Genomic DNA, 51,088 nt, shown 5'->3' on the forward strand with positions numbered 1-51,088 from the left:
CAGAGACCTTGAATCAACAACCAACAAACCGCGCAACCTTATTGGGTACGGAGCCTAGCCGGCAACAAGCGCAGGATTGTGTCGTGGACATCGCCGAGGGTTACGCAGTGCCCGACATCCTGCTGCGTGAACTTGATTCCGAATGCGCTCTCAAGCTCCATCAAAAAGTCGAGATCGCCATCCTGCGGGTCGAGATCGAGCGTCGGCACCATGTTTCCATGATGTGCGGGTTGTTTGATCCGTGCAATTCCGATGCTCAGTTCGATCTGGTCGGCCTTGCCGCATCGTTTGCCCCTACGCCCGCCCTCGGCTAGAGCGCACAGCATGAGCGATCAGGTCAGCTACGGCTATCAGCAGGTCGATCCCGCCGAGAAGACGCGGCGGGTCGGGTCGGTGTTTTCGCGGGTGGCGAAGAACTACGACATCATGAACGACCTGATGTCGGGCGGCCTGCACCGGCTGTGGAAGGACGCCTTCGTCAACCGGGTGAAGCCGCGCCCCGGCGAGGCGATCCTCGACATGGCGGGCGGCACCGGCGACGTCGCCTTCCGCATGGCGAAGCGCGGCGCCGACATCACCGTCGCGGACATCAACCCCGACATGCTGGCGGTGGGCCGCGACCGGGCGTTGCAGCGGGGCCACGAGGGCCTCGTCTGGCAGGTCGAGAATGCCGAAACACTGACCTTCGGCGACCGGCTGTTCGACGGCTACACCATCGCCTTCGGCATCCGGAACGTCACCGACATCCCGGCGGCGCTGCGCGAGGCGCATCGCGTGCTGAAGTACGGCGGGCGCTTCTTCTGCCTCGAATTCTCGACCACCGAATGGCCGGTGTTCGGCGAGGTGTACGACGCCTATTCGCACAAGGTCGTGCCGAAGATCGGCGGCCTCGTGGCCAAGGACGAGGAAGCCTATCGCTACCTGATCGAGAGTATCCGCCGCTTCCCCGACATGCCGAGCTTCCGCCGGATGATCGAGGACGCGGGCTTCACGCAGACACGCGTCGAGCCGATCCTCGGCGGGCTCGTCGCCATCCACAGCGGCTGGAAGGCTTGACCACCGCCGTCACCCATCTCTGGCGGCTGGCGCGCTGGGGGCGAACGCTCGCCCGCCACGGCGCGCTGCTCGGCATCGAGCGCGACGGCAACGCCCCGCCGGTTGTCCGCCGCTTCGCGCGGCTGATGCGCTTCGGCGCCAACGTCCCCAAGATCCCGACCTATGGCGAAGCGTTCGTCTCGATCGGCCCCGCCGCCATCAAGCTCGGCCAGGCGCTCGCCACGCGCCCCGATCTCGTCGGCGAGGAAGCGGCGCGCGACCTGCTGCGCCTGCAGGACAGCCTGCCGCCGGCACCCTTCGCGCAGATCGAGAAGTCGCTGCGCGAATCGTTCGACGTGCCGCTCGACCACCTCTTCCAGCACATCGATCCGGCGCCTGTCGGCGCAGCCTCGATCGCGCAGGTGCACAAGGGCGTCACCGCCGACGGCCGCACCGTCGCCATCAAGGTGCTGCGCCCCGGCGTCGAGATCGACATCGCCAGCGCGCTTGAGACCTATGAATGGGCGGCCGCGCAGGTCGAGCGGATGGGCGGCGAGGCGGAGCGGCTGCGGCCCCGTGTGGTCATCGCCACCTTCAAGCGCTGGACCAACAACGAGCTCAATCTGCGCATGGAGGCCGCCGCCGCCTCCGAACTCGCCGAAGGGTTGAGCGCCGAGACCGGCTTCTTCATCCCCGCCATCGACTGGTCGCGCACCACGCGCCGCGTGCTGACGATGGACTGGGTCGACGGCATCAAGCTGACTGACCTCGCCGCGCTCGACCGCGCCGGTTACGACCGCAAGGCGCTCGCCGCGCTGCTGGTGAAGAGCTTCCTGCGGCAGGCGATCGCCGAGGGCTATTTCCACGCCGATCTGCATCAGGGAAATCTGTTCGCGGTGCCGGCCGAGGACGGCTCGGCGCGCATCGCCGCCATCGATTTCGGCATCATGGGGCGGATCAACCGCATCGGCCGCGTCTACCTCGCCGAGATCATCTACGGGCTGTTCACCGGCAACTACCGCCGCGTCGCCGAGATCCATTTCGAAGCGGGCTACGTGCCGGCGCACCATAATCTCGACGAGTTCGCCACCGCCCTACGCGCCGTCGGCGAGCCGATCCGCGGGCTCCCCGTGAAGGACATCTCGATCGCCAATCTGCTCGACGGGCTGTTCGCGATCACCCGCAGCTTCGAAATGTCGACGCAGCCGCACCTGCTGCTGCTCCAGAAGACGATGGTGATGGTCGAAGGCGTCGCGCTGGCGCTCGATCCCGACGTCAACATGTGGGAGATTTCCGAGCCGTTCGTGCGCGAGTGGATGCGCGACGAGCTGGGCCCCGAGGCGAAGGCCGCCGATGCGCTGGTGCGCAACTGGCGGACGCTCAACGACCTGCCCGACGTGCTGCGCCGCCTGATCCGGCTGGTGCCGGTCGAAAGCCCGGCGCCGCCGTTGCCGCCGCTGCCGGAGGTGCGGGTGCGCGAGCGGCGGCCGTGGGGGATGATGTTGTTGACGCTCGGGCTCGGCCTTGCGCTGGGACTGGGTCTTGCTGGAGTGATGGGTTGATGCAGGCGACGATCGACGCGCTGGCGCGCTTTCCCGACGAGCTGGAGCGCTTCTTCCTCGCAATCCCGCCGAGCCGCCGCGACTGGACGCCGCCGAGCTGGGACGGCGTGCCGAGCGAGCCCTACACGGCGATCGGCCAGCTCTGCCATGTCCGCGACATCGAGACCGACGGCTATCATTTCCGCTTCCGCCGGCTGCTCGACGAGGAGCAGCCCTTCCTCGGCGGCGTCGACGGCGACGCGCTGGTGGTCGAGCGGCGCTATGCGGAGAGCGACCCGGCCGAGGTGATCGCCGCGATCCGCGCGGCGCGGGCCGAGACGGTGGACCTGCTGTCAGGACTGGACGCCAGTCAGCTCGCCCGCACCGGCGAGTTCGAGGACTATGGACGGGTGACCTTGCGCGCGATGGTCCATTATCTCGCCAGTCACGATCAGCAGCATCTGTCCGGCCTACAATGGCTCGCCGGAAAGATCGCGTCGGAAGAGGCGCGCTGAATGCCCCTCCACCGCCTTCGGCGGTCCCCCTCCCCGTTCCGGGGAGGAGATAGCGACCGCCAGCCTGCATCCTCCCCGGGACGGGAAGGGGGACCCTGCGCAGCAGGGTGGAGGGGTAAGCGCCAACGCGCTAGGCTGAGCCGATGAGCGGCAAGCGCATTCTCCTGATCGTCGGCGGCGGTATCGCCGCCTACAAGGCGCTGGAGCTGGTGCGCGAGCTGCGCCGCGCCGGCATCGGCACGACCGCGGTATTGACCAAAGCCGGCAAGCAGTTCGTGACCCCGCTCAGCCTCGGCGCGCTCACCGAGCAGCCGGTCTATGAGGATCTGTTCGACCTCAAGGACGAGACCGAGATGGGGCATATCCAGCTCAGCCGGCAGGCCGATCTGGTCGTCGTCTGCCCCGCGACCGCCAATCTGCTGTCGCGCATGGCGGCGGGCGGCGCGTCCGACCTTGCCGCGACGCTCTTGTTGGCCACCGACAAGCCGGTGCTGGCCGTCCCGGCGATGAATGTGCGGATGTGGCAGCACGCCGCCACCCGCCGCAATGTCGCGCAGCTTCGCGCCGACGGCGTCACGGTGATGGAGCCCGACGAGGGCGAGATGGCCTGCGGCGAGTTCGGCCCCGGCCGCCTGCCGGAAGTGCCGGCGATCGTGGCGAAAATCTGCGGCCTGCTGTCGCCGGGCGCCAAACCGCTCGCCGGCAAGCGGGCCCTCGTCACGGCGGGGCCGACGCATGAGCCGATCGACCCGGTGCGCTACATCGCCAACCGCTCGTCGGGAAAGCAGGGCTTCGCCATCGCCGCCGCGCTCGCCGCGCAAGGCGCCGACGTGACCTTGGTCGCCGGGCCGGTCAATCTGCCGACGCCCGCCGGGGTTAAGCGCGTCGACGTCGAGACGGCGCGCGAGATGGCCGGAGCCATCGATGCCGCGCTGCCCGCCGATGTCGCGGTGATGGTCGCCGCGGTCGCCGACTGGCGCACCGCCGACGCCGCCACCGCCAAGATGAAGAAGGGCGCGGGCGGCCCGCCGGCGCTCGCGCTGGTCGAGAATCCCGACATCCTCGCGACCGTGTCAGCGGCCGGCGCGCGACGCCCGAAGCTGGTGATCGGCTTTGCAGCCGAGACCGACAGCATCGTCGATCATGCCAACACCAAGCTGGCGAAGAAGGGCTGCGACTGGATCGTCGCCAACGACGTGTCGGGCGAGGTGATGGGGGGCGACGCCAACCGAATCCACCTGATCACCGCGAGCGGCGTCGAGGATTGGCCCGAACTGCCCAAGGGCGAGGTCGCAGCAAAGCTCGCCGCGCGCATCGCCGAAGCGCTCGGCTAGGCGTCCTCGGACACCGACTTCAGGCCCGTCCGCTCGAACAGGTCGGCGCGGGCATCCCAGACATCGGCGGATTGCAGGTGGCGCACGCGGACCATCTCGAGATTGGTCTCGGCGGCCATCTTGCGGTCGGTATCAGCGAGATTTCGGCAACGCTCGGCTTCGGTCATCACGCAAACTCCCTCTCCCCAATTTCGGTTACAACACCGAAACGAGGCGGTCGTTCCGCCGATGCATCAAGCCGTTAGCTTAGGTCAGCCGATGACGTTGGAGGTGGCGGCGATCAGGTCGCCGATCGCATCGTCGATCATCGGCGTGTTGACCGTGCGGATCATCGGATTGGCGAGGCTGTTGCGCGCGCCGCCGGCGAGCTGGACCGCCTCGATGTCCGGATAGACGAAGCCGTAGGTGGCGTGGGCGCTGGTGCCGATCTCGCCGATCGGGGCGTACCAGACACGAACCTGCGTCCAGTCGTTGTTCGCCGACACGTCGACGATCTGGACGTCTTCCTCGATCTGGCCGCGCGAGCCGTTGATCGGCGACCAGTTGGCGTGGGTGACCTTCAGGGTGCGCGAATCGACGATCTGGCTGACGGTGGCGACATGGCCGTAGCGCATTTTGCCGGCCGCCTTGAACACCAGCACCGCGCCGACTTCCGGCGTGTCGCCGCGCTCGTAGCGGCCATCGGCCTGATTCCACCAAGTGCCGGCGTTGCCGAAAATCTGGATGCCCGAGACGAGGCGGGCGAAGGGGGCGCACTGCCAGCGCTGGTCGGACAGGTCCTGCGCCTGGGCGGTCGAAGCGACCCCGGCCATCAGGACGACACCGATCACGGCGCGCAGAAACTTGTGCATTGAAGATAACCCCCCGGTTCCCCTGCATCCTGGCTAGCCGGGCGCCGGGCGGGCTGGAAACCCCGCCACGCGGTTCGTCGCGGCCAACCGTAACGGCGGCGCGACGAACCGTTCGACGAGCGATGAACCGATCGGTGGAACGGTGATCGGGCCGCTTTCGTTTGGCGTCGAAAGCAGTTCTCAGGAGTGAATCATGGCCGAACCCGAATCCGCGCCGCAGCAGCGCGAGACCGTCATCGTCGAGAAGCGCGGAAGCGTCGGCGGTACCATCGCCGCGATCGCGCTGCTGATCGTCGTGCTGGCGGTGCTGTCCTACTTCGGGCTGTTGCCTTTCTAAGGGCGTGTTTGCGGCAAGCGAATCGCGCCGCTATGGCGGGGCGATGAGCCAGAAGATCGCGATCCAGCTGAAGCGCCTGCCCCATGGCGAGGGGCTGCCGCTGCCCGCCTATGCCACCCCCGGCGCCGCCGGCATGGACGTCGTCGCCGCCGAGGAGCTGACCTTGGCGCCGGGCGCGCGTCATGCGGTCGCCACAGGCCTGTCGGTGGCGATCCCGGAAGGTTTCGAAATCCAGGTCCGTCCGCGCTCCGGCCTGGCGCTGAAGCATGGCATCACCTGCCTCAACACGCCGGGCACCATCGACAGCGACTATCGCGGCGAGGTGAAGGTGATCCTCGCCAACCTCGGCAGCGAGCCGTTCGAGATCAAGCGCGGCGAACGCATCGCGCAGCTCGTCCCCGCCGCCGTCCAGCCGGCGGCGTTCGTCGAGATCGACTCGCTCGACGACACCGCGCGCGGCGCCGGCGGCTTCGGATCGACGGGTCGCTAGCCATGTCGCTCTCCGACGCGCAGCTTGATCGCTACGCGCGTCACATCATCCTGAAGGAAATCGGCGGCGCCGGGCAGAAGGCATTGCTCGACGCGCGGGTGCTGGTGATCGGCGCCGGCGGGCTCGGCAGCCCGTGCATCCAATATCTCGCCGCCGCCGGCGTCGGCACGATCGGCGTGGTCGACGACGACGACGTGTCGCTGTCGAACCTCCAGCGGCAGGTGCTGCACGGCACCGAAGATGTCGGGCGGCCGAAAGTGGAAAGCGCCGCCGAGGCGGTGGCGCGAATCAATCCTGACGTGCGGATCGAGCCGCACGCCCATCGGCTGACCGCCGAAAACGCCGCCGAGCTGGTCGCCGCTTATGATATCGTCGCCGACGGATCGGACAGTTTCGCGACCCGCATTGCGGTTGCCGATGCAGCACATCGGGCGCGCAAGCCGCTGGTGTCGGCGGCGGTCGGGCCGTTCGAGGGGCAGTTGTCGGTGTTCCGCGGCTGGGATGGGCCCTGCTATCGCTGCTGGGTCGGCGAGGCCGCCGACGGGCCGGAAGGCACCTGCGCCGAGCAGGGCGTGCTCGGCGCGCTGACCGGGGTGATGGGGGCGCTGCAAGCACTCGAGGTGATCCGCGCGATCACCGGCTTCGGCGAGGGGCTGGCCGGGCGGATGCTGCTGTTCGACGCGCTGTCGATGCGGACGCGCACCGTGACGCTGCCCAAGGACCCCGCGTGCAAAGGATGTAGCCATGGCTAAGCGCGGTCTCGCCGTTCTGCTGTCCGAGGCGAATCATGCCCGGCTCCACGCCGCGCTGACCTTGGCCTGCGCGGCGGCGGCGCTGGGGCGGCCGGTGCGGCTGTTCTTCCATGGCGAGAGCGTCGCGGCGCTGACCCCCGAACGTCACTGGCAGGGCGATATCGCATATCGCGCCGCCGGGCTGCCGAGCGTCGGCGAGCTGGTCGATAATGCGCTGGGGTTGGGCGTCGTCGCGATGGCGTGCCAGACTGGCATGCAGATGATCGGCATCAACGCGGCAAGCCTGCCCGAGGGTGTCGAGGCGGGCGGGATGGTGGCGTTCCTGGCGGACGCACGAGACGACGAGCTGCTGATGGGCTGACTTTCATCGTCATTCCCGCGAAGGCGTGAATCCAGTCCATCCGCAACGAGCCAGCTTCGCTGGCGCCTTTTTCTTACGGACTGGATCCCCGCCTTCGCGGGGACGACGATTCAGAAGAAGTGGAGCGCTCGCCTCAGTCGATCGACTCTTTCGCGTACACGCCCCAGAGGTGCTTGCGCAGGATATAGCCGCTCTTCCCCGCGATGCGGAGCTGGCACCAGGCTTCCTCGCACAGCACGATCTTGGCGACGACGCCCGGTTCGGCGCGCCACACCGGGCGCGAGGCGATGTCGGCGCGCGCGTAAAGCGTGCGAACCGCGCTGGTGACATAGGCGGTACGGTCGCCCGAGATGAGGTTCTTGTTCATCCAGCCCTGGCCGCCGTGCGGATCGCGCACCAGCCGCCAGATGCCCCATTCGCGCACCACCTCCATGGGAAGGCCGTCGCGCTTGTAGACCCAGGTGATCGGATATTGCTCGCCGGGGCCGGAGCGCATGTTGGCTTCGTTGGTACCGAGCGAGACGAAACGCGGGATCGGCAGGCCCGACAGGCCCTCGGTGGCGTCGCGCATCTGCGCGTGCGCACCCACCGGCGCCAGCAGCAGTAACGCGGCGATCATCCGGCGCATCGCACCGCTCCCCTGTCCGAACCCCTTCACGCCGCCCTTAGAATCCAAGCGGCGCGCCCGTGCAAGCGCTTGACGCTTCACCGGCGTCACAATAGCCATCAAGGGGATATGTCGACCCGCCCGAAACGCCCCAAGGTGATCGTCACCCGCCGCCTCCCCGAAGCGGTGGAGACGCGGATGGCCGAGCTGTTCGACATCGAGCTCAACTACAGCGACGACCCCTTCACGCCCGAGCAGCTCGCCGACGCCTGCGCGCGCGCCGACGTGCTGGTGCCGACCGTCACCGACGAGATCGGTGCCGACCTGCTGGCCAAGGCGGGCGACGGGCTGAAGCTGATCGCCAATTTCGGCAACGGCATCGACCATATCGACCTTGCCGCCGCCCGCGCGCGCAACATCCTCGTCACCAACACGCCCGGCGTGCTGACCGACGACACCGCCGACATGGTGATGGCGCTGATCCTCTCCGTGCCGCGCCGCCTCGCCGAGGGCGAGAAGCTGGTGCGGGCGAACGAATGGAAGGGCTGGTCGCCATGCGGCATGCTCGGCCACCGCATCACGGGGAAGCGCCTCGGCATCGTCGGCATGGGGCGGATCGGCCAAGCGGTCGCGGCCCGCGCCCGCGCCTTCGGCCTGTCGATCCATTACCATAATCGCAAGCGCCTGCCCGACGGGCTGGAGCGTACCTACGAAGCGACGTGGTGGCCGACGCTCGACGCGATGCTGCGCCGGGTCGACATCGTGTCGATCAACTGCCCGCACACGCCCGAGACGCATCATCTGATCGACGCGGCGGCGCTCCGCCACATGCAGCGGCACGTCTACCTGATCAACACCGCGCGCGGCGAGATCGTCGATGAGAGCGCGCTGGCGGTGGCGCTGGAAGCCGGGCAGATCGCCGGCGCCGGCCTCGACGTGTTCGAGCATGAACCGGCGGTCGACCCGCGGCTGCTCGCGCTGAAGAACGTCGTGCTGCTGCCGCACATGGGCTCGGCGACCTTCGAGGGCCGTGCCGACATGGGCGAGAAGGTCATCGCCAACATCCGCTCGTGGGTCGACGGCCACCGCCCGCCCGATCAGGTGCTCGAGGGCTGGCTCTAGGAATTCAGCCGGACGCGCACCGATTCGGCGTGCGCGATCAGCCCTTCGGCCTCGGCGAGCGTCTGCGCCGCGGGGCCGATCGCGGCCAGCGCCGCTGCCGAGCATTCCAGAAACGTCGTGCGCTTCATGAAATCGGTGACCGACAGGCCCGAGGCGAAGCGGGCGCGGCGGCCGGTCGGCAGCACATGGTTCGGCCCGCCGACATAGTCGCCGACCGCCTCGGGCGTGTGGCGGCCGATGAAGATCGAGCCGGCGTGACGCACCGCGTCGAACAGCGGCTGCGGGTCAGCGACGGCGAGTTCGAGATGCTCGGGCGCGAGCCGGTCGACCAGGGGCACGGCATCGAGCAGCTGCTCGACGAGGATGATCGCGCCCTGCGAATCCCAGCTCTGCCGCGCCGTCGCGCCGGTCGGCAGCTTTTCGATCAGCGCATCGACCGCGACCGCGACGGCGTCGACGAAGGCCGCATCGTCGGTGATAAGGATGACCTGCGCCGCCGGATCATGCTCAGCCTGGCTGAGCAGGTCGGCGGCAATCCATGCCGGGTCATTGGCGCCGTCGGCGACCACGAGGATTTCGGAAGGGCCGGCGACCATGTCGATGCCGACGCGGCCGTAGAGCTGGCGCTTCGCTTCGGCGACATAGGCATTGCCGGGGCCGACGATCTTGTCGACGGCGGGGATGGTCGCCGTGCCGAAGGCGAGGGCCGCCACCGCCTGCGCGCCACCAATGCGGTAGATCACATCGACGCCCGCGAGCTTCGCCGCCGCCAGCACCAGCGGATTGAGCCGGCCGTCGGGCGTCGGCGTCACCATCACCAGCCGCCGCGCGCCCGCGACCTTGGCCGGAATGGCGTTCATCAGCACCGACGACGGGTAAGACGCGAGCCCGCCCGGCACGTAAAGGCCGACCGAATCGACCGGCGTCCAGCGATAGCCGGCGCGCACCCCGGCCGCGTCGGTACCGTCATGGTCCGCCGGGCGCTGCTTTTCATGGAAGGCGCGGATCCGGGTGGCGGCCAGCTCCAGCGCCGCCATCAGCTCGGGCGAGACGTTGGCGCAGGCCGCGTCGATCTCGGCGGCGCCGATCTCGAAGCCGCGTTCGGCGAGGTCGATGCGATCGAAGCGCTGGGTCAGCGTGGCGACGGCCGTATCGCCGTTCTTCGCCACTTCGGCGATGACCTGGGCGACAACGTCGGAAACCTGTGCGTCGGTATCCCGTGCCGCTTCGACCAGCCGGTCGAACTCAGCCGCGAAACCGGGTGCGCGGGCGTCAAGCCGCCGATGCATCGCCCGCGACCTTGCGGAAGCGCTCGACCAGCGCGCCGATCTCCGCCGCGCGCATCTTGAAGGCGGCGCGGTTGACGATCAGCCGCGACGACACGTCGGCGATCTTCTCGACCTCGACGAGGCCGTTCTCGACGAGTGTCCGCCCCGACGACACCAGGTCGACGATGCGCGAGGTGAGGCCGAGCGCCGGCGCCAGCTCCATCGCCCCATTCAGCTTCACGCATTCCGCCTGCACGCCGCGCGCGGCGAAATGCTTGCGGGTGATGTTGGGATATTTGGTGGCGACACGGACGTGCGACCAGCTACGAGGATCGTCGTTCGCCGCCTGTTCGGCGGGCTCGGCGACCGACAGCCGGCACTTGCCGATGCCGAGATCGACCGGCGAATAGATTTCCGAATAGCCGAATTCCATCAGCACATCGTTGCCGGCGATGCCGACATGCGCCGCGCCGAAGGCCACAAACGTCGCCGCGTCGAAGGCGCGCACGCGGATCAGCGACAGGCCGGGAATATTGGTGCCGAACTTCAGCGCCCGCGAGCTGTCGTCGGTGAACGCTGCCTCGGGCTCGATGCCCGCGGCGTACAGCAACGGCAGCGCCTCCTCGAGGATGCGGCCCTTGGGTAGCGCAATGATCAGTTCGTCGCCCACGGCGGAGGCTGTAGAGAAGGGACCGGAGCCTCGCAACCGCGAGGTAAGGTTTCCAGCGTATAAGGAGCGGGCAATGTTCGGAATGATGGCCAAGATGAGCGACGACGCCTTCCGCTTCTGGCGACAGGCGGCGGAAACCGTGTCGGCCTCGGCCTATGTGATCGACAAGCGCAGCCGCATGCTGTCGTCGGGCCGGATACCGACGCCGGGCGACCTCGCCGAGCTGTCGATGATGGTCACCGAGAAGATGACCGCCTTCGGCCTCGCCAACCTTGCCCTCACCCAGTCGATGATGGCCGGCACCAGCGCGAGCTGGGGCGCGGCGAGCGATGCGCTCGCGCCGATCCACGCGCGGGCCACCGCCAACGCCCGTCGACTCCGCCGCCGGTGACCGACGAGACCCGCGTCGACGCGCGCGTCCGCGCCGGCTTCGCGACGCAGGCCGAGTGGTGCACGGCGATGGGGGCGCCCTTTCTCGCCCGAATCTGCACGATCCTGTCCGAAAAGCTCGACCGCACGACAGCGACGGGGAGGCGAGTACTGGACTGGCCGACCGCGCCGCTGGTCGATGCGTTGCCGCTGCGCCTGACCGGCGGGCTGCAGGCGCTGGTGCGGCGCGGGCGACTGCCGGCGCTGGCCGCGCACTGGCCGCCGAATGTCGCGGGTGACGATCTCGACGAGGCGCTGATCGCCGCCATTACCGACGCCGACGCGGAGCTGTTGCCGTGGCTCGACGGCCCGCCGCAGACCAACGAGGTCGGGCGCTCTGGCGTGTTGATGGCTGGCTTGCTGGTGATCGCTGCCGAGACCGGTCTGCCGCTGGCACTGTTCGAGTTGGGCGCCTCTGCTGGCCTCAACCTGCGGCTCGACGCCTACGCCTATGATCTTGGCGGCCGGGTGATCGACACAGCGGGTGCGCCGATCACGCTGACCCCGCGCTGGACTGGCAACCCGCCAGCCGCCGCGACGGTGACGGTCGCAAATCGGCGCGGCGTCGACCTGAACCCGCTCGATGTGACCGATTCCGCCACCGTCGAGCGATTGCTCGCCTATGTCTGGGCCGAGCAGAATGAACGTGTCGAACGGCTCACCGCCGCGCTCGCCGCCACTGCGGGCGACCCGCCGGCAATCGATCGCGAGGATGCCGCCGGCTGGGTCGAGCGCCGCGTCGCGCCGACACCGGGCGTCGCCACGGTGGTGATGCACAGCATCGCTTTCCAATATTTCCCCGCCGAGAGCCGCGACCGGATCACCGCGCACATGGCCGCGCGAGGCGCGAAGGCCACCGCCGAGGCGCCGCTCGCCTGGCTACGCTACGAGCTGGAGCCCGAGGCGGGCGCTGCCACCTTGCGGTTGACCCTCTGGCCGGGCGGCGAGGACCGACGGCTCGCCAAGGCGCACCCGCACGGGACATGGATCGAGTGGCTGGCTTGATTCGCGCCCAGTAACCGGCGCAAACGCGGGCATGGTTTCGCTCGTTCTCGCTTCCTCCTCGCCGCGCCGCCGCGAATTGCTCGCGCAGATAGGGCTCACTCCTGCGCGCATCGAATCGCCCGACATCGACGAGGCAGTGCTGAAGGGCGAGGCGCCCGCCGCCTATGCGCTGCGCCTCGCCGAGGAGAAGGCGCGCGCCGTCAAGCGCGGCGAGGGCGAGGTGGTGCTGGCCGGCGACACCGCCGTCGCGGTCGGCCGCCGCATCCTGCCGCCGGCCGAGAATGAGGGCGTCCAGCGCGAATTGCTGAAGCTGCTGTCGGGGCGCCGGCAGACGGTGATCACCGCCGTCGCCACCATCGACACCGCCGGCAAGCTGCGCAGCCGCGTGTCCTCCTCGGTCGTCACCTTCAAGCGGCTCGAGGCGTCCGAGATCGATGCCTATGTCGCAACCGGCGACGGGCTGGGCAAGGCGGGCGGCTATGCCATCCAGGGCCGCGCCGCCGGCTTTATCCGCTTCATGTCGGGCAGCTATTCGGGCGTCGTCGGCCTGCCGCTGTTCGAGACGCGTGCACTGCTGAAAGCCGCCGGGGTCGATGTCCTCTGAGATCATCCTCGAACGCGGCATCGGCGAGCTTCGCGCCGCGCGGGTGGAGAATGGCCGGATCGCCGAGCTTCATATCGAGCGTGACGGCACCGGCCTGCGCGCCGGCGCGATCGTCGAGGGTCGGCTGACGCGCATCCTGCTCGCCGAGCAGCGCGGTATCGTCAGCGCCGGGGGTGAGGATGCGCTGATCGAGCCATTGCCGCGCGGCGTCACCGAAGGCGCGAAGCTGCTCGTCGAGGTGCTGCGCGAGGCGATTCCCGAGGCCGGCCGCGCCAAGCTCGCCAAGGTGCGCGCGTCCGAAGGACCGGTGCGCGAGGCGCCGACGCTGCTCGATCGCCTGCGCGCGACCAATCTGCTGATCCGCGAGGTGAGCCCCGCCGCGCCCGACCTGCTGGAAAATGCCGGCTGGTCAGAAGCGGTGGAGGAAGCCGCGACCGGCGTCGCCGCGTTCAACGGCGGGCTGCTGACGATCAGCCCCACCCCCGCGATGACGGTGATCGACGTCGACGGCGCCCTGCCGCCACCCGAGCTGGCGGTTGCCGGCGCCGGCGCCGCCGCGCGCGCCATCCGCCGCTTCGGCCTCGCCGGCTCGATCGGCATCGACCTGCCGACCGTCGGCGACAAGGCGGTGCGCCAGCGCGCGGCGGAAGCCATCGACGCCGAACTGCCGCCGCCGTTCGAGCGCACCGCGGTCAACGGCTTCGGCTTCGTTCAGATCGTGCGGCCCCGCGCGCGGCCCTCGATCGTCGAGCTGCTGCAGGGCGACCCGGCGGCGAGCGCCGCGCTGGCGCTGCTGCGCCGCGGCGAGCGCGAGGCCGGCGTCGGGCCGCGCACGCTGGTCGCGGCGCCCGGCATCATCGGCTGGCTGGAGGCACGCCCCGCGCTGACCGCCGAGCTGGCGCGCCGCCTAGGGGTTGCCGTTGGCTTGCGCGCTGACCCGCGCCTCGCCATATCCGCGAGCCATGTCGATGTCCGCCCCCGCTAAATGTCCGCTCTGCCGCAAGCCGGCGAGCGACGCGCACGCGCCCTTCTGTTCGGCTGGCTGCCAGGACCGCGATCTGCTCAACTGGCTGGGCGAGGCCTATGCCGTGTCGGGTCCGCCGGCCGACGAGCCGGAATCGCTGCTGGACAAGCGCTGAGCCGCTTTCTATATCGCCGCCCTTGCCGTTGCGCATAAGCGCTGGCGGCAGCGAGCGACAGCTCGGCGCCCGGGTAGCTCAGTTGGTAGAGCACGTGACTGAAAATCACGGTGTCGGCGGTTCAATTCCGTCCCCGGGCACCACTTCTCCCCACCGCTGACCGAACCTTCTCCGCCCGATCCCGCGCGTCCGCCATCGATGGCGGGTACCGCGTCTTTCATGCGTCGAAGTTGTCCCCCCATGCGCGCGAGGACCGGTCCAAGTTCAGTGGCCTAAAGATACTTGTTCGACACCAAGATGACGGCCGGGGCTCTTCGAGCGACTAGCTTGGATAAGGATTCGATTGATTCGTTCGTCAGGCGAACACCAAAGACGATTTGTGACCCGAATCGCTATTCAACTTATGAATCTCTACTGTAACAATCACTTAACTTTGGATTCGGCAGTTCGGAAGACTGCCAATTACCCGAAATCATGTTCTCTACTGAAACATAAGTGCGCTCTGTGAACGACAAATTTGCGACAATTGTGAACAAGCGATAGCTTTTGCTGAACAAAGACAAGCTTGTTCCGGGAGACGTTCGCAAGGGGGAGTTCACATGACGATCAGGATGAAGCGTTCGCGTCGTAATGGTATCGCGTGTTTGCTGAGTTCGGTGATGATGCCGGCCTTGCTGGCGGCGCCCGCCGCCGCGCAGGAAGCGGCAGCCGACACCGACGCTTCGTCCCCGGATGAAAGCGAGATCGTTGTCACCGGCTCGCGCCTGATCCGGCGCGACATGATCGCGGTGAGCCCGATCACCACCGTCGATGCGGAACAGATCCAGGCGTCGGGCAACGTCACGCTCGAAGACACGCTCAACGAATTTCCGCAGATCAAGCCGGGCAACACCGGTTCGACCAACCAGAGCGGCGGCGCCGGCGTGCTGACCGCCGATCTGCGCGGCCTCGGCCCCGTCCGCACGCTCGTGCTCGTTGATGGGCGGCGCTACATCCCGGCCGACGTCACCGGCCTGACCGATCTGTCGACAATTCCCGACATGCTCGTCGAGCGCGTCGAGATCGTCACCGGCGGCGCGTCGGCGGTCTACGGCTCCGACGCCATCGCCGGCGCGGTCAACTTCGTGCTCCAGCGCAAGTTCGACGGCATCAAGATGCAGGCGCAATATGGCGAGACCACGCGCGGCGACGGCGGCAGCTACAAGGTCGACCTGATGCTGGGCGCCAACAGCAGCGACGGCCGCGGCAACGCCACGCTGTTCGGCTCCTACACCGATCGCAACGCGGTGCGCTTCGCCAACCGCGCTTTCGCGCGCCAGCCGTTCCTGCCCGATGCGCAGGGCGTGCTGCAGCCGTTCGGCACCGGCACCATTCCGGGCGCGCTGATCGGCGTCACCACACCCGATCTCGGCCGCATCCAGGGCGTCAACCTGCTCAACCCGGGTGGCGCCTGCCCCGGCCCGATCCAGGGCGTGCGCTTCGGCACCGGCAGCGTGCCGGCGCCGTTCTGCCGGCCGACCGACCAATATAATTATGCCGCCCCCAACTTCCTGCTGCGCCCGCTCGAGCGCTGGCAATTGGGCGGCACCGCGTCCTACGAGATCAACGACAGCATCGAGCTCTATGCCAACACCTTCTTCACGCGGAAGGTGAACGCCTATCAGCAGGCGCCGGAAGCGCTGAACCCGAACAGCGCCGGCCAGGAAGCCGGCACGCTGATCATTCCCAACGCCGATACCAACCCGCTGTTCTCGCCGGCGTTGCGCAGCTTCTTTGCGGCCAACCGCGGCTTCTTCGATTCGGACGGCGACGGCGTCTACACGGTGCGCAGCGTGTCGTGGCAGATCGCCGAGTTCGGCAACCGCACCGTCGAGACGACGGCGGAAAGCTACATCGCCACCGCCGGCCTGCGCGGCGATGTCGACCTGTTCGGCAACGACTGGCGGTGGGACAGCTTCTACCAATATTCGCGGTCGGATTCGAAGTTCAGCCAGTTCAACCGCCTGTCGCGGTCGCGGCTGACGCTCGGCCTCGACGCGGTGCTGGTGAACGGCGTCCCGCAGTGCCGCGTCCAACTGCTCGGCTGTACGCCCGTCACCATTTTCGGCACCGACGCGCTGACCCCGGCGATGGTCAACTTCCTCAAGATCAACACCAGCCGCGACGACAGCTTCACCCGGCAGGTGGCGGGCGGCTCGCTCGCCGGCGACCTGTTCGAGCTCCCCGCCGGCCTGGTGTCGAGCGCGTTCGGCGTCGAGTGGCGCAAGGAGACCTTCGACACCGTGCCCGACCAGGCGCAGCTGTCGAACGACCTCGGCGCCAGCACCATCCCGTCGATCATCAACCGCGGCGACGTCGATGTCCGAGAAATCTTCGCTGAGGTGCGCGCGCCGCTGCTGCACGACATTCCGTTCATCAAGGAATTGGCGCTCGAAGGCGCCGCCCGCCTGTCGGATTACTCGACGATCGGGTCGGTGTTCACCTGGAAGGGCGCGGTCGACTGGATCGTCAGCGACGGCGTCCGGCTGCGCGGCAGCGTCAGCCGCGCCATCCGCGCGCCGAATCTCAACGAGCTGTTCGGCGCGCCGGGCCAGGGCTTCGTCGGCGGTGCCGATCCGTGCCTTGCGGCCAACCGGCCGACGGCGGCGCAGAAGCAGGTCTGCCTGGCGCAGGGTGTGCCGACGGCGCTGATCGATACCCTGCAGGTCGGCGCGAGCCAGGGCTTCCAGGTGCGATCGGGCGGCAACCGCGCCCTCGCAGAAGAGAAGGCCGACACCTACACGCTCGGTGCGGTGTTCACGCCGACCTTCGCGCCGAAGCTCGGCCTGTCGATCGACTATTTCAACATCAAGGTCGACGACGCGATCACACAGGTCAGCGGGCAGGCGCTGCTCAACAGCTGCTTCCGCACGCTCGACGTCGCGTCGGCCGCCTGCCAGTCGACCAGCCGTCTGACCTCGGGTAACATCGACGTCATCCGCGCGCCGCTGCTCAACATCGCCAGCCGCAAGGTCAGCGGCGTCGACGTGGCGATCACCTATCCGGTGCCGCTGCCGAGCTTCTTCGAGATCGGCGGCGAGGCGGCGACGCTTGCGTTGCAGCTGGTCGCGACCAAGCAGTTCGACGACAAGACCCAGTTGCTGCCCGGCGAGCCGATCATCGACTGCGCCGGTGCCTATGGCGGCACCTGTTCGAGCGACTCGATCCGCATCACGCCGGATCTGACCGGCCTGCTCCGGGCTACCTGGTCGAGCGGCCCGGCGTCGGTGTCGCTGCAGGGCAGCTACCTCGGCGATCTGAAGCTCGCGTCGAACGCCGCGCCCAACCAGAACGGCACGTTGAAGCACCGCATGTACGTCGATCTCAACGCCAAGTGGCGGCTGCTCGATCAGCTCGAGATCTTCGGCGGCCTCAACAACATCTTCGACCTGCAGCCGCCGATCCTCGGCTTCGGGCCGGGCGGCGACTCCAACTCCGACCCGCAGACCTTCGACCCGCTGGGCCGCGCCTTCTTCGTCGGCGCGCGGATCAGCTTCAAATGATCGGGCGTCGCCTCCTCATCTGGGCGGCGGCAACTTTGGTGGCGGCGGCGGGCCTAGCGCCCGTCGCCGCGGCCGACCCGCCCCGCCCCCCCGCCGGCACGCCCGGCTTCTCGATCGAGCAGATGGTCGCGGCGCGCAGCATCGGTCAGGCGGTGCTGGCGCCCGACCGCAAGTCGATCGTCTACACCCACGTCGGCCGCTACTGGGGCCACCCGCTGTTCCCCGCGTACGGCGAGGACAGCAACCTGTTCCTGAAGCGGATCGATAGCGGCGACACCATCCGCCTGACCTCGGGATCGGACGCCACCAGCTACCCGACCTTTTCGCCCGACGGCCGCTTCATCAGCTATGAGCGGCAGGGCGACATCTGGACCGTCGAGGTCGCCAACGGGCACACGAAGCGCCTGACCACCAATGCCGCCGCCGACCGCAGCGCGGTGTGGTCGCCTGACGGGCGCGAGATCGCCTTCGTCTCGACGCGCTGGGGCCGGCCGTCCCTCTATGTGATGCCGGCAGACGGCGAGCGGAGCGGCCTGCGGCAGGTCACCCAACCCGGCTTCACGCCGATCTACCCCGCCTGGTCGGCGGACGGCCGCCATCTGATGTTCACCGCGGCGCGGGATTCGCATTTCTATTCGCGCGGGCTTTACCGCGTGCCGGTGGCCGGCGGCGGCGAGCCCGAGCGGATCACGCCAGCCGACGACGCGAAGAACGCCTGGCCGAGCGTGTCGCCCGACGGCAAGCGCGTCGCCTATATCTCCGACCGGTCGGGCTATCTCAACATCTGGACGATGAACCCCGACGGCAGCGGTCAGCAGCAGGTGACGCGCGCTGCCGAGGATCAGGATTATCCCGACAACGACTATATCCAGACGATGGGGCTGCGCTGGTCGCCCGACGGCAAGCGCATCCTCTATTTCACCAACCAGCAGGGCAATCTGCGGCTGAGGACCGTCGATGTCGCGACTGGGCGCACCGCGATCGTCGAGAACCGCGACGGCTCGCACCATCCGGTCGGCTGGGTCGACGATCGCACCGTCGCCTATGTCTACGAGAGCTATCGCGACATTCCCGAACTCTATGTGAAGCCGCTGAACGGCACTGCCAAGCGGCTGACCTCATCAACCTACGCGGTGTTCGGCGCCGACAAGTTCGACCGGCTGGAATCGGTGACGTGGAAGAGCGACGACGGCGTCGAGGTGCACGGCTATCTGCGCCGGCCGACCTGGGCAAAGGCCGGCGACAAGCTGCCGGCGCTGGTGCTGAGCCACACCTATAATGTCGGGCAGTTCTACAATCAGTGGAGCCCGATCTTCAGCTACCTCGTGCAGTCGGGCTACACGATCCTCACCGTCAACCATCGCGGATCGAACGGCTATGGGACGAAGTTCCGCGACCTGCCAAAGGGCGACTGGGGCTTCGCGCAGCTGAAGGACATCGAATCCGCCGCCGGCTATCTCCGCGAGCGGGGCGATGTCGATGCTGACCGGGTCGGCATGCTCGGCTACAGCATGGGCGGCTACATGACCCAGCTGGCGCTGACCGCGCGGCCCGACCTGTTCCGGATGGGCGTCGCGGTGTTCGGGCTCGGCGAGATCGTCGGCGATCCGCAGAACAGCTCCCCCAACTATATCTGGCATCTGGGCGGCAGCGAGACCGAGCAGCTCGCCCGTTATCGCAACGCCTCGCCGGTCACGCATGTCCCGAAGCTGAAGGCGCCGATCATGATCGTCCACAGCTATGGCGATCCGATCGAGCCGGTGACCAAGATCCACAATTTCACTCAGGCGATGGACGCCCACGGCAAGCGCTATGAGGTGAAGCTCTACGAGAATGAGGCGCATGGCCTGCGCCTGCTCGACCATCAGGTCGATTCCTACCACCGGATCATGGCGTTCATCGACCGTTACCTCCGGCCGTAGCGTCGGACACTTCCCGACTGGGCGGGATGGCGCACCCGGCGCCGCCCGCCCTTTTCTTTTGTCCTTCCGACGTTCGTCTCCGACGAATGACATTCGCCGACATCGCCCTACCGTTCGTCGACACCGATTATGATATTGAATATAGTAATTACTAGATCAATATCGCAATAGTGGGTCGGTCGAGCAAGAAGGATTCGGCGGATGACGATGACGGTCGAGACGCGGCGGCTGGCGCTGCGGCCGGTCGAGGCACAGGACGCGGCGGCCACCGCGCGGCTGATGACGCCGCTCGTCGCCGGCGAGCTGATCTCCTGGCCGTCGCCGATGACCGCCGCGCAGGCGGCCGAGCGCATCGAGCGCAGCGCCGCCGGGCTCGTCGCAGCCGACAGCGCCGACCTCGCCATCCTCGATCGCCGCTCGGGCGCGCTGCTCGGCTGGATCGGCGCCGCGGTGATCGGCGGCGAGCGGCGGCTGGGCACGCTCGGCTATTGGCTCGGCGAGGATTTTCACGACCAGGGCTATATGACCGAGGCGGCCCGCGCTGCCGTTCCCTGGTTCGCTCAGGCGCTGCGGCTCGATGCGATCGAAGCCTGCATCCACCCGCATAATTTCGCCTCGCAGGCGATCGTCGAGGGCCTCGGCTTCCAGTTGAAGGGCCGTCGGCGCATCTTCGCCGATACGCGGGGTGCCGAAGAGGATTTCATCACCTTTGCGGTGCCGAGCGCGGTGCTCTGCGCCGCCGCGGCACGGCGCGCCAACCGAAAGGCGGCGGCGATCGGCTAACCGCGAAGCGCGCCTCTCGCCCTACCCTTCCCGCGCGAGCGCCTGCTCGCGCGCGTGACAACTTGTTGCCCCTCGATGCCCGGTATATGGCTTTGAGATGACGGCCATCGCCGTCGGAGGGGGACAAGCCAATGCCGCGGCGTACGACCAGGAATTCGCTGGCGTCGGAACCGTCGGATCTGACCGACAACGAGGGCAGCCTGCTCGCCGTGATCCTGCGTCAGCAGCCGGTCACCGCCTATCAGGTGATGCGCATCTACGAACTGTCGCCGGTCGCCAGCTTCAACAAGAGCAAGGGCGGCCTCTACCCGGCGATCAATCGCCTGCGCGCCCGCGGCTTCATCAGCGCCGAGACCATCGAGGGCGACCGCCGCGGTTCCGAGCGGCTGTCCTGCACCGAGGCGGGCGGCGAGGCGGTGAAGCAATGGGTGAAGGATCTGCGCGAGCCGCACTTCCTGCCGATCGATCCGCTGCGCACCAAGGTGATGTCGTTTAACCTCCTGACCCGCGACGAGCAGATCGAGTGGATCGTCGACGCCAAGGCGCAGCTCGCCGCGAAGCTCGAGGAGGTCGAGATCTACGACACCACCGTCGAGATCCCGTTCCAGGCGCTGGTCCGCGACAATGCGGTCTCCGGCATCAAGTCGCGCATGCAGTGGCTCGATCGCCTGATGCAATATGTGGTGAAGGGCGGCGAGGCCGCCTGAATTTCCCGCGAGAGCGGCTGCGGTTCGACCGCTGATCACCGCCCCGCGACCTATCCAGTATTAATGAATTTCTATTAGTACCTTCTGGACTGCCGCATGTCGGCAGGGTGGTCGGCCTGCGGCCTGATAAGCGCGCGGCCAATTTTTCCTTTATAATCAACTTCATTGGCTGAGATCATCTCTGTTGCAGTTATGCAACGGCTGTGCGCAACTTGGTGCGTTCCGCACCACATTGCTTCTAATTTGGTTCTTACAGGACTAGTCGGCAAGGGTCGCGGCAGCCGCCCCCTGCGGGAGTGGGGGTGCCTGTCCGTCACATCTGACAGGAGGAAAAATGACCACCATCCGTTTCAAGCGCACGCTGGCGACGACGAGCGCCAGCATGGCGCTGGCGCTCGGCCTCACCGGCCAGGCGCTTGCCCAGACCACGGCGGACGCCGACACGACGGCCAGTGAAGAAGAGATCGTCGTCACCGGCTCGCTGATCCGCAATCCGAACCTCGAGGCGTCAAGCCCGGTATCGGTGATCGGCCAGGACGAGATCGAGTTGCAGCAGGCGAACGTCGCCGAAGAGCTGCTGCGCGAGTTGCCGGGTGCGACGCCGTCGATCGGTTCGGCGGTGAACAACGGCAACGGCGGCGCCTCGTTCGTCAACCTGCGCGGCATGGGTTCGAACCGCAACGTCGTGCTGCTCGACGGCCAGCGCATCGCGCCGTCGAACTTCGTCGGCCGCGTCGATTTGAACAACATTCCGCTGGCACTGATCCAGCGCACCGAGACGCTGACCGGCGGCGCGTCGACCACTTACGGTGCCGATGCGATCGCGGGTGTCGTCAACTTCATTACCCGCAAGGACTTCGCGGGCGCCGAGATCAACATCTCGGAGCAGATCACCGAAGAGGGTGACGGCAACCGCTTCCGCGCCGACCTCACCGTCGGTGCGAACTTCGACGATGGTCGCGGTAACGCGGTGTTCTCGGTCGGCTACCAGGAGACCGATCCGGTCTACCAGGGCGCGCGCGACATCTCGTTCCTCAACGTCGACTCGTTCACCGGCGTCGTCGGCGGCGGCTCGAACACCTCGGTTCCGTCGGTGTTCTCCTTCGCCCGTGCCGGCATCGTCGCCACCAGCCCGGCCCCGGCCGGGGTGCTCGGTGGCAACCGCCAGGTCGACCCGGCGCTCGGCGGCGCGGTGCGCGCCACGGGCACCAACAACATCTACGCGCCGTTCAACTTCAACCCGTTCAACATCTTCCAGACGCCGTTCCAGCGCTTCAACATGTTCGGCCAGGCGAACTACGAGATCGCCGACGGCGTGGAGATTTTCTCGCGCGGCCTGTTCTCGAAGAACACGGTGAAGACGATCATCGCCGGGTCGGGCGTGTTCGCCACCTCGGTGACGATCCCGGTGTCGAACCCGTTCCTGTCGGCCGGCCTGCGCTCGCAGTTCTGCGCCAGCAACGACTTCCAGCATGGCGGCGCCAACGGTTCTGGTGCCAACGCGGGTGCGGTGGGCAACCTCAACACCGCCGGCATCCAGACCTTGACCCCGGCCGAATGCGCCGCGGCCGCCTTGGCGACCTCGCCGACCGATCCGAACTACCGGACCTTCACCACCAACCTCAGCCGTCGCGCGGTCGAGGCCGGTCCACGTATCTCGGACTTCCGCACCCAGGTGTTCGACTATCAGGTCGGCCTGCGCGGCGACTTCAACGACAACCTCGGCTATGAATTCTCGGGCTCGTACGGCGAGAGCGAGAACATCCAGACGCTGCAGGGTTACGTCCTGACGTCGCGTACCCGCCAGGCGCTGCTCGCGACCAACGCGACCACCTGCCTCAACACCGCCAACGGCTGCGTCCCGGCCGACTATTTCGGTCCGGAAGGCTCGCTGTCGCCAGGCATGGTCAACTTCCTGACCGCCGAAGCCACCACCACCAACCGCACTTCGCTGGCGCAGGTTCGCGGCGCGGTGTCGGGCGACGTCGGCTTCACCTCGCCGTGGGCGGGCGAAGCCGTCGGCTTCGCGGTCGGTGCCGAGTATCGCGACTATACCGCGACGCAGAAGGCCGACACGCTGTCTCAGACCCCGGGCGAGCTCGGCGGCTCGGGCGGCGCCGCGCCGAGTATCGATGGCTCGTTCAACGTGAAGGAGATCTTCGGCGAAGTCGTCGCCCCGCTGGTCGAGGACAAGCCCTTCTTCGAAAGCCTTAGCGTCGAGGCTGGCGTCCGCTACTCGAAGTATGAAGTGCAGGCGCCGGGCAATCCGTCCTACGACAGCACGACCTACAAGGTCGGCGCCCAGTGGGAGCCGGGCTATGGTGTCAAGTTCCGCGGCCAGTATGCCCGCGCCGTCCGCGCCCCGAACATCGGCGAGCTGTTCACGCCGCTGACGACGGGCCTGACGACGCTCAACACCGATCCGTGCCAGGGCACCGCACCGCTCAACAACGCCGAACTCCGGGCGATCTGCCTTGCGCAGGGTGCGCCGGCCTTCACCATCGGCGGCATCCAGGCGCCGACCTCGGGCCAAGCCAACGTCACCGCCGGCGGTAATCTCGCGCTGAAACCGGAGAAGGCGGATACCTACACCTTCGGCGTGGTGCTGCAGCCGGACTTCGTGCCGGGTCTCAGCCTCGCGATCGACTGGTTCGACATCCGCATCAACGGCGCGGTCGGCGTGCCGACCACCGGTGACGCGATCGCGGCCTGCTTCGGCTCAACCCCGACGGCGCCGCCGGCAGGTGCGTCGCTCACTCCGGCATGCACCCGCATCGGCCGCGATCCGAACACCGGCAATCTGAACGGCAACCCGGCGAACACTTCGGGTCTGTTCCTCGAATCGTCGAACCTCGGCACCATCCTGACCCGCGGTATCGACCTGTCGGCGAACTACACCCGCGATCTCGGCTTCGCCAATCTCGCGATGAGCTTCGTCGGCACCTGGACCAAGGATTCGAAGTTCCAGGCAACCCCGACCGCGATCAACCGCGAGTGCGTCGGCTATTATTCGCCGAACTGCGGTTCGCCGGGTGGTCTCGGCACCGGCTCGATCCAGCCGGAGTACCAGTTCTCGCAGCGCACGACGCTCAGCTTCGGCGACGTCGACGTGTCGCTGCTCTGGCGCTTCCTCGACTCGGTGCAGTTCGAGCCGCAGCAGTTCGCCGACGACCTCGCCGCGGCGCTGGCCGACCCGACGGGCTGCCCGGATCCGCAGGGTGCGGACACCGGCGGCTGCCTCGTGCAGCCGGAGTTCCGCGACATCGGCGCCTACCACTACTTCGACCTGTCGACGCGGTTCGGCATCACCGAGAACATCAGCCTGACCTTCTCGGTCGAAAATCTGTTCGACAAGGCACCGCCGCTGGTCGGTGCGACGGTCGGTACCACCGCCTTCAACAGCGGCAACACCTACCCGTCGACCTACGACGCGCTGGGCCGCAAGTTCGCCGTCAGCGCCCGCGTCCGCTTCTAGCGCGACGCCGGGTCAAGACCGGACAGGGAAGGGCGGGCCGAAAGGTCCGCCCTTTCTCTTTGTCGGCGTCGAATTCCTAGTTCTAGGCGAACTAATATTAGTGCGTCTTCTGCCGATATCCCTCTATCGACACGGCTTGAGCGGTATTCCTGTTAGTGCTAAAAGGACTGATCTGGAGGAGACGCCGATGTCGATGACCGCTGTCGAGCGTGAGCAGTTCCGGGCCGCGATCCGCGCTGCCGCGCTGCCGCTATTTCTCGAACGGCCGATCGCCGACCTGACGCTGAAGGGCGTGGCCGAGGCGATGGGCGCCTCCTTCTGGGCGGTCTATCGCCAGTATGAAACGCGCGAGGTGCTCTACCGTGCTGCGGTGGCACCGCTGATCGATGAGGTCGCCGCGGTCGCCGCGCGCACGCCGCGCACCACCGCCTCGGTCGGTGCCGCTGTCGGCGCCTGCGTCCGTCATGCCGTCGAGCTGATGCAGGGCGCACGCTACCGCGACATGTTCTACCTGCTGCTGCGCGACGGCGCCGGGCAGGACTGGATCGAGCCGATCTATCGCGACCGCATCGTCGGCGCGCTGGTGCGTGGCTTCGAAGCGGCGGTGCGTCGCGCCGGCGACCAGCATGGCCTGGTAATCGGCATTCAGCCCGGCACCAGCCAGCGCGTCATCCGCACGCTGGAAAGCAATCTGCTGCTGCCGAGACTGCTGCCCAATTCGGTGCCGCTGTCCGACGAGGAAGTGGCGGCGGCGCGTCAGGCGGCGGTCAACGGCCTGATGGCGGCAACCTATGCGGTGGAGTTTGCCGAACCCGCCGCAGCCTGATCCCGATATTCAGTGGCTCTGCACGACTGGCGGCCCTTCGGGGTCGCCATTTTTCGTCAGCGCGCGTCGGCCTGCGCCGGCGGCACCATCACCCGCTCGATCACCGCGAGCAGCCGGTCGGCGGCGAAGGGCTTCTCGATGAAATCGGCGGCGCCGAGGCGCAGCACTTCGTCGGCGTCGGACTGGTTGCCGTGGCCGGTCATGATGATGACGGGGGCGGTCATGCCGCCGCTCGCCAGCCGCTTCAGCACGGTAACGCCGTCGATGCCCGGCATGCAGATGTCGAGCAGCACGCAGCCGTCGGGCTGCGCGCGGGTCGCCTCGAGGAATGCCTCGGGCGTGTCATAGGCCTGCGAATCGATATCGGCACTCGACAGCAGCCAGCGCAGCGAATCGCGCACCGGCTGATCATCGTCGACGATATGAACGAAGCGGCTGCCCATCACCCTCTCATGGCGGCCCGGCAGGGTCGCGGGGTCCAGTGGAGCGCGACTATGCGCAGGGCAATGTTCGCTGCCTATCTGGGAACTTAACGAGGGTGGTCCGGGCGCGCCGGCCTGAAACACAAATGCGCCGAGCGACAAACCCGCCAAACGCAAACGGGGCGAGCCGTTGCCGGCCCGCCCCGTCTGTTTCAGTCGGCGTGTCGCTTAGATCGACTGGATGCTCGTCGCGGCCTGCTTGCCGCGGCGGTCGACCTCCAGCTCGAAGCTGATGCGCTGGCCCTCGGCCAGGTCATGCATGCCCGACCGCTCGACAGCCGAGATGTGGACGAACGCGTCCGGCGCGCCATCGTCGCGCTGAACGAAGCCGAAGCCCTTCTGGCCGTTGAAGAACTTCACCGTACCCTCATAGCGCGTGCCGTCACTCGGCGTACGCTCGAAGCCACCGGCGCCGCCCGGACGCGGGCCGCGGTCGCCGCGGTCCTCGAAGCTGCGCGGCTTCGGCTCGATGATCTCGCCCTCGATGACCAGGTCGGTCGCCGAGATGCGGCCGTTGCGGTCGGTAAGGGTGAAAGCCAGCTTCTGGCCCTCGGCGAGCTCGCGCAGGCCGATCGACTCGACCGCCGAGATGTGAACGAACACATCCTCGCCGCCGTCGTCGCGAACGACGAAGCCGAAACCCTTCTGCGCGTTGAAGAACTTGACGGTGCCCGTCGCGTTGCCGACCGCGATGCCCGGCGAGAAGCCGCCACCACCACCGCCGCCACGACCGCCGCCGAAGCCACCACCGCCGCCGCCGCCGAAGCGGCTGCCGCCGCCACCGCCGCCGAAGCGATCACCGCCACCGCCGCCGCCACCGCCAAAGCGATTGCCGCCGCCGCCGTAACCGCCGCCGCCACCGCCGCCGAAGCCACCGCGTCCACCGCCGTAGCTGTCACCGCCGCCGCCGCCGCCGAAATCGCGGTCGAAGCCGCCACCACCGAAGTCGCGGTCGCCGCCGCCGCGCTTATCGAACCCACCACGGCCGGATCCACGCCGGCGATTGTCGAAGCTCATTTAGGGAAATTCTTTCGTATCATCATAAGTGAGCGGCCCAATACCACCGCCCGGCAAAACGCCCTTCGGCACACAAAGCTGCGCCGACCGTCGGCCATAGACGAAAAAAGGGAGTCGCGCGAGGCTGAATCCGTGGAGCGCCCCTGGGGCGCGAGGAGTCGAGCGCCGGGCGGGTTCAATCCTCGCCGCCGCCGGCCTCCAGTTCGTGCGCGACTCGGCTGGCGAGCGCGGTCAGCGCCGCCGCCTGCTCGGCGGTCAGCTCACGCGGCCGGGTATCGATCACGCACAGCGCGCCGAGCTTCTGCCCCTCCGAGGTGACCAGCGGCGCGCCGGCATAGAAGCGCACCCCCGGATCGCCGCGCACCAGCGGGTTGCCGCCGAAGCGGCTGTCGAGCGCGGCATCGTTGATCACCATCGGCGCGTCGCCGTTGATCGCGTGGCCGCAGAAGGAGACGGCACGCGGCGTCTCGTCGGCATCGACTCCCTTTTCGGCAACGAACCATTGGCGGTCGCGGTCGATGATCGAGATCGCCGCCATCGGCGTGCCGATGATGTCGGCGGCCTGCTGCACCATCTTCTGGAAGGCGGGCTTGCGGGCGAGGCGCGCCAGCTCGAGCTTGTCGATCGCCCCCTGCCGCGTGGCCTCGTCCGCCGGCACCGGCGGCGGCATGAAGCCATGGTCGTCGGAGGCAAGCGCCAGCCGCAGGCTGTTTTTCCCCGAGCGCTTCACCTCGTACATGAGCGCATCGGCCATGCCGAGCAGCCGCTGCTGGTCGGCGACATCGCCGGCGCGAACGATGACGGCGCCCATGCTGCAGCTGACCGCATGGGGCAAGCGGTCGAGCGCGGTGCACAGCCGGGTGTGGATCGCCGCCGCGGTCGCATAGGCGTCGGCGAGGTCGTCGATGCCGCGCAGCAGCACGAACTCGTCGCCGCCGACCCGGCCAAGCAGGTCGTCCGCGCGCACTTCCTGCCGCGCTGCATCGGCAAAGGCGCGCAGCACGTCGTCGCCGGCGGCGTGTCCCGCCGTGTCGTTGACCGCCTTGAATCCGTCGAGGTCGAGATAGGCGAGCATCAGCCCGCCGCCGCGTCGCGGCAGCCGGGCCAGCGCCTCGTCGGCCGCTTCCATGAAGGCGCGCTTGTTGAGCGTACCGGTCAGCGCATCGATCGACGCCATCTCGCGCGTGTCGTCGAAATGCCCGCGCACCGTGCCGAGCAGCAGCGCTACGAGCGAGAAAGGCACGATGGCCGACCCCGCGTTGAAGATCAGCACCCCCGGCGTGGCGACGCCAACGTCGCCGGCATAGGAGATGGTGCGTGCCACCGCCGCTGCGACCGCCGTGATCAGCCCCGCCTTGATGCCGAGCGCCCAGGCGGCCATGCAGACCGGCAGCACGTAGAAGGCGCCGAGGTTGACCTCGCGCACGATCGCAAGATCGAGCCCGCCGACCACGATCAGCATCAGCGCGCTGAGCGCCACGACCGTCGGCCGCGCGAGATGGGTGAGCCAGTGGGCCGCCCGCTCGAGGACCGGCTCGACCCTCGATCCTGTCGCTGTCGTCTTCACGATCGCCCGCCTAGCAGAAACCCGGGTTATTGCGAACCGGCGGCCACCGTCGTTTGCGACCGCTTGAAACCGACACGCGGCACCGGTAGTTCTGCGCTCATGCGGGCCGGGCCCCTCTGACGATCGCTTCGGCGATGGTGATGTCGGACCGCATCGAGTGCGCTCGATGCAGGTCTTCGTTCTTTTCTCGCATCGAGCCCTCGAAATCTGACGCCGGATCGAGGAGCTGCTGTCGATGAATCACGCCGTTTTCGCCCTCCCTATGACGGAGCTGCACCATGGTTGAGGGCCTTCAGGCGCTCTTCACCGATCCCACCGCCTGGGCGGCGCTGATCGCGCTGGTCATCATGGAAGTGGTGCTCGGCATCGACAATCTCATCTTCATCTCGATCCTGTCGAACAAGCTGCCCGACGGGCAGCGGCAGAAGGCGCGTCGCCTTGGCATCGCCCTCGCCCTCGTCATGCGCCTCGCGCTCCTGTCGATGATCGCCTGGATCGTCGGGCTGGTGGCGCCGGTGTTCGACCTGGGGCTTACCGGGCCGCTCGACGCGACCGGCCGACCGACCTTCGAGACCAATTTCTCGTGGCGCGACCTCATCCTGATCGCCGGCGGCCTGTTCCTGATCTGGAAGGCGACGAAGGAAATTCACCATTCGATGGACCCGGTGCCGACCGGCGACGTGCTCGACAAGAAGAGCGTCGTGACGCTGACCTTCAGCGCGGCGATCATCCAGATCATCCTGCTCGACATGGTGTTCTCGATCGATTCGATCCTCACCGCCGTCGGCATGACCGACAATCTGGCGGTGATGGTGATCGCGGTTCTGGTCGCGGTCGGCACGATGCTGCTCGCCGCCGATCCGCTGGCGAATTTCATTGCGAAGAACCCGACGGTGGTGATGCTGGCGCTCGGCTTCCTGCTGATGATCGGCGCGGTGCTGATTGCCGATGGCTTCGGCGTGCATGTGCCGAAGGGCTATATCTACGCGGCGATGGCCTTCTCGACGCTCGTCGAGATGCTCAACATCTTCTCGCGCCGCGCCCAGCAGCGAAAGGCCGCGAAAAACACGTAAGCGGCGGTTCAGTCGGTCCCCGGCAAACGCGGGTTGCGGCCCGCGCCGCCGGGGACTAACCCAGAGCCATGACGGTCTATCTGCATGTGGGCGACCTGCCCGAAGGCGTTTTCGGGCCCGGCCCGATCGCGGTCGACACCGAGGCGATGGGGCTCGACCCCAATCGCGATCGGCTGTGCGTCGTCCAGCTGTCCGACGGCGGCCCCGACGAGCATCTCGTCCGCTTCGATCCCGGCCGGTATGACGCGCCCAATCTGAAGGCGCTGCTCGCCGACCCGGCGCGGCTGAAGCTCTATCATTTCGCGCGCTTCGATCTCGCGATGATGAAGGCCTATCTCGGGGTGATGGCCGGCCCGGTCTATTGCACCAAGACCGCGTCGCGGCTGGTCCGCACCTACACCGACCGCCACGGTCTGAAGGACCTGATCAAGGAAACCATCGGCGTCGATATCTCCAAGCAGCAGCAGTCATCCGACTGGGGTTCGCCCGAGCTGTCCGACGCGCAGAAGGAATATGCGGCGTCCGACGTGCGTTTTCTCCACCGCGTGAAGGAAGTGCTCGACGTGCGCCTGGCGCGCGAGGGGCGCACCGAACTGGCAAAGGCTTGCTTCGACTTTCTGCCGCACCGCGCCGAACTCGACCTCGCCGGCTGGCCCGAAGCCGACATCTTCGCGCATGTCTAAAAGCGGCTCCGCCATGCGCGCCAACGCGGCGCCGCCGGGCGGAAGCTGGGACCGCACCGTCGCGATCCTGAAGCTGGCGCTGCCCGCCGGCGCGGCCGCGGTGCTCGCCGCCTGCCTGATCTGGCCGCTGACCAGCCAGCAGGAATTCTCCTTCATCCTGTCGAAGGACCGCGTCGCCGAGGCGCAGGAGCGGCTGCGCATGGACCGCGCCGTCTATCGCGGCGAGGACAGCAAGGGGCAGCCCTTCACCATCCGCGCCGCGAGCGCGGTGCAGAAGACCTCCGACACCCCGATCGTCGAGTTGCGCGCCATCTCCGCCGAGCTGCGCACCGCCGATGGCCCGGCGCGCGCCGATGCCGATGTCGGCCGCTACGACCTCGAGCGCGAGCGCATCGACGTGGTCGGCCCGGTCAAGCTGCGCTCGGCCGCCGGCTATGCGCTCGACACCAGCGATGTCAGCCTCGACCTCGCGACGCGGAAGGTCACGGGCAGCGGCAAGGTCGACGGCAAGATGCCGCTCGGCGCCTTCACCGCCGGCCGCCTCACCGCCGACGTCAACGGCCGCAGCGTGGTGCTCGACAAAGGCGCCTCCTTGCGGATCGTGCAGCGCTGACGCACATGGTCGCCATGCGTCCGCTCCTTTTCCTCGCGCTTGCCGCGCTGCTCGCCGCCCCCGCCGCCTCGCAGGGGGGCCTCGGCAATTCGGCGCTCGCCCGCCACGACACCAAGGCGCCGATCGACATCGACGCAGCCCGCATCGAGGTGCGCGACCGCGACAATCAGGCGATCTTTTCGGGCAATGTCGTCGTCCGCCAGGGCAATATGACGCTTCAGGCCGGGCAGCTCCGCGTCTTCTACCAGCGCGCGCAGGGCGACGATCTCGCTATCCTGCGCATCGATGCCGAGGGGGGCGTGACCTTGGTCAGCCCCTCGGAGCGCGCCCGCGGCTCCTACGGCGTCTACGATGTCGAGGACCGGCAGCTCACCATGATCGGCAACGTCGTGCTGACTCGCGGCGATTCGGTGCTGCGCGGCCAGCGCCTCGGCATCGACTTGGAGACCGGCCGCTCGACGCTCGACGGCGCGTCGTCAGGCGGCGCGACGGGGAGCAGTGGCACGCGGGTCACAGGCCGCTTCGTCGTACCGGAACGTCGCGCCAACCCTTAGACTCCGCTTCCCAAAGCGAAATTCCTGCGCTTATATGCACGAAGCGCGCCAAGTGGTGCGCCCAAGTGTGAAGAAGCGTGTAGGAGTTCAGTGGGGCATGGCCGACGGTACGGCAGTGATGGAGCGCGGTGCCGCAGGGCCCGCCGACGCCGCCAACGGCCTGTCGGTCGTCTCGATCGGCAAACGCTACGACAAGCGCGTCGTGCTGCGAGACGTGTCGATGAGCGTCCAGCGCGGCGAGGTCGTCGGCCTGCTCGGTCCCAACGGCGCCGGCAAGACCACCTGCTTCTATTCGATCATGGGGCTGGTGATGCCCGATCAGGGCCGCATCATGCTCGACGGCACCGACATCACCGCGCTGCCGATGTACCGGCGTGCCGCGCTGGGCTTGGGCTATCTGCCGCAGGAAACCTCGATCTTCCGCGGTCTCACCGTCGAACAGAATATCCTGGCGGTGCTCGAAGTGTCGGAGCCCGACAAGGAAGCCCGCGCCGCGCGGCTCGAAAAGCTGCTCGACGAATTCTCGATCAAGCGGCTGCGCAGCGCCCCGGCGATGGCGCTGTCGGGCGGTGAGCGCCGCCGCTGCGAGATTGCCCGCGCGCTCGCCGCCGATCCGTCGATCATGCTGCTCGACGAGCCGTTCGCCGGCATCGACCCGATCTCGATCGCCGACATCCGCGACCTTGTCTACCATCTGAAGGACCGCGACATCGGTGTGCTGATCACCGATCACAACGTCCGCGAGACGCTGGAGATCGTCGACCGCGCCTGCATCATCTACGACGGCCGCGTGCTGTTCGAGGGCACGCCCGAGGCGCTGGTCGCCAACGAGGACGTGCGCAGGGTCTACCTCGGCGAAAGCTTCGAGCTTTGAGGGCCTCCCCCGACCTTGGACGTCATTCGTGATGTCACGGAGAGCCCGAATGGGAAGGAGCGGGCGCGCAGGCGGGCCTTTTGGCCCCCGGCAAGCGTCCGCGACGCCCCCATTCGGGCTCTCCGTGACACCCGAAGGGCGCCGTCAGGAAGGCCGGATCAGCGCTCCGCTCGCTTGCCAGCTAGCCCTAGCTAGCTGGCCGCACTCGCTCACTCGCTCCGGCCTTCCTGACGGCGTCACGAACGACGTCCAAGGTCGGGGGAGGCCCTAACGATGGCCTTAGGACCTCGCCTTGACCTGAGGCAGTCCCAGCNCTTAGGACCTCGCCTTGACCTGAGGCAGTCCCAGCAGCTGGTGATGACGCCGCAGCTTCAGCAGGCGATCAAGCTGCTGACGCTGACCAATCTCGAGCTGGAAAGCTTCATCGTCGGCGAGCTGGAGAAGAACCCGCTGCTCGAGGCGACCGCCAGCGAGGGCGAGCCGATCAACGGGCCGGAGGAGCGCCCCGAGCTTCCCGACGACATCGCCGGCACCGGCGCCGACCTGCCCGACGACGGCTTCGAGGCGGCCGACCCCGTCACCGCCGACCGGCTGATGGAGGCCGGCGACAGCGGCGCCGACGGGCCGCTCGACGTCGACTATGTCGCCGAGACCTTCCACCATGATTCGGGTTCGGACCTGCCGGCGCAGCAGGGGCTCGATGGCGGCCTCGGCCTTAACGGCACCACGACCAGCGGTGCCGGCGGCGGCGAGCTGCCCGACGGCTTCGAGACGATGCTCTCCGACGACCTGTCGCTGCATGATCATCTGTTCGCGCAGGCGGGATCGGCGCTCGACGGCGCCGACCTCGTCATCGCGCAGCATCTGATCGATATGATCGACGAGGCTGGCTACCTCGACGGCCAGATCGCCGATGTCGCGGCGCGACTGTCGACGCCGCTCGGCCATGTCGAGCGGGTGCTGAAGGCGATCCAGAGCTTCGACCCGACCGGCGTCGGTGCGCGCAGCCTCGCCGAATGTTTGAAGCTGCAGGCGCGCGAGGCCGATCGCTGCGACCCGGCGATGGCGCGGCTGCTCGACAATCTCAACCTGCTGGCGCGTGGCGACATGGCGGCGCTGCGGCGCATCTGCGGCGTCGACCAGGAAGACCTGACCGACATGATCCGCGAGCTGCGGACCTATAATCCCAAGCCCGGCCTCGCCTTCGGCGGCGAGCGGGTGCAGACGGTGGTGCCCGACATCTATGTCGCGCGCACGCCCTCGGGCGGCTGGGCGGTCGAACTCAATACCGCGACCCTGCCCAAGCTGCTGGTCAACCGCAGCTATTATGTCGAGCTGGCGGCAGGCGCGAAGAACCGCGATGCGAAGAGCTACCTCTCCGACTGCCTCGCCTCGGCCAACTGGCTGGTGAAGGCGCTCGACCAGCGGGCCCGAACCATCGTCAAGGTCGCGACCGAACTGGTCCGCCAGCAGCAGGCCTTCTTCGAGCAGGGCGTCCATCAGCTGAAGCCCTTGAACCTGCGCGCCATTGCCGAGGCGATCGGCATGCATGAATCGACGGTCAGCCGTGTCACCTCGAACAAATATCTGTCCTGCGACCGCGGGCTCTTTGAGCTGAAATATTTCTTCACCTCGGCGATCCAGTCGTCGGAGGGCGAGGAGGCGGTGTCGTCGGAGGCGGTGAAAACCCGCATCCGCGCGCTGATCTCGGCGGAAACCGCCGACACCATCCTGTCCGACGACAAGCTGGTCGAGGTACTGCGCGCCGAGGGCTTCGATATCGCGCGGCGCACGGTGGCGAAATATCGCGAGGCGCTCGGCCTCGGCTCCAGCGTCCAGCGCCGCCGCGCCGCGCTGCTGAACGGCGCCTGCGCGGCTTAGCGCCGACCCGTCATCCCCGCGAAGGCGGGGACCCAGTCCAACAAATGACTTTGCCCGCTGCCGCGGGCGCCTCTCATCGTGCTGGATCCCCGCCTTCGCGGGGACGACGAAGAGGGGTCAATCCGCTGGCAGCCCGTCGATGAACCCGTCGATCTCCGCCGCGACGCGCTCGGCGACCGGCTCGTGGAACAGCCAGTGGCTGGCGCCCGGCAGTTCGCGATAGTCGACCTGGCCCGTCAGCTGCCGCGCCGTCGCGCGCGCGGTCGATACCGAGGTGATGCGGTCATGGTCGCCGACCAGCACCAGCGCCGGCATGTTGAGCCGCGCATAGTCGACCTTGGTGCCCTTCGCCGGATCGGCCCAGGCCATCGCGGTCTGGAACAGCACGCGGCCCGAATCCCAGATCAGCGCGTCGATCTCGCGCTCGGCGATGTCGGCGGGCACCTCGTTGAAGATGCCCCAGCGCGCCCGCTCGCGATCGATCAAGGTCGGCTTCTTCCACCAGCTCTTCTGCGTCGTCACCCCGAACACGGTGCGCAACGGCGCAAGGCTGATGCTGCCCGTCGTCGCGGTCGGCGCCGGCGACAGCAGCACCAGCGCCCGCGGCGGCAAGCGCTCGGCGGCGAGCTGCGCCAGCATTCCGCCCATCGAATGGCCGATGATCACCGGCGCCTCGTCTAGCTGCTGGAGCTGGTCGATCAGGAAGGCGACATAGTCGCCGACGCCGATCTCGCCGAGTTGCGGCGCGGGCGGATCGCCCGGCTCGGCATCGTGGAAGGGCAGCGCCGGCGCATAGGTCTTGTGACCGCGCGCTTCGAAATGCGCACGCAGCCCGTCCCACACGCGCGGGCGGCTCCACATGCCGTGGATGAAGAACAGCGGCGGCCGGTTCATGCGCGCGACCTTACTGGACGACGCCGCTGGCGGCGAGCACCGCCATCGTCACCACGTCCGAAGCGCCCGAGGTCATCGGCACGATCTGCACCGGCTTCGCCATGCCGACCAGCATCGGGCCGATAACGCGGCCGCCACCGATTTCCTTCAGCAGCTTCGCCGAGATGTTGGCGGCGTGGAGACCCGGCATGATCAGCACATTCGCCGGCCCCGACAGGCGCGAGAAGGGATAGACTTTCGCCATGTCGCGGTTGAGCGCGACGTCGGCCGACATTTCGCCCTCATATTCGAACGGCACCTGGCGTGTATCGAGGATCTCGACCGCCTCGCGCAGGTTGCCGACGATCGTGCCGGCCGGGTTGCCGAAGTTCGAATAGGACAGGAACGCAACACGCGGTTCCTGCCCGAGCCGCTTCGCCACCGCCGCGGTCTGCTCGGCGATGTCGGCGAGCATCTCGGCGGTCGGCCGCTCGTTCACCGCGGTGTCGGCGACGAAGATCGTCTGGCTGCGGCCGACGAACATGTGGATGCCGAAGGGGATATGGCCGTCGGCCTGGTCGATGACCTGGCTGACCTGCCCCATCACCTGTCCGAAGTGGCGGGTGACGCCCGACACCATCGCATCGGCCTCGCCGAGATCGACCATCAGCGCCGCGAAGATGTTGCGCTCATGGTTGACCATACGCTCGACGTCGCGCGGCAGGTGGCCCTTGCGCTGCAGCCGCGCGTACAGCCGCTCGACCATTTTCGGGACCAGCGGTGAGTTGGAGCTGTTGTGGATCTCGAAAGCATCGAGATCATCGACGCCGATCCGCACCAGCGCATCCTTCACCGCCGCCTCGCGGCCGACCAGCACCGGAATGCCATAGCCGGCGTCGCGGAACGACACGGCGGCGCGCAGCACCACTTCCTGTTCGCCCTCGGCGAACACCACGCGGCGCGGGTTGGTCCGCGCCGTTTCGAAGCTGCCCGCGAGCACCGAAGTGGTCGGGTTGAGCCGGGCGCGCAGGTCGTGGCGATAGGCGGCCATGTCGGCGATCGGCTTCTTGGCGACGCCGGTGTCCATCGCCGCCTGCGCCACCGCCGCCGGCACCACGTCGATGAGGCGCGGATCGAAGGGGGCGGGGATGATATAGTCGCTGCCGAACTTCTTGGTGCCGCCACCATAGGCCGAGGCGACCTCGTCGGGCACCGCCTCCCGCGCCAGCGAGGCCAGCGCACGCGCCGCGGCGAGCTTCATCTCCTCGTTGATTGTCGTGGCGCGCACATCGAGCGCGCCGCGGAAGATGTAGGGGAAGCCCAGCACGTTGTTGACCTGGTTCGGATAGTCCGAGCGGCCGGTGGCGACGATCGCGTCCTGCCGAACCGCCGCAACCTCCGCCGGCGTCACTTCGGGGTCGGGGTTGGCCATCGCGAAGATGATCGGCTTGTCGGCCATCGACTTCACCATCGCCGGCGTCACCGCGCCCTTGACCGAGAGGCCGAGGAACACGTCGGCGCCGCGCATCGCGTCTTCGAGGCTGCGCGCGTCGGTCTTCGCCGCATGCGCCGACTTCCACTGGTTCATGCCGTCGGTGCGGCCCTGGTAGATGACGCCCTTTGAATCGCACATCAGCACCTGATCGTGCGGCACGCCCATCGCCTTCACCAGCTCGGTGCAGGCGATCGAGGCGGCACCGGCGCCGTTCACCACCATGCGCACGTCCTTGGGATCGCGGCCGGTCAGGTGCAGCGCGTTGATCAGGCCGGCGACGGCGATGATCGCGGTGCCATGCTGATCGTCGTGCATCACCGGGATGTTCATCTTCTCGCGCAGCCGCTGCTCGATGACGAAGCATTCGGGGGCCTTGATGTCCTCGAGGTTGATGCCGCCGAAGCTCGGCTCCATCAGCGCCACGGCGTTGCAGAAGGCGTCGACATCCTCGGTGGCGAGCTCGAGATCGATCGAGTCGACGTCGGCGAAACGCTTGAACAGCACCGCCTTACCCTCCATCACCGGCTTCGACGCCAGCGCGCCGAGATTGCCCAAGCCCAGGATGGCGGTGCCGTTGGAGATGACGGCGACGAGGTTGCCCTTCGCCGTATAATCGTAAGCGGTCTCGGGATCGGCGGCGATCGCGCGCACCGGCACCGCGACGCCGGGCGAATAGGCGAGGCTCAAATCGCGCTGCGTCGCCATCGGCTTCGTCGCGATCACCTCGATCTTGCCGGGCCGCCCCGACGAGTGGAACAGCAGCGCCTCGCGGTCGGAGAACTGAACGTCGGTCTTCTCGGCCATTATCATCTCCCCAGATATCCCTGCTTAGGGGCCGCCCTCCCTTTTTCGCAAGGGGGCGCGCGCAAAACCCGTTCTGCGCGGCCGATGACGCCGCTATGACGGGGGCGATGAACGCCCCCATGTCCCCCGCCATTCCCGCCTCGGCGACGCCGATGATGGCGCAATATCTCGCGATCAAGTACCAGGCGCCCGACTGCCTGCTCTTCTATCGCATGGGCGATTTCTACGAGCTGTTCTTCGACGACGCGGTCGCCGCCGCCGCCACGCTCGACATCGCGCTCACCAAGCGCGGCCAGCATCTCGGCGAGGACATTCCGATGTGCGGCGTGCCGGTGCATGCCGCCGAGAATTATCTCGCCCGCCTGATCAAGGCCGGCCACCGCGTCGCCATCGCCGAGCAGACAGAAGATCCGGCCGAGGCGAAGAAGCGCGGGTCGAAATCGGTGGTCGCGCGCGACATCGTCCGGGTGGTCACGCCGGGCACCCTGACCGAAGACGCGCTGCTCGACGCGCGCGCACACAATTATCTCGCGGCACTCGCCGAGGTTGGCGACATGCTGGCGCTGGCGTGGTGCGACGTGTCGACCGGCGGCTTCCGCACCTTGGCGCTCAGCCGCGCGACGCTCGACGCCGAACTGGCGCGCCTGTCCCCCGCCGAGCTGATCGCCCCCGAAGGCCTTGCGCCGATCCCGGCCACCGAACTGCCGCGCGACCGCTTCGATTCCGGGCGCGGCGCCGAACGGCTGAAGCGGCATTTCGGCGTGTCGACGCTCGACGGCTTCGGCAGGTTCGAGCGGGCCGAGCTAGCCGCCGCCGGCGCGCTGCTCGCCTATCTCGAAGAGACGGGCAAATCGTCACTGCCGCAACTGTCGCCGCCGCAGCCGCAGCTCGCCGGCAGCGCCATGCTGATCGACGCCGCCACCCGCGCCAGCCTCGAACTCACCCGCTCGGCCGCCGGCACGCGCGGCGGCAGCCTGCTCGATGCGATCGACCGCACCGTCACCGGCGCCGGCGCGCGGCTGCTCGCCGACGATCTTGCCGCCCCGCTGACCGACGCGGCGATGGTGGCGGCGCGCCACGACATGGTCGGCTGGTTCGTCGAGGACGCGATCACCCGCAGCCGCACCCGCGACGCGCTGCGCAGCGCCCCCGATCTCGAACGCGCGCTCTCCCGCCTGTCGGTCGGCCGCGGCGGCCCGCGCGACCTCGGCATGATCCGCGACGGCCTCGCCGCCGCCGTCGAGCTGAAGGCGATGCTGGCCCGGGCGGCCACCGTCGAGCTGCCACCGCTTCTCACCGCGACGCTCGCCGAGATCGGCGATCATGCCGCGCATATCGCCGCGCTCGCCGCCGCGCTGGTCGCCGAGCCGCCGCTCGACATGGCTAACGGCGGCTATATCGCACCGGGCTACGACGCCGCGCTCGACGAGCTGCGCAGCGCCTCGGCCGATGGCCGGCGGCTGATCGCCGCGCTCGAGGCGCGCTACCGCGACGAGACGGCGATCCCCGGATTGAAGGTCCGGCACAACAATGTGCTCGGCTACCATATCGAGGTGACGCAGAAGCACGCCGATGCGCTGATGAAGGCGGACTCAGGCTTCATCCACCGCCAGACGCTTGCCGGCGTCGTTCGCTTCGGCACCCCCGAGCTGCACGACCTCGCGACCAAGATCCTGCACGCCCACGACCATGCGCTCGCCGCCGAGGCCGCGCATTTCGAAGAGCTGCGCGGCGGCGTGCTGGCCGAAGGCACCGCCATCCGCGCCACCGCCGGCGCACTCGCCCGCATCGATGTCGCAGCGGCGCTCGCCGAACTGGCGGCAGGCGAGGGCTGGGCGCGCCCGACGATCGACGACGGCGCCGGTTTCGCCATCGAAGGCGGGCGGCACCCAGTGGTCGAGGCCGCGCTGCGCCGGTCGCGCGAGCCGTTCGTCGCCAACGACTGCGACCTCGGCCCCGCCTCCCGCCTGTGGCTGATCACCGGCCCCAACATGGCGGGTAAATCGACCTTCCTTCGCCAGAATGCGCTGATCGCCGTGCTGGCGCAGATGGGCAGCTTCGTGCCGGCGGCCAGCGCCAAGCTCGGCATCGTCGACAAGCTGTTCAGCCGCGTCGGCGCCTCGGACAATCTCGCGCAGGGCCGGTCGACCTTCATGGTCGAAATGGTTGAGACGGCGGCAATCCTCAGCCAGGCGACGTCACGCTCGCTGGTTATCCTCGACGAGGTCGGCCGCGGCACCTCGACCTACGACGGCCTCGCCATCGCCTGGGCGGTGCTGGAGGCGGTGCATGACGATCTCGCCTGCCGCTGCCTGTTCGCGACGCACTATCACGAGCTGACGCGGCTTTCCGACCGGCTCGACTGCCTGTCGCTGCATACGGTGAAGGTGCGCGAGTGGAAGGGCGAGCTGGTGTTCCTGCACGAGCTGACCGCCGGCGCCGCCGACCGCTCCTACGGCCTCGCCGTGGCGAAGCTCGCCGGCCTGCCGCCGCCCGTGGTGGCGCGCGCCGGCGAGGTGCTGGGGCGGCTGGAAGCGGGCAAGGCGAAGACCGGCGGGCTGGCAGCCGCGCTCGACGAGTTGCCGCTGTTCGCCAGCGTCGCCAAGGCCGAGCCGGCTGCGATCGCCGATGCGCTACGTGCCCGCCTCGACACGATCCGCCCCGACGACCTCAGCCCGCGCGAGGCGCTGGAATTACTCTACGAGCTGAAGGCATTGCGCGGCGACGGATAGTCCCCTCGCCCGCTTGCGGGAGAGGGAGGGGCCCGCCGCGAAGCGGTGGGAGGGTGAGGGTGTCTGCCGGACGGAAGCTCGCTGACGCTCGCACACCCTCACCTAACCTCTCCCGCAAGCGGGAGAGGGACACACTCAGTCCTCGCCATACCCGCCGATCGCGTCGAACATCGCGGTCAGCGCCTGGCGCTCGGCTTCCGACAGCTCCGGGCGCCACACTTCGAACAGCAGGATGGCGCGGGCGCTCGTCCCGTCGTTCCACGCCTCATGCTCGATACTGTCGTCGAACAGCAACGCCTTGCCCGCCTCGACCGTCCGCGTCTGGTTACCGACGCGCAGGCGGCACCCCTCGGGCACGATCAGCGGGATGTGGCAAATGAGGCGGGTGTTCAGATAGCCGCTGTGCGGCTCGATATGCGTGCCGGGCTTCAGGATCGAGAACAGCGCCATCGGCGAGCGGCCGGCGATGCGCGGGATCGGCGCCTTGGCCAGCGCCGCCATCGTCACCGGGCAGCGCGCGGCGTTCGCCGCGACCGGCTCGCCACTTTTCCACAGGTGGAAGGCGCTCCAGCGCGTGTCGTCGAGCAGCGCGTGCGGCCGTGCCGGCCGGTCCTTCGGCCTTTCGATGTAGGGCACCGTGCCGCTGTCGTCGGCGAGTACGCTTTCCGCCTCGGCGCGGATCGCGTCGGCCATCGCCTCGATCTCGACCAGCCACGGGAAGTCGTGCGGCTCGTAGAAGGCGGTGTGCGGCAGCCCGGGGTAGAAGAAGCTCTTCGGCTCCTGGAAATAGGGCTGCTTCCGGCCCGTCATGATGTCGATCGCCTCGGCGAAGCGCGGCGGCCGCGTTGCGCCGGCGCCGTCGAGCGCCGCCTGCAGATGCGCCTCGAACCGCGCGTCGGTCGCCGCCTTGGCATCGGCGGCGCGGCGCAGCCGCTCAAGCAGATCGGCCGGCAGCCCCTGCTGCTCCGCCGCGATGCGGATCGCCTGCCCGTACCAGCCGGTGGCGGCGCGGTCGTCACCCTGGGCGGCGAGCGCGTCGCCCTTCATCGTCATCGCGTAGAGGTTGGTGTGATCGACGGCGAGCACGCGGTCGACCGCGCCGCTTACCGCCGGCCAGTCGCCGAGCGCCTCGCAGGATTGCGCGAGGAGCAGCCAGAGTTGCGGGGTGGCGCGCCCGGTCGCGACCACCGCTTCGAAGGCGGTGCGGGCGGCAGCGGCATTGCCGGCGCGAAGCGCGGCGACGCCGGCCTCGGCCTGCGTCTGGATGTCGGTGGGAGAAGAAGCCATGCGCGCTTCCTAGGCCGCGGCAACTCCTCGCGCAAATGCAGCGGATGGCGCTCGCGCGCATCCATGCCTAGATAGCGGCCATGTCGTGGCGCTTCGACCAGATACCCAACCGCCGGGCGATCATCGATCGCCGTGCGCTCGCCGATGGCCTGCGCGCCATCGAGGCGGCGACCGACGATATCGCAGCGCGCCGCCATCAGCTCGTCGCGCTGCTGCGGCAGGCGATGAAGGATGGCCGCGCCGAGCTGAAGTGCCGCATCGCCGAGACGCCGCACCGCGGCATCGAGCTGGCGTCCTCCTATGCCTTCCTCACCGACCAGTTGCTGCGCCTGACCTACGACTTCGTCACTCAGTCGATGTACCGGGTGATCAACCCGACCACCGCCGAGCGTATGACCCTGGTCGCGGTCGGCGGCTACGGGCGCGGCGAGATGGCGCCCTTCTCTGATGTCGACATCATGTTCCTCACGCCCTGGAAGCAGACGGCGTGGGGCGAGCAGGTCATCGAATCGATCCTCTATATCCTCTGGGATCTGGGCCTGAAGGTCGGCCATAGCAGCCGCTCATTGGACGAGATGGTGCGCGCGGCGAAGGAGGATCTGACGATCCGCACCGCGCTGCTCGAGGCGCGCTTCGTCTGGGGCGACCAGCCGCTCTATGACGAGGCCGCGGCCCGCTTCGCCCGCGAGGTCGTTTCCGGCACCGCCCGCGCCTTCGTCGCCGACAAGCTTACCGAGCGCGACGCGCGCCACAAGCGGATGGGCGACAGCCGCTATGTCGTCGAGCCCAATCTGAAGGAGGGCAAGGGCGGCCTGCGCGATCTGCACACGCTCTTCTGGATCGGCAAATATGCCTATCAGGTGCAGAGCGTGCCCGAGCTGGTCGAGAAGGGCCTGCTGACCAAGGCCGAGCTGCGCCAGTTCCTGCGCGCCGAAAATCACCTCTGGGCGGTGCGCATCAACCTCCACGACCTCGTCGGCCGCGCCGACGAGCGGCTGACCTTCGATGTGCAGCGCGAGCTGGCCGCGCGCCTGCGCTACGCCGAGCGGCAGGGGATGAGCGCGGTCGAGCGCTTCATGCGCCATTATTTCCTCACCGCGCGGCAGGTCGGCGACCTGACCGGCCTGTTCCTCGCGCATCTGGAGGAGAGCTTCGGCAAGAAATCCTCGTGGCTGCCGACGCTCAACCGCCGCCCGCGCAAATTGAACGGCTTCTCGCTGGTGCGCGGCCGCATCGGCGTGCCGTCCGACGATTTCTTCCGCGAGGACCCGATCCGGCTGCTCGAGCTCTTCCAGCTGGCCGACGCCAACGGCCTTGAGATCCATCCGCTGGCAATGCGGCAGGCGGGCCGCGACGCCGTGCTGATCACCGAGATCATCCGCCGCGACCCGCGCGCCAACAAGCTGTTCCTCGACGTGCTGACCAACAAGCGCGACCCGGAAACGGTGCTGCGCTGGATGAACGAGGCCGGGGTGTTCGGCCGCTTCGTGCCCGACTTCGGCCGCGTCGTCGCGCAGATGCAGTACGACATGTACCACCATTATACGGTGGACGAGCACACCATCCGCGCCATCGGCCTGCTCGCCAGGATCGAGAAGGGCGAGCTGAAGGAGGATCACCCGCTCGGCAGCGCGATCATCCATCAGATCGTGTCGCGGCGCGTGCTCTATGTCTCGGTGCTGCTGCACGACATCGCCAAGGGGCGGCGCGGCGACCACAGCGAACTCGGCGCCGACGTGGCGATGAAGCTGTGCCCGCGCTTCGGGCTGACCGCCGCCGAAACCGAGACCGTCGCCTGGCTGGTGCGCTGGCATCTGCTGATGTCGAACACCGCGTTCAAGCGCGACCTCGCCGACTTCAAGACCATCCTCGACTTCAGCGAGGCGATCCAGTCGCCCGAGCGCCTGCGCCTGCTGCTGCTGCTCACCGTCGTCGACATCCGCGCGGTCGGCCCCGGCATCTTCACCCAGTGGAAGGCGCAGCTGCTGCGCGACCTCTATGAATCCGCCGAGGAAGTGCTTCGCCTCGGTCACAAGCAGACAGGCCGAAACGAGCGCATCGCGGTGAAGCAGGAAGCGCTCGCCGCCACCTTGGGCTGGAAAGGTGACCGCTTCACCAGGCTCGCCAAGCGCTTCTTCGATCCCTATTGGATTGCCGAGACGCCCGAGGCGCTCGCCGTCAACGCGCGGCTGGTCGCCGAGGCCGACGCGGCGGGGCAGCCGCTCGCCGTCGCCACCACCGTCGAGGCCGGGCGCGGCACCACCCTGGTCTCGGTCTACGCCGCCGACCATCCGGGTCTTTTCTACCGCATCGCCGGTGCGATCAGCCTCGCCGGCGCCAACATCCTCGACGCGCGCATCCACACCACGCGCGACGGCATGGCGCTCGACAATCTCGTCGTGCAGGATCCGCTCGGCGGCCCGTTCGACGAGCCGGCGCGGCTCGACCGGCTGCGCCAGACCATCGAGGACGGCCTCGCCGGCCGGGTGAAGCTCGCCGACCGGCTCGCCGCGCGCCCGCTCGCAAGGCGCCGCGCCGAGGTGTTCAACGCCGAGCCCAACGTGCTGATCGATAACCGTGCGTCGAACCGCTACACGGTGGTCGAGGTCAACGCGCTCGACCGGCCGGCGCTGCTCTATGCGCTGACCTACGCGCTGTTCCAGGCGCGCGTGACCATCCATTCGGCGCACATCGCCACCTATGGCGAGCGCGCGATCGACGTCTTCTACCTGACTGACCTGATGGGCGAGAAGATCGACAACGGCCCGCGGCTGAAGGCGCTCGAAAAGAAGCTCCTCGCCATCGCCGCCAGCCCCGAGGCCAAGGCCGAAGCGGCGTAGCGAGATACGCTCCTCCAATTCCGTCATACCGGCGAAAGCCGGTATCCAGTCGACGCCCGGTCTGGATACCGGCTTTCGCCGGTATGACGGTTGGGGGTGATTGGGGACGCGGGATATCCGGGCAGGCCTGCGACCCCACCGTTCCCTGACATAGTTCACCTGCCCGACAAAAAAGGCCCGCCTCCCAAGGGAGACGGGCCCAGCGCGAAACCTCTGTTCGTCTAGAACTTGGTGCGCACCGTGATGCCATACATGCGCGGCTCGCCCGGGAAGGCGACGAACAGCTGGTTGGCGGTCGCGGCATTGCCGTTCTGCACGGCGCGGAAGGTGCCGCCGCCCTGCAGCGGCATGTCCGCCGTCACCTGCTGATAGCGTTTGTTGAGGAGGTTCTGCCCCCACAGCTCGACGCCCCATTTGCGGTCCTGCCCGAACAGGCCGACGCGGCCGTTGAACAGGATGTAGCCGTCCTGCTCCTTTTCGAGGTCGATGTCGGAGCCGGTGTTGATGTCGCTCTGGAAGCGATAGTCGAGGTAGAACAGCGCCGACATGTCGTCCGACACCGGCGGCGTCCAGGTGATCGAGCCTGTCGTCGAGAATTCCGACGAGAACAGCCGCTCGCCCGGCAGCTGGAACAGCACCGGCGACAGCGGCCGGCCGTTGGTGCCGGTCAGATTGTTGCGATAGCGCGAGTCGAGATAGGTGAAGCCGGCACCGAGCTGCAGGTAGGGCGCCGGATTGGCGAACACCTCGATCTCCATGCCCTCCGAGCGCACGCCCGGCTGCAACCGGTTGGCCGCGCAGGCGCCGGTCAGGGCGCTGGCGTCGCGGTCGGCCCCGTTCAGGCTGTCCTTGCAGCTCGCGATGTTGGTGACTTCGAAGTTCACGCCGTTGAAGGTGTTGAGCTGGAAGTCGTCGAAGTCCTGCCGGAAGAAAGCGACATTCACGTCGATGCCCGGCCCGTCCCATTTGATGCCGAGTTCATAGGCATCGACCTTCTCCGCCGCGAACTGCAGGTCGGCCGCTTCCGGCCGACCGTTGCCCGGCGTGTTGGCGGGCCCCGCCAGCGGCGCGACGCAGGCCGGGTTGAAGGTGGCGTTGCAGACGCGGTCGAGCGCCGAGGTATCGAGGTTGTAGCCGCCCGCCTTGTAGCCCTTCGAATAGGAGCCGTAGATCAGCAGGTTGCTGGTCGGCGTGAAGCTCAGCACGCCGGTGCCGGTCCACTCGCCGTCCTTGATGCTGGTGCCGGCCTGGGTGCCGGTGAAGCCGATCGCGGTATTGTTGATGACGCAGGGCAGGGTCTGCAGCGCCTGCAGCGGCGAGTTCACCACCAGCGAGCAGATGCTGTTGTTGGTCTGCGTCGTCGACGACAAATCCTTGCGCTCGTTGGTGTAGCGCGCGCCGACCGTCATCGAGATCAGGTCGGGCACCACCTCGAACACATTGTGCGTGAAGAAGGCGTAGTTGCGGCTGTCCTGCTTGAAGGTGTTGCGCACCACGCCGGTGTTGTTGATCGCCAGCGCCGGCTGGCCGAGCGCGGCGGCCACCGAGCCGAAGCCGGGCCGCGCCGGATTGGCGATCAGCGCCGACAGCAGCGGGATGTTGGCGCGCGCCGGGTTGCCGGCCGGCAGCGCGTTCAACGCGGCGATCGTCCCCTGCACCACCGGTACGTTGGCGCAGAACGGGTTGGTCGGCAGCACCGCCGTCGGCAGCACCTGCGCGAACAACAGGCAGTTGGCGAAGCGCTCGAAGTCGGCGCCGTACTTGATGTCGTCGTCGACGTTCAGCGTCTCGTCGGCGTAATAGGCGCCGACCAGCCAGTCGAGGCGATCGTCGAACGCCGAGCCCTGCAGGCGAAGCTCCTGCGTGAAGGTGCGGAAGCGCCGGTCGAGGTCGGTGCGCTTCAGGATATCGAGCGCGTTGAAGTCGCCGTCCTGGCCCTGCGCGTTCTTATAGTCGCGGTACGAGGTGACCGAGGTCAGCTTCGCCGAGTCCAGATCCCAGTTGAGTTCGCCCGAGAGGCCCCAGTCCTTGGTGTCGGAGCGGTAGGGCACGCCCGGCGTCGTCGCGGTCTGGCGGACGTAAAGCTGGCCCGCCGGCGCCGCCTGGATGTTGGCGCCGAGCGCGTTCATGATCGGCGCCAGCGTGTTCGGCGAGGCGACCACCTCGCCCGACGCGTTGCGCGACAGGTTGCGGATCGGGTTCTGGTAGACGCCGCCGCAGCAATTCTCGTCGCGCATGGCGTAGTCGCCGATCAGGCGGAAGCTGATGTCCTCGGTCGGCTCGAACAGCATCTGGCCGCGCACCAGCCAGCGGTCGCGGTCGTTGACATCGGGCTCGCCCGGCGTCGCCTGCCGGATCAGGCCATCGCGCTTCTGCCAGACGCCGTCGATGCGCGCGGCGATGCCCTCGCTCACCGGGCCGGTCACGCCGCCGTCAAGGCGCATATAGTTGTAGTTGCCGTAGGTGCCCGAAGCGTAGCCGCCGAAGTCGAACTTCGGGCCGGCGGTGACGATGTTGAGCAGGCCGGCCGAGGCGTTGCGGCCGAACAGCGTGCCCTGCGGGCCGCGCAGCACTTCGACGCGCTCGATCTCGCCGAGTTCGGAGAGGCCGACGCCGGTGCGGCTGCGGTAGACGCCGTCGATGAACAGGGCGACCGAGCTTTCGAGGCCGGGGTTCTCACCCACGGTGCCAACGCCGCGGATACGCGCGGTGAAGTTCACTTCGCTGGTCGCGCCCGAGACAATCAGCGACGGCGCCAGCTGGTTAAGCGCGCGAATGTCGGTAACTCCCGAATTGTCGAGCTGCTCGTTGGAGAGCGCCGACACGGCGATCGGCACGTCGGACAGCGCCTGCGCGCGCCGCGTGGCGGTGACGATGATCTCGGCATTGTCGGTTTCGGCCGCGGCGGTCGCCGGCGCCGTCGTCTGCGAACTGTCCTGCGCAAAGGCCGGCGCGGCCACGAGCAACGCAAACGACGCCGACGCGAGCAAAGTGCTCTTGGTCATCGAAATCCTCCCCAATATTTCCCCGGTACGGCTTTTCGCCTGTTTCCCGTCGTGTCGCAGGCTGTGGAGCGGCGGGCCAGCCGTCAAGCGTCGCAGGGGAGGCAGGTCCCGTTCATCTATGGAATGTGTCGGACGTGTAACAGTCAAAAAGATAGGCCCGCGCCGGGTGACGCGGGCCTTTGAAGGTATCGGCGCAGCGGCGCAGGCCGCCGCGTCGTTAGAACTTGGTGCGAACCGTCACGCCGTAGGTGCGCGGCTCCGCCAGGTAGCTGGAGAAGATCTGGTTCGCCGTGCCGAAGCCGTTGGCGGCGCCGAGCTGACGCACCTGGGCGATGCTGTTGCTGCCCTGGTACGGCGCGTTGAACGCCACCTGCTGGTAGTTCACGTTGAACAAATTCTGGCCCCAGAACTCAAGCGCCCAGCGCTTGTCCGGCCCGCGGATGCCGATGCGGCCGTTGACCAGCGCGAAGCCGTCCTGCTCCTTCTCCGGGAACAGATCCGAGCCCGTGTTGTAGTCGGACGCGAGGCGCGTATCGAGGTAGAACAGCGCGCTGAGCCCGTTGCCGCCGATCGGCGGGGTATAGGACAGCGACGCCGTCACGACATGCTCCGGCGCGTTCGACAGGTTGTCGCCCGGCAGCAGGAACAGCGCCGGATCGAGCGGCGCGCCGGTCTGGTTGCCGACGAGGTTGTTGCGGAACTTGGTGCGGGCATAAGTGTAACCCGCGGTGACCGCGAGGTAATCGGCCGGGAACATCGAGGCTTCGATCTCGACGCCCTTCGACACCAGGCCCGGCTTCACGTCACCCGGCGCGCAAGCGCCGGTCGTGCCCGACGCGTCACGGTCGGCCCCGTTCAGGTCGGTGCCGCAGGCGTTGACGTTCTGCACGAGGAAGACCGAGCCGTTGAACGTGTTCAACTGGAAGTTCTCGAACTCCTGGTAGAAGCCGGCGACGTTGATGTTGAACGAGCCGCCCGCATATTTCGCGCCGATTTCGAAGGCGTCGACCTTCTCCGGCGAGAACTGCAGGTTGGCGACGTCCGACGCGACCGGCGCCGAGAAGGGCAGGCGCAGCGCCGAGCGGTCGAGGTTGAAGCCGCCCGCCTTGTAGCCCTTCGAGTAGGAGCCGTAGCCCATCAGGTCGTCGGTGAACTTGTACGAGATGACGCCCGTGCCGGTCCACTCGCTCTCGTCGCGGCTGTCGCTGAGCTGCAGGCCATTGATGGCCGACGAGGAATTGCCCTGGCAGGTCAGGTTGATGATGCCGAGCAGCAGCGCGCGCGCCGTCGCCTGCGCCGGCGCGGTCAGCGAGTTGGCGATCGGGCCGAGCTGGGCCTGCTGCGCCGGGCAGGCGAGGTTGTTGTTCGACAGCGAGGCGTCGAAGTCCTTGCTCTCGTCGGTGTAGCGGACACCCAGCGTCACCGACAGGCGGTCGGTCACGTTGAAGATGTTGTGGGTGAACAGCGCCCAGTTCTTGCTGTCCTGATTGTAGGTCGAGCCGGCGACGTCGCCGACGCCGTTGACCGTCGACAGGCGGTTGAGGCCCGCCACGAACGCCGGCGCCAGCGCGCCAAACGGGCCCGCCGGGGTGAACAGCGTCGCCGCGCCGGCCGGGCTGAGGCAGCCCGGGTTGGCCGGGTTGCGCAGCGCCGCCGCCGGGTTGATCGTCGCGACGATGCGGCAGGCGGCGAAGGCGCCGTATTGCGAGCCGAAGGTCGTGTCGTCGAACACCGTCAGGTCCTCGGCGGCGTAATAGGCGCCGAACAGCCAGTCGAGCTTGTCGTCGAACGCCGAGCCCTGGAGACGCAGCTCTTGGCTGAACGTCTTGAACTTGCGATACGAATCCTCTCGGAACAGCAGGTCGACATTGCCATAGTCGAGGTCGGCGGCGCCGCCCGACTTATATTCGCGATAGCCAGTGATCGAGGTCAGCGTGCCGAACGACATGTCGTAGTCGGCCTGCACCGACAGACCGTAGTCCTCGGTCTTGTTCTGGAAGCTGCGGCCCGGCGAAACGGCGATGTCGCGGCTGTAGGTGTCGGTGTTGATGATGCCGCCGAGGCTCTGCAGCACCGAGACGATGCGGTTGCTCGCCGCGATGGTGGCGTCGCCCGGCACCGTCGGCGTCGTGTCGCTGCTCTCGGTGATGTTGATGATCGCGGCGCCGCAGCAGCTCTCGTCGCGCGTCGTGTAGTCGCCGATGATGCGGACTTCGAGGTCGTCGTTCGGCTCGAACAGCAGCTGGCCGCGGACGAACAGGCGGTCGCGATCGTTGGCGTCGTCGCCCGACACCACGTCGGTGTAAAAGCCGTCGCGCTTCACATAGACGCCGTCGATGCGCATCGCGAGCGTCTCGCTCTTGCCGATCGGGCCGGTCAGGCTGCCGGCGGCGCGGATGTGATCATAGTTGCCGTAGGTGAACTCGGCCGCGCCCTCGGACTCGTAGGACGGCTTCTTCGAGATGATGTTGATGAGGCCGGCCGAGGCGTTGCGGCCAAACAGCGTGCCCTGCGGGCCGCGCAGTACTTCGACGCGCTCGATCTCGCCGAGCTCGTTCAAACCGATGCCCGAGCGCGAGCGATAGACGCCGTCGACGAACACCGCGACCGAGCTTTCGAGGCCGGGGTTGTCGCCGACGGTGCCGATGCCGCGGACGCGCGCCGAGCCGTTGGACTCGCTGCCGGTCGACGACACGAGCAGCGACGGGGCGAGCTGGTTCAGCTGGCGGATGTCGCTGGCGCCCGAATTCTGCATGGTTTCGGCGGAGACCGCCGACACGGCGATCGGCACGTCCGACAGCGCGGTGGCGCGGCGGGTGGCGGTGACGATGATCTCTTCGGCACCGGCCTCGGGCGCGGCGGCGTCGCTGGCGACGGCGGCCTCGGCGGCGGTGGAAGCGGCAGCATCACCCGTGGGCTGGGTGGCGTCCTGGGCGAAAGCGGCATGAGCGGTCAGCAGCGCAACCGACGCGGACGCGAGAAGCAGACTCTTTTTCACTCGAAACTCCCCAATATACGGCGGCCTTTGAGGGGGGACCGCTCCGGGCGTGCTGGTGAAGTCAGGGGCGCGCAGCGTCAAGTGAGGTCTGCGCAATGGGCAATCGCCGTGTTAACTGTTGCCCAAGCACAACAAAATCGGGGGGGATTCCCTATGAGCAGTGGTAGGTTGGCCGGCAAGATCGCGCTGGTGACCGGCGGCGCCTCCGGCCTCGGAGCCGCGACGGCGCGCAAATTCGCCGCCGAGGGCGCCCGCGTGCTGCTTACCGACATCGACACCGACGGCGCCGCGCGCGTGGCCGCCGACATCGGCGACGCGGCGGCGTCCTGCCGCCATGACGTCACCAGCGAGGCCGACTGGCAGGCGGCCGTCGCGGAAGCCGAGGCAAAATTCGGCGGCCTCCACATCCTCGTCAACAACGCCGGCATCGCGCCCGCCGGCACCGTCGAGGACACCAGCCTCGAGGAGTGGCGGCGCGTCCACGCCATCGACCTCGACGGCGTGTTTCTGGGGTGCAAGCTGGCGCTGCCGCTGATCGCCGCGACGACGGCGCGCGAGGGCTCACGCGGCTCGATCCTCAACGTCTCGTCGATCGCCGGCATCATCGCCGCCGCCAACATGGCGGCGTACAACTCGGCGAAGGCGGCCGTGCGCCACCTCACCAAGTCGGTGGCGCTGCATTGCGCGAAGGAACGCTATGCGGTCACCTGCAACTCGATCCACCCGACCTTCATCGACACGCCCATCATCGACAAGATGATCGGCGATCGCGACCGGGCGCAGTTGCTGGCGAAGTTCGCGCGGCAGGTGCCGGTGGGCCGCGTCGGCGAGCCCGACGATGTCGCCTTTGCCGCGCTCTACCTCTGTTCGGACGAGGCGAAGTTCGTCACCGGTGCCGAACTCTACATCGACGGCGGCATCGCGGCGATGTGACCTAGGCTCCGTACCCAATAAGGTTGCGCGGTTTGTTGGTTGTTGATTCAAGGTCTCTGCTG

The 51,088-nt window shown here is 68.0% G+C and carries 44 protein-coding genes and 1 tRNA gene; 31 read left to right on the top strand and 14 right to left on the bottom strand.

The features are described from left to right. The 5 genes from ACFOMD_RS16715 to coaBC all read left to right on the top strand — a co-directional run. On the top strand, positions 1 to 314 hold a 314-nt coding region (locus ACFOMD_RS16715; RefSeq protein ID WP_380863487.1), incomplete at its 5' end, for a hypothetical protein. A 10-nt stretch (positions 315 to 324) separates the two neighbouring features. Next, positions 325 to 1,056, top strand: coding sequence for a class I SAM-dependent methyltransferase (locus ACFOMD_RS16720; RefSeq protein WP_380863489.1), 732 nt, complete (start codon positions 325 to 327; stop codon positions 1,054 to 1,056). Beyond that, entirely contained in the window at positions 1,053 to 2,597 is a 1,545-nt protein-coding gene (gene ubiB, locus ACFOMD_RS16725; protein WP_380863491.1) for a 2-polyprenylphenol 6-hydroxylase, read from the top strand. Before ACFOMD_RS16720 ends, ubiB begins: the two co-directional genes overlap by 4 nt. Next, on the top strand, positions 2,597 to 3,091 hold the full coding sequence (locus ACFOMD_RS16730) for a DinB family protein (protein ID WP_380863493.1): 495 nt from the start codon (positions 2,597 to 2,599) through the stop codon (positions 3,089 to 3,091). Before ubiB ends, ACFOMD_RS16730 begins: the two co-directional genes overlap by 1 nt. Before the next feature lie 143 nt (positions 3,092 to 3,234). Next, positions 3,235 to 4,425 carry a bifunctional phosphopantothenoylcysteine decarboxylase/phosphopantothenate--cysteine ligase CoaBC gene (gene coaBC / locus ACFOMD_RS16735; protein ID WP_380863495.1) on the top strand — a complete coding sequence of 397 codons (1,191 nt, stop codon included), beginning with the start codon at positions 3,235 to 3,237 and terminating at the stop codon, positions 4,423 to 4,425. Here the strand turns inward: coaBC and ACFOMD_RS16740 are convergent. After that, entirely contained in the window at positions 4,422 to 4,592 is a 171-nt protein-coding gene (locus tag ACFOMD_RS16740) for a hypothetical protein (protein WP_380863497.1), read from the bottom strand. The two genes, coaBC and ACFOMD_RS16740, sit on opposite strands and share 4 nt — an antisense overlap. An 84-nt stretch (positions 4,593 to 4,676) precedes the next feature. Next, positions 4,677 to 5,276 (bottom strand): CHAP domain-containing protein, encoded by a 600-nt coding sequence (locus ACFOMD_RS16745; RefSeq protein ID WP_380863499.1) that lies wholly within the window; start codon positions 5,274 to 5,276, stop codon positions 4,677 to 4,679. Positions 5,277 to 5,469: 193 nt separating this feature from the next. On the opposite strand from ACFOMD_RS16745, the gene ACFOMD_RS16750 reads away from it, so the two are divergent. Genes ACFOMD_RS16750 through ACFOMD_RS16765 form a run of 4 tightly spaced genes read left to right on the top strand, consistent with a single transcriptional unit; the run spans position 5,470 to position 7,216 of the window. Then, complete coding sequence (locus ACFOMD_RS16750; protein WP_380863501.1) at positions 5,470 to 5,613, top strand: hypothetical protein; 144 nt, start codon at positions 5,470 to 5,472, stop codon at positions 5,611 to 5,613. A gap of 43 nt (positions 5,614 to 5,656) precedes the next feature. After that, complete coding sequence (gene dut, locus ACFOMD_RS16755; RefSeq protein ID WP_380863503.1) at positions 5,657 to 6,103, top strand: dUTP diphosphatase; 447 nt, start codon at positions 5,657 to 5,659, stop codon at positions 6,101 to 6,103. 2 nt (positions 6,104 to 6,105) lie between these two features. Further along, positions 6,106 to 6,855 carry a HesA/MoeB/ThiF family protein gene (locus tag ACFOMD_RS16760; protein WP_380863505.1) on the top strand — a complete coding sequence of 250 codons (750 nt, stop codon included), beginning with the start codon at positions 6,106 to 6,108 and terminating at the stop codon, positions 6,853 to 6,855. Next, positions 6,848 to 7,216, top strand: a complete 369-nt coding sequence (locus ACFOMD_RS16765; RefSeq protein WP_380863507.1) for a DsrE/DsrF/DrsH-like family protein — start codon at positions 6,848 to 6,850, stop codon at positions 7,214 to 7,216. The genes ACFOMD_RS16760 and ACFOMD_RS16765 overlap by 8 nt, the downstream gene beginning before the upstream one ends. A gap of 133 nt (positions 7,217 to 7,349) precedes the next feature. Here ACFOMD_RS16765 and ACFOMD_RS16770 read toward each other — a convergent pair whose 3' ends face one another. After that, on the bottom strand, positions 7,350 to 7,844 hold the full coding sequence (locus tag ACFOMD_RS16770) for an SH3 domain-containing protein (protein ID WP_380863509.1): 495 nt from the start codon (positions 7,842 to 7,844) through the stop codon (positions 7,350 to 7,352). A 108-nt stretch (positions 7,845 to 7,952) separates the two neighbouring features. On the opposite strand from ACFOMD_RS16770, the gene ACFOMD_RS16775 reads away from it, so the two are divergent. Continuing rightward, a complete protein-coding gene (locus tag ACFOMD_RS16775; RefSeq protein WP_380863511.1) occupies positions 7,953 to 8,945 on the top strand; it encodes a 2-hydroxyacid dehydrogenase in 993 nt (330 codons plus the stop codon). Here ACFOMD_RS16775 and hisD read toward each other — a convergent pair. Together hisD and hisG are read right to left on the bottom strand one after the other, a co-directional pair. After that, complete coding sequence (gene hisD / locus ACFOMD_RS16780) at positions 8,942 to 10,234, bottom strand: histidinol dehydrogenase (protein WP_380863513.1); 1,293 nt, start codon at positions 10,232 to 10,234, stop codon at positions 8,942 to 8,944. The genes ACFOMD_RS16775 and hisD overlap by 4 nt on opposite strands. Next, positions 10,218 to 10,883, bottom strand: coding sequence for an ATP phosphoribosyltransferase (hisG, locus tag ACFOMD_RS16785; protein ID WP_380863515.1), 666 nt, complete (start codon positions 10,881 to 10,883; stop codon positions 10,218 to 10,220). Before hisG ends, hisD begins: the two co-directional genes overlap by 17 nt. A gap of 73 nt (positions 10,884 to 10,956) precedes the next feature. On the opposite strand from hisG, the gene ACFOMD_RS16790 reads away from it, so the two are divergent. The 12 genes from ACFOMD_RS16790 (at position 10,957) to ACFOMD_RS16845 (ending at position 25,315) form a co-directional block, all read left to right on the top strand. Next, a complete protein-coding gene (locus ACFOMD_RS16790) occupies positions 10,957 to 11,274 on the top strand; it encodes a hypothetical protein (RefSeq protein WP_380863517.1) in 318 nt (105 codons plus the stop codon). Further along, positions 11,271 to 12,317 (top strand): DUF2332 domain-containing protein, encoded by a 1,047-nt coding sequence (locus tag ACFOMD_RS16795; protein ID WP_380863519.1) that lies wholly within the window; start codon positions 11,271 to 11,273, stop codon positions 12,315 to 12,317. The genes ACFOMD_RS16790 and ACFOMD_RS16795 overlap by 4 nt, the downstream gene beginning before the upstream one ends. A 31-nt stretch (positions 12,318 to 12,348) precedes the next feature. After that, on the top strand, positions 12,349 to 12,921 hold the full coding sequence (locus ACFOMD_RS16800) for a Maf family protein (protein WP_380863521.1): 573 nt from the start codon (positions 12,349 to 12,351) through the stop codon (positions 12,919 to 12,921). After that, entirely contained in the window at positions 12,911 to 13,906 is a 996-nt protein-coding gene (locus tag ACFOMD_RS16805; RefSeq protein WP_380863523.1) for a ribonuclease, read from the top strand. Before ACFOMD_RS16800 ends, ACFOMD_RS16805 begins: the two co-directional genes overlap by 11 nt. Further along, positions 13,884 to 14,060, top strand: coding sequence for a DNA gyrase inhibitor YacG (yacG, locus tag ACFOMD_RS16810; RefSeq protein WP_449329082.1), 177 nt, complete (start codon positions 13,884 to 13,886; stop codon positions 14,058 to 14,060). The genes ACFOMD_RS16805 and yacG overlap by 23 nt, the downstream gene beginning before the upstream one ends. A 67-nt stretch (positions 14,061 to 14,127) precedes the next feature. Further along, positions 14,128 to 14,203, top strand: a tRNA-Phe gene (locus ACFOMD_RS16815). A 516-nt stretch (positions 14,204 to 14,719) separates the two neighbouring features. After that, entirely contained in the window at positions 14,720 to 17,602 is a 2,883-nt protein-coding gene (locus ACFOMD_RS16820; protein ID WP_380863572.1) for a TonB-dependent receptor plug domain-containing protein, read from the top strand. After that, positions 17,599 to 19,524 carry a S9 family peptidase gene (locus tag ACFOMD_RS16825; RefSeq protein ID WP_380863525.1) on the top strand — a complete coding sequence of 642 codons (1,926 nt, stop codon included), beginning with the start codon at positions 17,599 to 17,601 and terminating at the stop codon, positions 19,522 to 19,524. The genes ACFOMD_RS16820 and ACFOMD_RS16825 overlap by 4 nt, the downstream gene beginning before the upstream one ends. Before the next feature lie 201 nt (positions 19,525 to 19,725). Then, the gene (locus ACFOMD_RS16830; protein ID WP_380863527.1) at positions 19,726 to 20,307 is read left to right on the top strand and encodes a GNAT family N-acetyltransferase; all 582 of its coding nucleotides are present in this window, start codon (positions 19,726 to 19,728) and stop codon (positions 20,305 to 20,307) included. 131 nt (positions 20,308 to 20,438) lie between these two features. Next, positions 20,439 to 21,014, top strand: a complete 576-nt coding sequence (locus ACFOMD_RS16835) for a PadR family transcriptional regulator (RefSeq protein ID WP_380863529.1) — start codon at positions 20,439 to 20,441, stop codon at positions 21,012 to 21,014. 334 nt (positions 21,015 to 21,348) lie between these two features. Next, entirely contained in the window at positions 21,349 to 24,489 is a 3,141-nt protein-coding gene (locus ACFOMD_RS16840) for a TonB-dependent receptor plug domain-containing protein (protein WP_380863531.1), read from the top strand. Between the two features lie 187 nt (positions 24,490 to 24,676). Continuing rightward, the gene (locus ACFOMD_RS16845) at positions 24,677 to 25,315 is read left to right on the top strand and encodes a TetR/AcrR family transcriptional regulator (protein WP_380863533.1); all 639 of its coding nucleotides are present in this window, start codon (positions 24,677 to 24,679) and stop codon (positions 25,313 to 25,315) included. A 56-nt stretch (positions 25,316 to 25,371) separates the two neighbouring features. Here ACFOMD_RS16845 and ACFOMD_RS16850 read toward each other — a convergent pair whose 3' ends face one another. The 4 genes from ACFOMD_RS16850 to ACFOMD_RS16865 form a co-directional block, all read right to left on the bottom strand. Beyond that, positions 25,372 to 25,758 (bottom strand): response regulator transcription factor, encoded by a 387-nt coding sequence (locus tag ACFOMD_RS16850; protein ID WP_380863535.1) that lies wholly within the window; start codon positions 25,756 to 25,758, stop codon positions 25,372 to 25,374. Between the two features lie 207 nt (positions 25,759 to 25,965). After that, a complete protein-coding gene (locus tag ACFOMD_RS16855) occupies positions 25,966 to 26,814 on the bottom strand; it encodes a cold-shock protein (protein ID WP_380863537.1) in 849 nt (282 codons plus the stop codon). Positions 26,815 to 26,989: 175 nt separating this feature from the next. Then, the gene (locus tag ACFOMD_RS16860) at positions 26,990 to 28,381 is read right to left on the bottom strand and encodes a diguanylate cyclase (RefSeq protein ID WP_380863539.1); all 1,392 of its coding nucleotides are present in this window, start codon (positions 28,379 to 28,381) and stop codon (positions 26,990 to 26,992) included. A 97-nt stretch (positions 28,382 to 28,478) separates the two neighbouring features. Then, the gene (locus tag ACFOMD_RS16865; protein ID WP_380863541.1) at positions 28,479 to 28,661 is read right to left on the bottom strand and encodes a hypothetical protein; all 183 of its coding nucleotides are present in this window, start codon (positions 28,659 to 28,661) and stop codon (positions 28,479 to 28,481) included. Here ACFOMD_RS16865 and ACFOMD_RS16870 point away from each other — a divergent pair. From ACFOMD_RS16870 to rpoN, 6 genes are all read left to right on the top strand, one after another. Beyond that, on the top strand, positions 28,660 to 29,454 hold the full coding sequence (locus ACFOMD_RS16870) for a TerC family protein (RefSeq protein ID WP_380863543.1): 795 nt from the start codon (positions 28,660 to 28,662) through the stop codon (positions 29,452 to 29,454). The two genes, ACFOMD_RS16865 and ACFOMD_RS16870, sit on opposite strands and share 2 nt — an antisense overlap. A 68-nt stretch (positions 29,455 to 29,522) precedes the next feature. Beyond that, the gene (locus ACFOMD_RS16875) at positions 29,523 to 30,137 is read left to right on the top strand and encodes a ribonuclease D (protein WP_380863545.1); all 615 of its coding nucleotides are present in this window, start codon (positions 29,523 to 29,525) and stop codon (positions 30,135 to 30,137) included. A 13-nt stretch (positions 30,138 to 30,150) separates the two neighbouring features. Then, on the top strand, positions 30,151 to 30,750 hold the full coding sequence (gene lptC, locus ACFOMD_RS16880) for an LPS export ABC transporter periplasmic protein LptC (protein WP_380863547.1): 600 nt from the start codon (positions 30,151 to 30,153) through the stop codon (positions 30,748 to 30,750). Between the two features lie 14 nt (positions 30,751 to 30,764). Continuing rightward, positions 30,765 to 31,304, top strand: a complete 540-nt coding sequence (locus tag ACFOMD_RS16885) for an LptA/OstA family protein (protein WP_380863549.1) — start codon at positions 30,765 to 30,767, stop codon at positions 31,302 to 31,304. Between the two features lie 97 nt (positions 31,305 to 31,401). Then, positions 31,402 to 32,178 carry an LPS export ABC transporter ATP-binding protein gene (lptB, locus tag ACFOMD_RS16890; protein ID WP_380863551.1) on the top strand — a complete coding sequence of 259 codons (777 nt, stop codon included), beginning with the start codon at positions 31,402 to 31,404 and terminating at the stop codon, positions 32,176 to 32,178. A gap of 273 nt (positions 32,179 to 32,451) precedes the next feature. After that, a complete protein-coding gene (gene rpoN / locus ACFOMD_RS16895; protein WP_380863553.1) occupies positions 32,452 to 34,059 on the top strand; it encodes an RNA polymerase factor sigma-54 in 1,608 nt (535 codons plus the stop codon). 117 nt (positions 34,060 to 34,176) lie between these two features. Here rpoN and ACFOMD_RS16900 read toward each other — a convergent pair whose 3' ends face one another. Further along, entirely contained in the window at positions 34,177 to 34,953 is a 777-nt protein-coding gene (locus ACFOMD_RS16900) for an alpha/beta hydrolase (RefSeq protein ID WP_380863555.1), read from the bottom strand. Between the two features lie 10 nt (positions 34,954 to 34,963). Continuing rightward, complete coding sequence (locus tag ACFOMD_RS16905) at positions 34,964 to 37,231, bottom strand: NADP-dependent malic enzyme (protein WP_380863557.1); 2,268 nt, start codon at positions 37,229 to 37,231, stop codon at positions 34,964 to 34,966. 107 nt (positions 37,232 to 37,338) lie between these two features. Here ACFOMD_RS16905 and mutS point away from each other — a divergent pair, with 107 nt between their 5' ends. Next, entirely contained in the window at positions 37,339 to 39,963 is a 2,625-nt protein-coding gene (gene mutS / locus ACFOMD_RS16910; protein ID WP_380863559.1) for a DNA mismatch repair protein MutS, read from the top strand. A 135-nt stretch (positions 39,964 to 40,098) separates the two neighbouring features. Here the strand turns inward: mutS and ACFOMD_RS16915 are convergent, their stop codons facing one another. Then, a complete protein-coding gene (locus ACFOMD_RS16915; protein ID WP_380863561.1) occupies positions 40,099 to 41,250 on the bottom strand; it encodes an aspartyl/asparaginyl beta-hydroxylase domain-containing protein in 1,152 nt (383 codons plus the stop codon). 80 nt (positions 41,251 to 41,330) lie between these two features. Between ACFOMD_RS16915 and ACFOMD_RS16920 the strand changes: the two genes are divergently transcribed. Continuing rightward, positions 41,331 to 44,090, top strand: coding sequence for a [protein-PII] uridylyltransferase (locus tag ACFOMD_RS16920; protein WP_380863563.1), 2,760 nt, complete (start codon positions 41,331 to 41,333; stop codon positions 44,088 to 44,090). A gap of 221 nt (positions 44,091 to 44,311) precedes the next feature. On the opposite strand, the gene ACFOMD_RS16925 is transcribed toward ACFOMD_RS16920, so the two are convergent. Both ACFOMD_RS16925 and ACFOMD_RS16930 read right to left on the bottom strand, forming a co-directional pair. Then, positions 44,312 to 47,095: a TonB-dependent receptor gene (locus tag ACFOMD_RS16925; protein ID WP_380863565.1), complete on the bottom strand. Its 2,784-nt coding sequence runs from the start codon at positions 47,093 to 47,095 to the stop codon at positions 44,312 to 44,314. Positions 47,096 to 47,312: 217 nt separating this feature from the next. Further along, complete coding sequence (locus tag ACFOMD_RS16930) at positions 47,313 to 50,093, bottom strand: TonB-dependent receptor (RefSeq protein ID WP_380863567.1); 2,781 nt, start codon at positions 50,091 to 50,093, stop codon at positions 47,313 to 47,315. Between the two features lie 153 nt (positions 50,094 to 50,246). On the opposite strand from ACFOMD_RS16930, the gene ACFOMD_RS16935 reads away from it, so the two are divergent. Then, positions 50,247 to 51,026, top strand: a complete 780-nt coding sequence (locus tag ACFOMD_RS16935; RefSeq protein ID WP_380863569.1) for a glucose 1-dehydrogenase — start codon at positions 50,247 to 50,249, stop codon at positions 51,024 to 51,026. The last annotated feature ends 62 nt before the right edge of the window (positions 51,027 to 51,088 follow it).

Source organism: Sphingoaurantiacus capsulatus (assembly GCF_042648405.1).
Lineage (GTDB): Bacteria > Pseudomonadota > Alphaproteobacteria > Sphingomonadales > Sphingomonadaceae > Sphingoaurantiacus > Sphingoaurantiacus capsulatus.

Excerpts from the sequence above, each read along its gene's own strand:
- ACFOMD_RS16720 (WP_380863489.1), top strand. The coding sequence starts at position 325 with ATGAGCGATCAGGTCAGCTACGGCTATCAGCAGGTCGATCCCGCCGAG.
- ACFOMD_RS16730 (WP_380863493.1), top strand. The coding sequence starts at position 2,597 with ATGCAGGCGACGATCGACGCGCTGGCGCGCTTTCCCGACGAGCTGGAG.
- coaBC (WP_380863495.1), top strand. The coding sequence starts at position 3,235 with ATGAGCGGCAAGCGCATTCTCCTGATCGTCGGCGGCGGTATCGCCGCC.
- ACFOMD_RS16740 (WP_380863497.1), bottom strand. The coding sequence starts at position 4,592 with ATGACCGAAGCCGAGCGTTGCCGAAATCTCGCTGATACCGACCGCAAG.
- ACFOMD_RS16745 (WP_380863499.1), bottom strand. The coding sequence starts at position 5,276 with ATGCACAAGTTTCTGCGCGCCGTGATCGGTGTCGTCCTGATGGCCGGG.
- ACFOMD_RS16750 (WP_380863501.1), top strand. The coding sequence starts at position 5,470 with ATGGCCGAACCCGAATCCGCGCCGCAGCAGCGCGAGACCGTCATCGTC.
- dut (WP_380863503.1), top strand. The coding sequence starts at position 5,657 with ATGAGCCAGAAGATCGCGATCCAGCTGAAGCGCCTGCCCCATGGCGAG.
- ACFOMD_RS16760 (WP_380863505.1), top strand. The coding sequence starts at position 6,106 with ATGTCGCTCTCCGACGCGCAGCTTGATCGCTACGCGCGTCACATCATC.
- ACFOMD_RS16765 (WP_380863507.1), top strand. The coding sequence starts at position 6,848 with ATGGCTAAGCGCGGTCTCGCCGTTCTGCTGTCCGAGGCGAATCATGCC.
- ACFOMD_RS16770 (WP_380863509.1), bottom strand. The coding sequence starts at position 7,844 with ATGCGCCGGATGATCGCCGCGTTACTGCTGCTGGCGCCGGTGGGTGCG.
- ACFOMD_RS16775 (WP_380863511.1), top strand. The coding sequence starts at position 7,953 with ATGTCGACCCGCCCGAAACGCCCCAAGGTGATCGTCACCCGCCGCCTC.
- hisD (WP_380863513.1), bottom strand. The coding sequence starts at position 10,234 with ATGCATCGGCGGCTTGACGCCCGCGCACCCGGTTTCGCGGCTGAGTTC.
- ACFOMD_RS16790 (WP_380863517.1), top strand. The coding sequence starts at position 10,957 with ATGTTCGGAATGATGGCCAAGATGAGCGACGACGCCTTCCGCTTCTGG.
- ACFOMD_RS16800 (WP_380863521.1), top strand. The coding sequence starts at position 12,349 with ATGGTTTCGCTCGTTCTCGCTTCCTCCTCGCCGCGCCGCCGCGAATTG.
- ACFOMD_RS16805 (WP_380863523.1), top strand. The coding sequence starts at position 12,911 with ATGTCCTCTGAGATCATCCTCGAACGCGGCATCGGCGAGCTTCGCGCC.
- yacG (WP_449329082.1), top strand. The coding sequence starts at position 13,884 with ATGTCGATGTCCGCCCCCGCTAAATGTCCGCTCTGCCGCAAGCCGGCG.
- ACFOMD_RS16820 (WP_380863572.1), top strand. The coding sequence starts at position 14,720 with ATGATGCCGGCCTTGCTGGCGGCGCCCGCCGCCGCGCAGGAAGCGGCA.
- ACFOMD_RS16825 (WP_380863525.1), top strand. The coding sequence starts at position 17,599 with ATGATCGGGCGTCGCCTCCTCATCTGGGCGGCGGCAACTTTGGTGGCG.
- ACFOMD_RS16830 (WP_380863527.1), top strand. The coding sequence starts at position 19,726 with ATGACGATGACGGTCGAGACGCGGCGGCTGGCGCTGCGGCCGGTCGAG.
- ACFOMD_RS16835 (WP_380863529.1), top strand. The coding sequence starts at position 20,439 with ATGCCGCGGCGTACGACCAGGAATTCGCTGGCGTCGGAACCGTCGGAT.
- ACFOMD_RS16840 (WP_380863531.1), top strand. The coding sequence starts at position 21,349 with ATGACCACCATCCGTTTCAAGCGCACGCTGGCGACGACGAGCGCCAGC.
- ACFOMD_RS16845 (WP_380863533.1), top strand. The coding sequence starts at position 24,677 with ATGTCGATGACCGCTGTCGAGCGTGAGCAGTTCCGGGCCGCGATCCGC.
- ACFOMD_RS16850 (WP_380863535.1), bottom strand. The coding sequence starts at position 25,758 with ATGGGCAGCCGCTTCGTTCATATCGTCGACGATGATCAGCCGGTGCGC.
- ACFOMD_RS16855 (WP_380863537.1), bottom strand. The coding sequence starts at position 26,814 with ATGAGCTTCGACAATCGCCGGCGTGGATCCGGCCGTGGTGGGTTCGAT.
- ACFOMD_RS16870 (WP_380863543.1), top strand. The coding sequence starts at position 28,660 with ATGGTTGAGGGCCTTCAGGCGCTCTTCACCGATCCCACCGCCTGGGCG.
- ACFOMD_RS16865 (WP_380863541.1), bottom strand. The coding sequence starts at position 28,661 with ATGGTGCAGCTCCGTCATAGGGAGGGCGAAAACGGCGTGATTCATCGA.
- ACFOMD_RS16875 (WP_380863545.1), top strand. The coding sequence starts at position 29,523 with ATGACGGTCTATCTGCATGTGGGCGACCTGCCCGAAGGCGTTTTCGGG.
- lptC (WP_380863547.1), top strand. The coding sequence starts at position 30,151 with ATGCGCGCCAACGCGGCGCCGCCGGGCGGAAGCTGGGACCGCACCGTC.
- ACFOMD_RS16885 (WP_380863549.1), top strand. The coding sequence starts at position 30,765 with ATGCGTCCGCTCCTTTTCCTCGCGCTTGCCGCGCTGCTCGCCGCCCCC.
- lptB (WP_380863551.1), top strand. The coding sequence starts at position 31,402 with ATGGCCGACGGTACGGCAGTGATGGAGCGCGGTGCCGCAGGGCCCGCC.
- ACFOMD_RS16900 (WP_380863555.1), bottom strand. The coding sequence starts at position 34,953 with ATGAACCGGCCGCCGCTGTTCTTCATCCACGGCATGTGGAGCCGCCCG.
- ACFOMD_RS16905 (WP_380863557.1), bottom strand. The coding sequence starts at position 37,231 with ATGGCCGAGAAGACCGACGTTCAGTTCTCCGACCGCGAGGCGCTGCTG.
- mutS (WP_380863559.1), top strand. The coding sequence starts at position 37,339 with ATGAACGCCCCCATGTCCCCCGCCATTCCCGCCTCGGCGACGCCGATG.
- ACFOMD_RS16915 (WP_380863561.1), bottom strand. The coding sequence starts at position 41,250 with ATGGCTTCTTCTCCCACCGACATCCAGACGCAGGCCGAGGCCGGCGTC.
- ACFOMD_RS16920 (WP_380863563.1), top strand. The coding sequence starts at position 41,331 with ATGTCGTGGCGCTTCGACCAGATACCCAACCGCCGGGCGATCATCGAT.
- ACFOMD_RS16925 (WP_380863565.1), bottom strand. The coding sequence starts at position 47,095 with ATGACCAAGAGCACTTTGCTCGCGTCGGCGTCGTTTGCGTTGCTCGTG.
- ACFOMD_RS16935 (WP_380863569.1), top strand. The coding sequence starts at position 50,247 with ATGAGCAGTGGTAGGTTGGCCGGCAAGATCGCGCTGGTGACCGGCGGC.